This is a genomic window from Mesorhizobium sp. BR-1-1-10 (assembly GCF_020165595.1).
GTDB lineage: Bacteria > Pseudomonadota > Alphaproteobacteria > Rhizobiales > Rhizobiaceae > Mesorhizobium > Mesorhizobium australicum.
In genome coordinates, this window is the sequence record NZ_JAIUIL010000006.1 from 1 (window position 1) to 56525 (window position 56525).

The 56525-nt window shown below is 63.8% G+C and carries 54 protein-coding genes (1 of these 54 running past the window's edge); 25 read left to right on the forward strand and 29 right to left on the reverse strand.

Annotated elements, in window-relative coordinates; translation table 11 throughout:
• Positions 1-47: 47 nt before the first annotated feature.
• Positions 48-2258 (reverse strand): catalase/peroxidase HPI, encoded by a 2211-nt coding sequence (katG, locus tag LB555_RS14105; RefSeq protein ID WP_015316521.1) that lies wholly within the window; start codon positions 2256-2258, stop codon positions 48-50.
• A 177-nt stretch (positions 2259-2435) separates the two neighbouring features.
• Here katG and LB555_RS14110 point away from each other — a divergent pair, with 177 nt between their 5' ends.
• Positions 2436-3344 carry a hydrogen peroxide-inducible genes activator gene (locus tag LB555_RS14110; RefSeq protein ID WP_015316520.1) on the forward strand — a complete coding sequence of 303 codons (909 nt, stop codon included), beginning with the start codon at positions 2436-2438 and terminating at the stop codon, positions 3342-3344.
• Between the two features lie 19 nt (positions 3345-3363).
• Here the strand turns inward: LB555_RS14110 and LB555_RS14115 are convergent, their stop codons facing one another.
• From LB555_RS14115 to LB555_RS14130, 4 genes are all read right to left on the reverse strand, one after another.
• Positions 3364-4116: an amino acid ABC transporter ATP-binding protein gene (locus tag LB555_RS14115; RefSeq protein ID WP_167331151.1), complete on the reverse strand. Its 753-nt coding sequence runs from the start codon at positions 4114-4116 to the stop codon at positions 3364-3366.
• Between the two features lie 50 nt (positions 4117-4166).
• Positions 4167-5108: an amino acid ABC transporter permease gene (locus tag LB555_RS14120; RefSeq protein WP_015316518.1), complete on the reverse strand. Its 942-nt coding sequence runs from the start codon at positions 5106-5108 to the stop codon at positions 4167-4169.
• Positions 5109-5164: 56 nt separating this feature from the next.
• Positions 5165-6022: an ABC transporter substrate-binding protein gene (locus LB555_RS14125; protein WP_015316517.1), complete on the reverse strand. Its 858-nt coding sequence runs from the start codon at positions 6020-6022 to the stop codon at positions 5165-5167.
• A gap of 80 nt (positions 6023-6102) precedes the next feature.
• On the reverse strand, positions 6103-7116 hold the full coding sequence (locus LB555_RS14130; RefSeq protein ID WP_015316516.1) for an isopenicillin N synthase family dioxygenase: 1014 nt from the start codon (positions 7114-7116) through the stop codon (positions 6103-6105).
• Positions 7117-7218: 102 nt separating this feature from the next.
• On the opposite strand from LB555_RS14130, the gene LB555_RS14135 reads away from it, so the two are divergent.
• Both LB555_RS14135 and LB555_RS14140 read left to right on the forward strand, forming a co-directional pair.
• Positions 7219-8163, forward strand: coding sequence for a nucleoside hydrolase (locus LB555_RS14135; protein WP_015316515.1), 945 nt, complete (start codon positions 7219-7221; stop codon positions 8161-8163).
• Between the two features lie 103 nt (positions 8164-8266).
• On the forward strand, positions 8267-8941 hold the full coding sequence (locus tag LB555_RS14140; RefSeq protein ID WP_224683106.1) for a TetR/AcrR family transcriptional regulator: 675 nt from the start codon (positions 8267-8269) through the stop codon (positions 8939-8941).
• Between the two features lie 16 nt (positions 8942-8957).
• Here the strand turns inward: LB555_RS14140 and LB555_RS14145 are convergent, their stop codons facing one another.
• Positions 8958-9599, reverse strand: a complete 642-nt coding sequence (locus LB555_RS14145) for a class I SAM-dependent methyltransferase (RefSeq protein WP_224683107.1) — start codon at positions 9597-9599, stop codon at positions 8958-8960.
• A 174-nt stretch (positions 9600-9773) separates the two neighbouring features.
• Between LB555_RS14145 and LB555_RS14150 the strand changes: the two genes are divergently transcribed.
• The gene (locus tag LB555_RS14150) at positions 9774-11318 is read left to right on the forward strand and encodes an alpha/beta hydrolase (protein ID WP_224683108.1); all 1545 of its coding nucleotides are present in this window, start codon (positions 9774-9776) and stop codon (positions 11316-11318) included.
• A gap of 7 nt (positions 11319-11325) precedes the next feature.
• Here the strand turns inward: LB555_RS14150 and LB555_RS14155 are convergent, their stop codons facing one another.
• From LB555_RS14155 to hisS, 4 genes are all read right to left on the reverse strand, one after another.
• Complete coding sequence (locus LB555_RS14155) at positions 11326-13098, reverse strand: AMP-binding protein (protein WP_224683109.1); 1773 nt, start codon at positions 13096-13098, stop codon at positions 11326-11328.
• Between the two features lie 94 nt (positions 13099-13192).
• Positions 13193-13891: an ATP phosphoribosyltransferase gene (hisG, locus tag LB555_RS14160; protein ID WP_224683110.1), complete on the reverse strand. Its 699-nt coding sequence runs from the start codon at positions 13889-13891 to the stop codon at positions 13193-13195.
• A complete protein-coding gene (locus LB555_RS14165; protein ID WP_140660875.1) occupies positions 13888-15006 on the reverse strand; it encodes an ATP phosphoribosyltransferase regulatory subunit in 1119 nt (372 codons plus the stop codon). Before LB555_RS14165 ends, hisG begins: the two co-directional genes overlap by 4 nt.
• A 178-nt stretch (positions 15007-15184) precedes the next feature.
• Complete coding sequence (gene hisS / locus LB555_RS14170; protein WP_140660873.1) at positions 15185-16690, reverse strand: histidine--tRNA ligase; 1506 nt, start codon at positions 16688-16690, stop codon at positions 15185-15187.
• 249 nt (positions 16691-16939) lie between these two features.
• Here hisS and LB555_RS14175 point away from each other — a divergent pair, with 249 nt between their 5' ends.
• Entirely contained in the window at positions 16940-17191 is a 252-nt protein-coding gene (locus tag LB555_RS14175) for a hypothetical protein (RefSeq protein WP_140660872.1), read from the forward strand.
• 11 nt (positions 17192-17202) lie between these two features.
• Here the strand turns inward: LB555_RS14175 and LB555_RS14180 are convergent, their stop codons facing one another.
• Positions 17203-17841, reverse strand: a complete 639-nt coding sequence (locus LB555_RS14180) for a DNA-3-methyladenine glycosylase I (protein ID WP_224683111.1) — start codon at positions 17839-17841, stop codon at positions 17203-17205.
• A 212-nt stretch (positions 17842-18053) separates the two neighbouring features.
• Between LB555_RS14180 and LB555_RS14185 the strand changes: the two genes are divergently transcribed.
• Positions 18054-18800 carry a L,D-transpeptidase gene (locus tag LB555_RS14185; RefSeq protein WP_140876667.1) on the forward strand — a complete coding sequence of 249 codons (747 nt, stop codon included), beginning with the start codon at positions 18054-18056 and terminating at the stop codon, positions 18798-18800.
• A gap of 289 nt (positions 18801-19089) precedes the next feature.
• Positions 19090-20010 carry a bifunctional 5,10-methylenetetrahydrofolate dehydrogenase/5,10-methenyltetrahydrofolate cyclohydrolase gene (locus LB555_RS14190; RefSeq protein WP_140715542.1) on the forward strand — a complete coding sequence of 307 codons (921 nt, stop codon included), beginning with the start codon at positions 19090-19092 and terminating at the stop codon, positions 20008-20010.
• Positions 20011-20018: 8 nt separating this feature from the next.
• Here LB555_RS14190 and glcF read toward each other — a convergent pair whose 3' ends face one another.
• From glcF to LB555_RS14210, 4 genes are all read right to left on the reverse strand, one after another.
• A complete protein-coding gene (gene glcF, locus LB555_RS14195; protein ID WP_224683112.1) occupies positions 20019-21344 on the reverse strand; it encodes a glycolate oxidase subunit GlcF in 1326 nt (441 codons plus the stop codon).
• 10 nt (positions 21345-21354) lie between these two features.
• Positions 21355-22560: an FAD-binding protein gene (locus tag LB555_RS14200; protein ID WP_224683113.1), complete on the reverse strand. Its 1206-nt coding sequence runs from the start codon at positions 22558-22560 to the stop codon at positions 21355-21357.
• A 238-nt stretch (positions 22561-22798) separates the two neighbouring features.
• Entirely contained in the window at positions 22799-24295 is a 1497-nt protein-coding gene (locus tag LB555_RS14205) for an FAD-linked oxidase C-terminal domain-containing protein (protein ID WP_224683114.1), read from the reverse strand.
• A gap of 155 nt (positions 24296-24450) precedes the next feature.
• The gene (locus tag LB555_RS14210; RefSeq protein ID WP_140821116.1) at positions 24451-25773 is read right to left on the reverse strand and encodes a DUF3422 family protein; all 1323 of its coding nucleotides are present in this window, start codon (positions 25771-25773) and stop codon (positions 24451-24453) included.
• Positions 25774-25980: 207 nt separating this feature from the next.
• Here LB555_RS14210 and LB555_RS14215 point away from each other — a divergent pair, with 207 nt between their 5' ends.
• From LB555_RS14215 to LB555_RS14225, 3 genes are read left to right on the forward strand one after another with little or no spacing between them, the layout of a single operon-like run.
• On the forward strand, positions 25981-26784 hold the full coding sequence (locus tag LB555_RS14215) for an FCD domain-containing protein (protein WP_224683115.1): 804 nt from the start codon (positions 25981-25983) through the stop codon (positions 26782-26784).
• A 25-nt stretch (positions 26785-26809) separates the two neighbouring features.
• A complete protein-coding gene (locus tag LB555_RS14220) occupies positions 26810-27946 on the forward strand; it encodes an alpha-hydroxy acid oxidase (RefSeq protein WP_015316498.1) in 1137 nt (378 codons plus the stop codon).
• A 34-nt stretch (positions 27947-27980) separates the two neighbouring features.
• Positions 27981-28754: a metallophosphoesterase gene (locus LB555_RS14225; protein ID WP_224683116.1), complete on the forward strand. Its 774-nt coding sequence runs from the start codon at positions 27981-27983 to the stop codon at positions 28752-28754.
• Positions 28755-28819: 65 nt separating this feature from the next.
• Here the strand turns inward: LB555_RS14225 and LB555_RS29300 are convergent, their stop codons facing one another.
• The gene (locus LB555_RS29300) at positions 28820-28951 is read right to left on the reverse strand and encodes a hypothetical protein (RefSeq protein WP_013893872.1); all 132 of its coding nucleotides are present in this window, start codon (positions 28949-28951) and stop codon (positions 28820-28822) included.
• A 289-nt stretch (positions 28952-29240) separates the two neighbouring features.
• A complete protein-coding gene (locus tag LB555_RS14230; RefSeq protein ID WP_140792941.1) occupies positions 29241-29939 on the reverse strand; it encodes a type 1 glutamine amidotransferase in 699 nt (232 codons plus the stop codon).
• Between the two features lie 87 nt (positions 29940-30026).
• Between LB555_RS14230 and LB555_RS14235 the strand changes: the two genes are divergently transcribed.
• The 4 genes from LB555_RS14235 (at position 30027) to LB555_RS14250 (ending at position 34080) form a co-directional block, all read left to right on the forward strand.
• Positions 30027-30674, forward strand: coding sequence for a hypothetical protein (locus LB555_RS14235; RefSeq protein WP_015316495.1), 648 nt, complete (start codon positions 30027-30029; stop codon positions 30672-30674).
• Positions 30675-30705: 31 nt separating this feature from the next.
• On the forward strand, positions 30706-31440 hold the full coding sequence (locus LB555_RS14240; protein WP_140715890.1) for a 16S rRNA (uracil(1498)-N(3))-methyltransferase: 735 nt from the start codon (positions 30706-30708) through the stop codon (positions 31438-31440).
• A 144-nt stretch (positions 31441-31584) separates the two neighbouring features.
• Positions 31585-32958 (forward strand): glutamate--cysteine ligase, encoded by a 1374-nt coding sequence (locus LB555_RS14245; RefSeq protein WP_140660864.1) that lies wholly within the window; start codon positions 31585-31587, stop codon positions 32956-32958.
• Between the two features lie 90 nt (positions 32959-33048).
• Positions 33049-34080, forward strand: coding sequence for a DUF937 domain-containing protein (locus tag LB555_RS14250; RefSeq protein WP_140715552.1), 1032 nt, complete (start codon positions 33049-33051; stop codon positions 34078-34080).
• Between the two features lie 160 nt (positions 34081-34240).
• Here the strand turns inward: LB555_RS14250 and LB555_RS14255 are convergent, their stop codons facing one another.
• Positions 34241-34531 carry a DUF1127 domain-containing protein gene (locus LB555_RS14255; RefSeq protein WP_140725632.1) on the reverse strand — a complete coding sequence of 97 codons (291 nt, stop codon included), beginning with the start codon at positions 34529-34531 and terminating at the stop codon, positions 34241-34243.
• A 234-nt stretch (positions 34532-34765) separates the two neighbouring features.
• Here LB555_RS14255 and LB555_RS14260 point away from each other — a divergent pair, with 234 nt between their 5' ends.
• The 3 genes from LB555_RS14260 (at position 34766) to LB555_RS14270 (ending at position 38549) form a co-directional block, all read left to right on the forward strand.
• Positions 34766-35722 carry a LysR substrate-binding domain-containing protein gene (locus tag LB555_RS14260; RefSeq protein WP_224683117.1) on the forward strand — a complete coding sequence of 319 codons (957 nt, stop codon included), beginning with the start codon at positions 34766-34768 and terminating at the stop codon, positions 35720-35722.
• 72 nt (positions 35723-35794) lie between these two features.
• Positions 35795-37426, forward strand: a complete 1632-nt coding sequence (gene xseA, locus LB555_RS14265) for an exodeoxyribonuclease VII large subunit (RefSeq protein ID WP_140715558.1) — start codon at positions 35795-35797, stop codon at positions 37424-37426.
• 4 nt (positions 37427-37430) lie between these two features.
• Positions 37431-38549, forward strand: a complete 1119-nt coding sequence (locus LB555_RS14270) for a P1 family peptidase (RefSeq protein WP_224683118.1) — start codon at positions 37431-37433, stop codon at positions 38547-38549.
• Between the two features lie 64 nt (positions 38550-38613).
• On the opposite strand, the gene LB555_RS14275 is transcribed toward LB555_RS14270, so the two are convergent.
• The 4 genes from LB555_RS14275 to LB555_RS14290 form a co-directional block, all read right to left on the reverse strand.
• On the reverse strand, positions 38614-38865 hold the full coding sequence (locus LB555_RS14275) for a DUF768 domain-containing protein (RefSeq protein ID WP_015316487.1): 252 nt from the start codon (positions 38863-38865) through the stop codon (positions 38614-38616).
• A 400-nt stretch (positions 38866-39265) separates the two neighbouring features.
• Positions 39266-39955 (reverse strand): SDR family NAD(P)-dependent oxidoreductase, encoded by a 690-nt coding sequence (locus LB555_RS14280; RefSeq protein ID WP_140660860.1) that lies wholly within the window; start codon positions 39953-39955, stop codon positions 39266-39268.
• A 284-nt stretch (positions 39956-40239) separates the two neighbouring features.
• Entirely contained in the window at positions 40240-41259 is a 1020-nt protein-coding gene (locus LB555_RS14285) for an isopenicillin N synthase family dioxygenase (RefSeq protein WP_224683119.1), read from the reverse strand.
• Between the two features lie 253 nt (positions 41260-41512).
• Positions 41513-42553 carry an ornithine cyclodeaminase gene (locus LB555_RS14290; RefSeq protein ID WP_224683120.1) on the reverse strand — a complete coding sequence of 347 codons (1041 nt, stop codon included), beginning with the start codon at positions 42551-42553 and terminating at the stop codon, positions 41513-41515.
• Positions 42554-42711: 158 nt separating this feature from the next.
• Here LB555_RS14290 and LB555_RS14295 point away from each other — a divergent pair, with 158 nt between their 5' ends.
• From LB555_RS14295 to LB555_RS14310, 4 genes are read left to right on the forward strand one after another with little or no spacing between them, the layout of a single operon-like run.
• Entirely contained in the window at positions 42712-43650 is a 939-nt protein-coding gene (locus LB555_RS14295) for a MurR/RpiR family transcriptional regulator (protein ID WP_140715566.1), read from the forward strand.
• A complete protein-coding gene (locus LB555_RS14300; protein WP_015316481.1) occupies positions 43647-44294 on the forward strand; it encodes a cysteine hydrolase family protein in 648 nt (215 codons plus the stop codon). The genes LB555_RS14295 and LB555_RS14300 overlap by 4 nt, the downstream gene beginning before the upstream one ends.
• Entirely contained in the window at positions 44291-45613 is a 1323-nt protein-coding gene (locus LB555_RS14305) for a glutamine synthetase family protein (protein WP_224683121.1), read from the forward strand. Before LB555_RS14300 ends, LB555_RS14305 begins: the two co-directional genes overlap by 4 nt.
• Complete coding sequence (locus tag LB555_RS14310; protein ID WP_015316479.1) at positions 45613-46410, forward strand: N-formylglutamate amidohydrolase; 798 nt, start codon at positions 45613-45615, stop codon at positions 46408-46410. The genes LB555_RS14305 and LB555_RS14310 overlap by 1 nt, the downstream gene beginning before the upstream one ends.
• Before the next feature lie 162 nt (positions 46411-46572).
• Here the strand turns inward: LB555_RS14310 and LB555_RS14315 are convergent, their stop codons facing one another.
• Positions 46573-47919 carry an NAD(P)/FAD-dependent oxidoreductase gene (locus LB555_RS14315; protein ID WP_140792937.1) on the reverse strand — a complete coding sequence of 449 codons (1347 nt, stop codon included), beginning with the start codon at positions 47917-47919 and terminating at the stop codon, positions 46573-46575.
• A 319-nt stretch (positions 47920-48238) separates the two neighbouring features.
• Complete coding sequence (gene uxuA, locus LB555_RS14320) at positions 48239-49423, reverse strand: mannonate dehydratase (protein WP_015316477.1); 1185 nt, start codon at positions 49421-49423, stop codon at positions 48239-48241.
• Positions 49424-49521: 98 nt separating this feature from the next.
• Between uxuA and LB555_RS14325 the strand changes: the two genes are divergently transcribed.
• Both LB555_RS14325 and LB555_RS14330 read left to right on the forward strand, forming a co-directional pair.
• Positions 49522-50307: an SDR family NAD(P)-dependent oxidoreductase gene (locus LB555_RS14325; protein ID WP_224683122.1), complete on the forward strand. Its 786-nt coding sequence runs from the start codon at positions 49522-49524 to the stop codon at positions 50305-50307.
• Between the two features lie 123 nt (positions 50308-50430).
• Complete coding sequence (locus LB555_RS14330; protein WP_015316475.1) at positions 50431-51324, forward strand: DUF1236 domain-containing protein; 894 nt, start codon at positions 50431-50433, stop codon at positions 51322-51324.
• A gap of 160 nt (positions 51325-51484) precedes the next feature.
• Here LB555_RS14330 and LB555_RS14335 read toward each other — a convergent pair whose 3' ends face one another.
• Positions 51485-52096: an alpha-ketoglutarate-dependent dioxygenase AlkB gene (locus LB555_RS14335; protein WP_015316474.1), complete on the reverse strand. Its 612-nt coding sequence runs from the start codon at positions 52094-52096 to the stop codon at positions 51485-51487.
• 167 nt (positions 52097-52263) lie between these two features.
• Here LB555_RS14335 and LB555_RS14340 point away from each other — a divergent pair, with 167 nt between their 5' ends.
• Both LB555_RS14340 and LB555_RS14345 read left to right on the forward strand, forming a co-directional pair.
• On the forward strand, positions 52264-52701 hold the full coding sequence (locus tag LB555_RS14340; protein WP_015316473.1) for a GFA family protein: 438 nt from the start codon (positions 52264-52266) through the stop codon (positions 52699-52701).
• A 70-nt stretch (positions 52702-52771) separates the two neighbouring features.
• Positions 52772-52972 (forward strand): KTSC domain-containing protein, encoded by a 201-nt coding sequence (locus LB555_RS14345; RefSeq protein WP_015316472.1) that lies wholly within the window; start codon positions 52772-52774, stop codon positions 52970-52972.
• Positions 52973-52979: 7 nt separating this feature from the next.
• On the opposite strand, the gene LB555_RS14350 is transcribed toward LB555_RS14345, so the two are convergent.
• The 4 genes from LB555_RS14350 to LB555_RS14365 form a co-directional block, all read right to left on the reverse strand.
• On the reverse strand, positions 52980-54242 hold the full coding sequence (locus LB555_RS14350; RefSeq protein ID WP_015316471.1) for a DUF763 domain-containing protein: 1263 nt from the start codon (positions 54240-54242) through the stop codon (positions 52980-52982).
• A gap of 78 nt (positions 54243-54320) precedes the next feature.
• Complete coding sequence (locus LB555_RS14355) at positions 54321-54929, reverse strand: cysteine hydrolase family protein (RefSeq protein WP_015316470.1); 609 nt, start codon at positions 54927-54929, stop codon at positions 54321-54323.
• Between the two features lie 229 nt (positions 54930-55158).
• A complete protein-coding gene (locus tag LB555_RS14360; RefSeq protein WP_015316469.1) occupies positions 55159-55695 on the reverse strand; it encodes a response regulator transcription factor in 537 nt (178 codons plus the stop codon).
• Positions 55685-56525: the 3' portion of an ATP-binding protein gene (locus tag LB555_RS14365; RefSeq protein WP_015316468.1), read on the reverse strand. It continues 512 nt past the right edge of the window; only the last 841 of its 1353 coding nucleotides appear in the window; its start codon lies off the right edge, out of view; the stop codon is at positions 55685-55687. The genes LB555_RS14360 and LB555_RS14365 overlap by 11 nt, the downstream gene beginning before the upstream one ends.

Genomic DNA, 56525 nt, shown 5'->3' on the forward strand with positions numbered 1-56525 from the left:
GGGGGGGGCGGGGCCCCCCCCCTCTTTCGTAGGTCCTCAAGCTCGGGTCAGGCCGCGATGTCAAAGCGGTCAGCGTTCATCACCTTGGTCCATGCCGCAACGAAATCTCGGGCGAATTTCTGCCCGGCGTCCGCCGATCCGTAGACCTCGGCCAATGCCCGCAGCTGCGCATGCGAACCGAAGATCAGGTCGGCACGGGTGCCGGTCCACCTGACTGCCTTGGTTTTGCGGTCGCGCGCTTCGTACACTTCTTCCGAACCCGGAACAGAACCGGCAGCCGGATCCCAGACCGTGCTCATGCTGAGCAGGTTGACGAAAAAGTCGTTGGTCAGCCTACCCGGCCTGTCGGTGAACACGCCGTGCTTTGAGTGCCCGGTGTTGGCGCCGAGCACCCGCAAGCCCCCAACAAGCACCGTCAGTTCCGGCGCCGTCAGGCCCAGCAACTGCGCGCGGTCGACCAGCATGGCTTCAACCGACATGGGCTGCTTGCCCCTGACATAGTTGCGGAAGCCGTCGACTTTCGGCTCGAGCGCGGCAAAGGAGTGGACGTCCGTCTGCTCCTGCGATGCATCCATGCGGCCGGGCGTGAACGGCACCTTCACGTCGTTGCCGCCATCCTTGGCGGCCTTCTCGACCGCGGCGACACCGCCGAGCACGATCAGGTCGGCCAGCGAGACCTTCTTGTCGCCGGTCTGCGCGGTGTTGAACTCCGTCTGGATGCCTTCGAGCCTGGCAAGCACCTTCGACAGTTCGGCCGGCTGATTGACTTCCCAGTCCTTCTGCGGCGCCAGCCGGATGCGTGCGCCATTGGCGCCGCCGCGCTTGTCGGAGTTGCGGAAGGTCGAAGCCGAGGCCCAGGCCGTCGAGACCAGTTCGGAAACAGACAGGCCCGAGGCCACGATCTTGGCCTTCAGCGATGCGATGTCCTGCTCGCTGACCAGTTCATGGTCGAGCGCCGGGATCGGGTCCTGCCAGATCAGCTCTTCCTTGGGCACCAACGGGCCGAGATAGCGCACCGCCGGACCCATGTCGCGGTGGGTCAGCTTGAACCAGGCGCGGGCGAAGGCATCGGCGAACTGATCCGGATGTTCATGGAAACGCCGCGAGACCTTCTCATAGGCCGGGTCGGCCCGCAGCGCGAGGTCGGTGGTCAGCATGGCCGGCGCGTGATGCTTCGAGGGGTTGTGCGCATCCGGCACCGTGCCGGCACCGGCGCCACCCTTCGGCGTCCACTGATGGGCGCCCGCCGGGCTCTTCGTCAGCTCCCATTCGAAATTGAACAGATTGTCGAAGAAGTTGTTGCTCCACTTGGTCGGCGTCGTGGTCCAGGTGACTTCGAGACCCGAGGTGATGGCGTCGCCGGCAATGCCTGACGCATGTTTGCTCGACCAGCCGAGGCCCTGCGCCTCGATGCCGGCACCTTCCGGCTCCGCGCCCACCAGCGAGGCATCGCCGGCGCCGTGGGTCTTGCCGAAAGTGTGGCCGCCGGCAATCAGCGCCACGGTTTCTTCGTCGTTCATCGCCATGCGCGCGAAGGTTTCCCGGATATCACGGGCCGAGGCCAGCGGATCGGGCTTGCCGTTCGGCCCTTCCGGATTGACGTAGATCAGGCCCATCTGCACGGCGCCGAGATGGCCGCGAAGCTCACGATCGCCCGAGTAGCGCTCGTCGCCCAGCCACTTGGTTTCCGAACCCCAGTCCACGTCCTGCTCGGGCTCCCAGACGTCGGCGCGGCCGCCGGCGAAGCCGAAGGTCTTGAAGCCCATCGATTCCAGCGCGACGTTGCCGGTGAGGATCAACAGGTCGGCCCAGGAAATCTTGCGGCCATATTTCTGCTTGACCGGCCAGAGCAGGCGGCGCGCCTTGTCGAGATTGGCGTTGTCAGGCCAGCTGTTGAGCGGCGCGAAACGCTGCTGGCCGGCTCCGGCACCGCCGCGGCCATCACCGATGCGGTACGTGCCGGCGCTGTGCCAGGCCATGCGGATGAACAGCGGCCCGTAATGGCCGAAGTCGGCGGGCCACCAATCCTGCGAATCCGTCATCACTTGGTGCAGGTCCTTGATGACCGCATCGAGATCGAGGCTGGCGAATTCCTTGGCATAGTCGAAGTCCTCGCCCATCGGGTCCGACAGGTTCGACTGCTGATGGAGAACGCCAAGGTCAAGCTGGTTCGGCCACCAGTCACGGTTGGTCCGGCCGGCGGATCCATGCGCGACAGGGCATTTGCCCGCGCTGCTGTCGTCGGTTTTCGCGTCCATCTCTCACTCCAATTTGCCGAGGTTTGATTTGCCGAGGTTGATTTTTGCCGAGATTTTGGGGGCGGCCAGCGGCCCGCGCCAATCTGGAACCATTCCAGCCTAGGCCAGACCGTCGATAAAAACAAATTGTCTTTCCTGTTTATTTCGATAGGATTTTCTTATGATGGCCTTGACCGCATGATCGGACTGACAGTTCGCCAGATGCATTATTTCGACGCGCTGGCGCAGACGCTGCATTTCGGGCGTGCGGCGAAACTTGCCGGTGTCAGCCAGCCGGCGCTGTCCTCGCAGATCGCCGAAATGGAGCAACGGCTGAACTGCCGGCTGTTCGAACGCGGCGGCAAGTCGGTGCGCATGACGGACGAGGCGATCGCCCTGTTGCCGCGTATCGAGCGCATCCTGGCTGACATACGTGACGTGGAAACGACGGCCCGGCGCGGCCGCACGGCCATGGAGGGACGCTTCCGGCTGGGCATCATCCCGACTGTCGCGCCCTATCTTCTGCCACGCGCCTTGCCCGAACTGAAGAAGCATTTCCCGGCCTTGCTGCTCGAATTGCGCGAGGCGGTCACCACCTCCCTGGTCGAAGACACCGCATCGCGAAAACTCGACGCCTTCATCGCGGCACTTCCGCTCGACCATCCAGGACTGATCACCGAGGCGCTCTTTCCCGACCGGTTCTTCCTGGCCGTGCCGTCGGACGATCCGGCCTTTGCCTCGCCGCCGGTTCCACCCGAGAGCCCGGCGCTGGAAAGACTGATGCTGCTGGAAGAAGGCCATTGCCTGCGCGAACAGGCGCTGGCCGTCTGCGGCAATGTGCGGCCGGTGGCGATGGCAAGCTATGGCGCGACCAGCCTGACCACGCTCCTGCAGATGGTGGCGCACGGGCTCGGCGTCACGCTCATCCCCGAAATGGCGACCGGCCCCGCCGGCACCATCCCCGACCTCAAGATCGTGCCGTTCCAGGAACCGATGCCGCAGCGCATGATCTGCCTGGCCTGGCGACGCAACAATGCGCGGCACGGGGAATGCGTCGAGCTAGCCAAGATTATACGGGGGCTAGGCCCGGCGCTGTTGGCGGCCTGAGAGGTGGCCCTAACGCTCGTTACAGCACCCGCGACAGGAACTCGCGGGTGCGCGGCGACACCGGGTTGGCGATCATCTCGCGCGGCGCGCCGCGTTCGACGATCACGCCGCCGTCCATGAACACGAGCTGGTCGCCGATCTCGCGGGCAAAGCCGACCTCGTGGGTGACGACGACCATCGTCATGCCGCTCTCGGCAAGGTCGCGCATGACCTGCAGGACTTCGCCGACCAGTTCCGGATCCAGCGCCGAGGTCGGCTCGTCGAAGAGCAGCACCTTGGGCTTCATCGCCAGGGCGCGCGCGATCGCGACACGCTGCTGCTGGCCCCCGGACAGTTCGCGGGGATAGCGGTCTACCTTATCGGCCAGGCCGACACGCCGCAGCAGCACCTCCGCCTCGGTCTTTGCCTGGTCGACTGGAATGCGCCGCACCTGCGTCGGCGCCTCGATCAGGTTCTCCATCACCGTCATGTGCGAGAACAGGTTGAACGACTGGAACAGCATGCCGATCTCGGCGCGGCGCCGGCACAGAAGATCGTCCTTCACCTCATAGAGCTTGTCGCCCTGGAGGTCGTAGCCGACGAACTGGCTGTCGACGAGCAGGATGCCGCCGCTGAGTTTTTCCAAATGGTTGATGCAGCGCAGGAACGTGCTCTTGCCCGATCCCGACGGGCCGATGATGCAGGCGACCGATCCCTCCGGTACATCGAGGTCGACACCTTTGAGAACTTCAAGCTGGCCATAGGTTTTGCGCACGCCGCGCGCGAACACCATGGAGTTGGCGGGCACCCCGAAGCGGGCACGATTTTCGGACTTCACATCACTCATCGAGCAACGCCGCGCAGGCTGATCAAGTTGCGCAAGGTGCGCATCGTCAGGGGGTCGCGTCTGACATCGCTGCGGCCGAAATGGCGCTCCAGGAAATGCTGCCCCACCGACATGATGCTGACCACCGCGAGATACCAGAAGGCGACCACGATCAGCAGCGGAATGGTCTCGAAGGTGCGCGCATAGATGCTCTGCGCGGTATAGAACAGGTCGTCGACGGCGATGAACGTCACCAGCGACGTCATCTTCAGGAGGTTGATCGCCTCATTGCCGGTCGGCGGCAGCACGAAGCGCATGGCCTGCGGCAAGGTGATGCGCTTCAGGATCATGCGGTAGGGCATGCCGAGCGCGCTCGCCGCCTCCGACTGGCCAGACGGCACCGACTTGATGCCCGCCCGGATGATCTCGGCCATGTAGCCGGCCTCGCACAGCGAAAGCGCCACCACGGCGGAGAAGAACGGCGTCATGAAATCATTGGTGCGCACGGAAAACAGCGTGCCTATGAACGGCAAAGTCAGCGAGATTTCGCGCACCAGCAGCGACAGGTTGAACCAGAAGATCAGCTGGATCAGGGCTGGGACACCCCGGAAGAACCAGACATAGACGCCGGAAAAGGCGCGCAGCACCGGGCTCGGCGACACCCGCATGATGGCGATGACGGTGCCGACGACGATCGCCAGCACCATGATGATGACGGTGAGCATCAGCGTGTTGCCGAGGCCTCGCATGATCGAGGGATGGAACAGGTATCCGGCTGCCGTGCCCCAGGCAAACGCCGGGTTGCTGGCGAAAGCACGAATGATGAGGAAGGCCAGCAGCAGGGCGAACGCCGTACCGACCCAAATGCCATAGCGGCGCTGCGGCACGACGGTCAGTCGTGACACGGCGGCGGAAACGCTTGGCTCGACGCCGATGTCGGTCGGGAGGGCAACGCCCATCGGATGTCTCCAGCTTGCGGGCCGGCGCCTGACGTTCATCAGACGCCGGATGGTCTCTATTCGGCGCGAAGCGCGTCCATGGTGCCGACGAAGTAGGGTTCCTTGATCGCATAGGCGCCCATGCCGTATTTCTCCAGGATAGCTTTGTACGTGCCGTTCTTGAACAGTTCGGCAAGTGCCGCCACCATCATGTCGGCGGTCTGCTTGTCGTCCTTGGCGATCGCCATGCCGAGCGGCGCGACCTCGTAAAGCGTCGGCAGGACCACCAACTGGCCCTTGCTCGTCACCTCGAAATAGCTCGATGCGGTGGCATCGTCCATACGCGCGTCGACGCGGTCCGAAAGCACGGCCTGGACGATATCGGTGGAGGAGTTGAACACCGATTTCTCGATAGCCTTTTGGCCCTTGTCGGTGCATTCCTTACCGAGCTTGTCGACCAGGAAATCCGAGGCGCTGCCGGCCGAGACGCCGATGCGCTTGCCACAGAGCGGCATGTCGCCGCTGAAGCTCGCCTTCTTGTCGGGCGATGTCGAGACGGCGAGCCCTGCCTTCAGGAACATGATGAAATCGACCTGCTTCAGGCGCTCCGGCGTGGCCGAGAAGGTCTCCCAGGCGATCTTGAAGCGGCCCGCCGCAAGACCCGGGATCATCGACGGGAACGGCGTGCGCTGGATATCGAGCTTGGCGTCGACGAGCTTGGCCACCTCGCCGGCGAGTTCGACGATGATGCCGGTCTGCTTGCCGTCGGCGTCGAGATATTCGAACGGCGCGAAGTCCAGAGTGTTGGCGACGGCGAGCGTTCCGCTCTCTTTCACCTCAGCCGATTTCGGCACGTCGGCGGCTTTGGAAACCCCGCCCCCGACGGTGGTGGAGAGCGCCAGTGCAAGGCTGGTCGTTCGCAGATATCTGTTCATTGCTGTTCCCCTTTTCTTGTCCTTGTTTGCAGTCTTTCCGGCAGAGCCCGGGCCAGTGGCCGGCACGGGCTCGGTGTCCCTTAGGAAGCGGCTGCTTCGGCCGCCTTCTTCTTTCGATAATGATAATTCTTGTCGATGCGCTCCATCAGGTAATCGCCATAGAGCACTGGCTCGTATTTCGGCTGTGTGCCGGCCGGCACACAGACCGAAAGTGCGGCGATCGTCTCGTCCATTGAGGGATCGAAGAAGAAGGGCTGCGAATAGCGCTCGCGTCCGGAGCGGTTGATGACGCGGTGCGGCGTCGAGACGAACTGGTCATTCGACCAACGCGCCAGGATGTCGCCGACATTCATGACGAAGGAATCCGGAACCGGCGGCGCGGGAACCCAGTCGCCCGCCTTGTTCTTAACCTCGAGGCCGCCGACATTGTCCTGGGCGAGCAGCGTGATGAAGCCGTAGTCGGTGTGCGGCGCCGAACCGAAAAGCCCCTCTTCCTGGGGCTGCGTCGGATAGTGCAGCAGCCGCAGGAAAGTCGTCGGCTGCTCGAAATAGCGGTCGAGACTGTCGGAGGGCAGCCCGAGCGAAAGCGCGATGGCGCGCACCATCTTGCGGGCGAGCGTGCCCATCTCCTGGACATAGCGCTCGATGGTCTCCCTGAAGCCGGCAAGGGCGGCCTCGTCAGGCCACTGGTTGGGGCCTTGCAGCGGCTTGCCGGCCAAGGCCCGGGGGTCGTCGGCGCCGACCTCGTGCATGAAGAAGATCGATTCGCTCTGGTTCGGCTTGCTGACGGCCGCCACGGACGAGGTCACGATGGTCGAGCCGGCAAAGGGCAAGTAGCCGCGGAAATTCTTGTCGATCTTCAGCTTCGCCTTCTCCTCCTCGGGCAAGGCGAAGAAACGCTTGGAGGCCTCGCGGACCGCTTCGACATCGGTGCGCGGAATGGGGTGGCCGGTGACATAGAGGAAGCCGATCGTCTCGAGATAGCGGCGCAGTGTCGCTGCCGTTTCCCTGATCGCGCCTTCGTCGTCGCCATAGAGCGGCGAAACGTCGAGGATCGGAATTTCGGAAAAATCGCCGCGCTCTTGTGCATCCATTTCGAACACCCTGTCTTGAACATAAGATACAGTACTGTATTTCTACACATCCGAACGGCCTCATCAATAGGCTTTCGATCGCAAAAGGAAGGACGCGGCATCATGGCACCACGCAAGATCATCATCGATACCGATCCGGGCCAGGACGACGCCTTCGCCATCCTCTTCGCACTGGGGTCGCCTGATGAACTCGACGTGGTCGGCATCACCACGGTCGGCGGCAACGTGCCGCTTGCCCTGACCTCGAAGAATGCGCTGAAAGTCGTCGAACTCGCCGGGCGGCCCGATGTGCCCGTTTATGCCGGCTGCCCGGCGCCGATGGTGCGCAAGCTGATCACCGCCGAATATGTCCATGGGGAAACCGGCCTCGACGGCGCCGACCTTGCCGAACCGGTGACGCCGCTGCGGGGCGAACACGCGGTGAACTACATGGTGCGCACCATCATGGACGCGCCGGAAGGCGAATTGACCGTTTGCACGCTCGGGCCAATGACGAATCTGGCCATGGCCATGACCATGGAGCCGAGGATCGTGCCCCGTCTGCGCGAAGTGGTGCTGATGGGCGGCGGCTTCTTCCAGGGTGGCAACGCGACGCCGGCGGCTGAGTTCAACATCTTCGTCGACCCGCATGCCGCGCACAAGGTGTTCGACAGCGGCGCGCCGGTGACCATGGCGGGCATCGATTGCACCTACACGGCGCTGATGACGCCTGAGTGGCTCGACCGCCTGCGCGCAAGCGGCAGCCGCGCGGCGATCGAGGCCGCGAACCTGGCCGACTTCTACCGCCAGTATGGCACCCACAAATTCGAGACGCCGGCACGCCCCATCCACGACGCCTGCGTCACCGGTTATCTCCTGGCACCGCAAATCTATGAACAGCGCCAGTGCGCGGTGACGGTCGACATTGTCTCGCCTGAGACAATCGGCATGACCGTCGTCGACTGGTGGCACGTCACCGGCCGGCGCAAGAACTGCAACGTCCTGCGGCGCATCGATCCCGCGCCGTTCTTCGAACTCATGCTGGAGCGGATCAGCGCATTGCCCTGAGTTGCGCCTTCCGCGATAGATGGACACTTGATGAGTCGCGAAGCGCATCGGAGCCGGCGAACGGTTTTGTGGGCGTTGCGTGTGCGATGAAGGTCTTGATCGGATGAAATCGGACAGCGCCCCGGCCAAAGGCAGGAGACCAGCCAAAGCCGCGGCACCCGGGAAGGCGGCGCGGCAGACGCTGAGTCGCGAGGCCTGGATCGCAGCGGCGCGCAAGGTGCTGGAGAAGCACGGCATTGGCGAGGTCAAGATCGACCGCCTCGCCAAGCAATTCAAGGTGACGCGCGGCAGCTTCTATTTCCATTTCACCAGCCTGGCCGATCTTCGCGACGGCCTGCTGCAGGAATGGCGAGATATCAATTGCGAGCCCTTCTGGGCTATGCGCGAGATGCTGAATATAGACGGCCTGCAGTTCTTCACCGACATCGTGCATGTTTGGGTCGACGAGGCGCCGTTTAGTCCCCTGCTCGACCTCGCCGTGCGCGACTGGTCACGAACGTCGAAAAAGCTGGCGCAGGAGGTCAAGGATATCGATGACCTGCGCATCGAACTCCTGACCCGCTCCTTCCGCGCCATGGGCTATCCCGAGGACGAAAGCCTGGTCAGGGCCCGCATCACCTATTTCCACCAGATCGGGCAATATGCGCTGTCCTTCAAGGAGGACCCGGCGGTGCGCCGCAGCTACCAGCCACTGTTCGGCGAGGTGCTGCTGGGGCCTCTGGTGCAGGAGCCGGGTTCGGCGCCACGGCCGGCGGAAATACGGCGCGGGCGGCGTTAGCGGACGACAAACCCCGTCAACCCGTTAGGGGTATCGCGATGCCGGCATGGTGACTTCCCAACTGCCAGAAGGGTAGCTGGAACCGCTCGCGCTGCGCTTCGACGATATGAAAGCCCGCCGTCCGGATCAGGTGCAATGGATCGCGATTGAGGTGGCAGCCGCCGACGAGCCGGCCCCATATCAGGTTCAGACGCTCCTGCCACCGGCGGCAACGCGGACTTTCGGCCAGGCCGTGCTCGATGAAGATCAGCCGGCCGGTAGGCTTCAGGATGCGCCGGATCTCGGTCAGCGCCGCCTCGGGGTCCGGAATGGTGCAGAAGGCATAGGTGACGACCACCGTATCGGCGAAGCTGTCGGCCAAGGGCAGCCTTTCACCGCTGGCCCTGATGCAGTCGACATCGAATGGCACGGAACGGCTCTTCGGTTCGGCCAGGCCCAGCATCGTGCCGTCGGGATCGACGCCGACCAGCCGCTTCACCCTGGCGGCGTCGTAATGGGGAAGGTTCAGACCGGAGCCGAAGCCGACTTCAACGACGACGCCCCCTGCCCGAGGGATCAGGCGCCTTCGCATGTCCGTGAAAGCGTTGGCCGAACAGCCGGCGTGGACGAGGTAGGGAGCAATGCAGCGCGCGTACCAGGAGAGACAGGATTGGCACATGTCTCAGCCTCCTTGCCGTGTGTTGGCGGCACCGACAGGGCGGGTGAGAGTATTGACCAGTGACATTTCTCGCTCCAAGGGAGTCCCGTGATCGGGCCCGATCGGCCCGATGTCGTGGGAATGGATAGAAGGCCGGCGTCCCCTCAACGTCCCTGCATGGCCGTGGTCGGATCGATGGAGCGATTGGAATTCCGATTTCTGGGTTTTCCGGAGTTCCGGTTGAACGGCCGGCGGGTGGAACTCGCCCTGCGCAAGGCGGCAGCCCTCCTCATCTATCTCGCCGAGGCCAGCGGGCCGGTGGCGCGCGAGGTCGCCGCCACGCTATTGTGGCCAGAAGCCGACGAGCAGGCCGCACGCGCCCGCCTTCGACGTACGCTGTACAAAATCCGCATCGCGTTCGGCAACGAGATCATCGCCGCTACAGGCGTCTCGCTAAGCCTGCACCCGGCGTTGTCCGCCGAGATCGACACCAGGATTTTCGAGCAGGCCTGCAACTCCGGCGCTCTCGACAAGGCAGCCGAGATCTACAAAGACGATTATCTCGCCGGCTTCTCGCTGCCGGACTGTCCGCAATTCGAGGAATGGGTCTTCTTTCGGCGAGAGACGTTGCGTGGCCGGCTGATGCAGGCGCTGGAGCGGCTCGTCGACGCCAAGATCGCCGACAGCCAGCCTCGTGGCGCGGTCGTTCACGCGACACGGCTGGCGGCACTCGACCCGTTGAGCGAAAGCGCGCACCGACATCTGATCCGTGCCCATCTGGCGGCCGGGGACAGGGCGGCGGCCGAGCGGCAGATCGACACGTGCATCCGGCTCTTGCGGGACGAACTCGGCGTAGCGCCGGACCCCGCCACGCTCGCCATGCTGAGCCAGCCAACTCAGGACGCCGCCCTGGATGTGCCCAGGACGCGCTACGTCGCGGTGGACGGCATCCACATCGCGTACCAGATCGTCGGCAGCGGCCCGACGGACATCGTGCTTGTTCCCGGCTTCATTTCGCATGTCGAGCGTATCTGGGAAGACCCGGGTTGCCGCGCCTGGCTGACCGCGGTTTCGCGCCTGGGTCGCCTGATCCTCTTCGACCGGCGTGGCATGGGGCTTTCCGACCGCGTCGGTGCCCGCCCCACGGTCGAGGCGACGGCGCAGGATATTCTGGCGGTCATGAACGCGGCCGGCAGCAGCCGGGCCTTGCTGGTCGGCGCATCGGAGGGTGGGCCGGGCTGTATCCGTTTTGCGGTCCAGAATCCCGATCGGCTGACGGGCCTTGTCTTGTGGGGCTCGCTCGCCAAAGGCAGCCGTGCACCTGACTATCCCCACGCCTTGACCATCGCGCAGTATGATCTGTGGAAGCAACGGCTGCTGGCGGGCTGGGGTGGCCCGGCGGAAATCGACACCTTCGCACCGAGCCTCGCTGGCGACCGCCAGGCGAGGACCTGGTGGGCCGGATTGCTCAGGGCAGCCTCCAGCCCGGGTGCGGTCGCCGGGCTGCTCGACGCGTTGCGGGACACCGATGTCCGTCACCTCCTGGCAAACGTCTCCGCCCCGACGATGATCCTCCACCGTTCCGGCGACCGCGCCGTGCGCATCGAGGCGGGGCGGTTCCTAGCGGCCAAGATTCCAGGCGCGCGGTTCATCGAGGTCGATGGCGACGATCACTGGTTCTGGGTCGGCGACCAGCAGGCGCTGCTCGACGGTATCGGCGCGCTTGTGCGACACGGCTGATCCGGCCTCACGCCGTCTTCTGCGCCACCAGCCCGAGTTCCTCGGCCATCGCCTGACGCATCAGGAATTTCTGCGGTTTGCCGGTCACCGTCATCGGCAATTCCGTGCGGAAGCGAATGTGGCGCGGCACCTTGTAGTGGGCGATCTGGCCGGCGCAGAACGCCTTGATCTCCTGCTCGGTGGCGACCTGGCCGGGTTTGAGCACGATCCAGGCACACAACTCCTCGCCATATTTGGCGTCCGGGATGCCGAAGACCTGCACTTCCCGCACCTTGGGATGGCGGTAGAGGAATTCCTCGACCTCTCTGGGATAGACGTTCTCACCGCCGCGAATGACCATGTCCTTGACGCGGCCGACAATGTTGCAATAGCCCTCGGCGTCGATGGTGGCGAGGTCGCCGGTGTGCATCCAGCCATCGCTATCGATCGCCTCGCGAGTCTTTTCGTCGTCGTCCCAATAGCCCTTCATCACCGAATAGCCGCGCGTACAAAGCTCGCCCGGCGCGCCGACCGCAACGGTGGCGCCGTCGACGGCGATCGCCTTGACCTCGACATGCGGGTGGATGCGCCCGACAGTCGAGACACGCTTTTCCAACGGATCGTCGGTGCTGCTCTGGAACGAGACCGGACTGGTCTCGGTCATGCCGTAGGCGATGGTCACTTCAGCCATGTGCATGAGCGAGACCACCTTCTTCATCACCTCGATCGGGCAGGGCGAACCGGCCATGATGCCGGTGCGCAGGCTGGAGAGATCGAAGGTCGGGAAATCCGGATGATCGAGCATGCCGACGAACATGGTCGGCACGCCGTAGAGGCCGGTGCAGCGCTCCCGCGCGATCGCCTTCAGCGTCAGGCCCGGATCGAACCCCTCGCAGGGGAAAACCATGGTCGCGCCCTTCGACACACAACCCATCGTGCCCATCGACATGCCGAAGCAGTGATAGAGCGGCACCGGGATGCAGAGCCGATCGTCGACGGTGAGCTTGATGGCCGAGGTGACGAAATTGCCGTTGTTGACGATGTTGAGATGGGTGAGCGTCGCGCCCTTGGGTGCGCCCGTCGTGCCTGAGGTGAACTGGATGTTGATCGCATCGCCAGGCTTCAGCCCTTCCGAGATGCGGTCGAGGCTATCATGCTCGTCGCGACCGGCCATGGCCAGCACGTCGCCGAAATTGAACATGCCTGGCGAGTTTTCCTCGCCCATACGGATGACGATCCTGAGCGCTGGCAATTTCACGGCCTTCAGCTTGCCGGGTGTCGCCGTCGCGATCTCCGGCGCCAGAGTCTCGATCATGCCGAGATAGTCCGATGTCTTGAAGCTCGCCGCCGTCACCAGTGCCTTGCAGCCAACCTTGTTCAGGGCATATTCCAGCTCGGTCAGCCGGTAGGCCGGATTGATGTTGACCAGGATCAGGCCGATGCGGGCGGTGGCGAATTGCGTCACCAGCCATTCCCAGCGGTTGGGCGACCAGATGCCGACCCGGTCGCCCTTCCGGAGGCCGAGCGCCAGGAAGCCGGCGGCCAACGCATCCACCGTGTCCGACAGTTCGCTCCACGTGAAGCGCTTGTCCTGGCCGACGAACACGGCGGCATCGAGCGTGCCGTATTTGCCGACGGTGTCGGAGAACAGCGCGGGAATGGTCTTGTCGAGCAGCGGCACTTTGCGGTCGCCCGAGACATGCGCCCTGCCATCGACCGGTGCAATAAAGACGCTGCCGGCGCGCGCGCCGCGTCCGCGCAGATTGGTGGCATTCTTCAGCTCGTCGAGATTGACCGGCATCGCTCTCTCCTCCCAAGACTGGCCGAACCTATCAGCCTGCCGGGATGCTGGAAATCCCGTCGATGGTACTGGAGCCCCCTTCCCTGGAGGATCGTTACGCGACCGCTGCCGCCATTTTCGCGACGATGTCGCGCAAAACGGCGTCATCGGCCGCTGCACGTGTCTTCCTCGACGCGACCAGACAGGCCTGCGACTTCAGCACGACTCCGTCGGCCAGCACCTTGAGATGGTTGGCGCGCAGCGTCGAGCCCGTGCTGGTGATGTCGACGATGACGTCGGCGAGGCCGGCCGCCGGCGCGCCCTCGGTGGCGCCGAGGCTCTCGACGATGCGATAGACCTGAATGCCGTGCTTTTGGGAGAAGAACTGCTGGGTCAGCCGCCAGTATTTGGTGGCAATCCGCAGCCTGCGGCCATGGCGCTGGCGGAAGTCGGCGGCGACATCGTCGAGATCGGCCATCGTGTCGACATCGAGCCAGATCTCGGGCACCGCGACCACCACATCGGCATGGCCGAAGCCGAGGCGGGCGACGATCTCGGCCCGCGCTTCCCAGTCAGCGAGATTTTCCCGCACCAGGTCCTCGCCGGTGATGCCGAGATCGACCGCGCCTTGGCCTATTTCGCCCGATATCTCGGGGGCCGACAGGAAGAGCACTTCGACATTGTCCAGACCCTCGACGCGGGCGTGATACTTACGCTCGTCGCCGGGCAGGCTGACGGCGAGGCCGGCCTTGGCCAACACCTCCAGCGCCTGCTCCTTGAGCCTACCCTTCGAGGGAACGGCGAGCGTGATCATGATGCCGCCCCCCGCAGCGCCTCGATGCGGTCGAGCCACACCGAAAAGCCGACGCCGGGGATCGCGGTCTTGGCACCGAGCAGCGTCAGCAACCGGTCGTAGCGCCCGCCACCGGCCAAGGCGCGCTCGCCGTTGGCGGCCGCGATTTCGAAGACGACACCGGTGTAGTAGTCGAGCGGACGGCCGAAAGCGGCGTCGTAGCGGATTTTTTCGGAGGGCAAGCCATGCGCCTCGATCGCCTTGGCGCGGGCCGAGAATTTTTCCAGCGCCGCACCCAGCGAAAGTCCGGCGCCGGCCGCGAAGGTTTCCAATGCCTGGGCCGCGCCATCGAGCGCCACGTCGATCGCCAGAAAATCTTTCAGCGCCGCGAAAGCCTCGTTCGACAGCCGCACGCTGCGCAACTCGGCTTTCTCGATCAGCCGCCGCGCAATATCCGACGGCGCGCGCCCGGCCGATGCCGACAAGCCGGCTTCCTCCATGCCGCCGGCAATATGCTGGGAAAGACGGTCCAGATCGCCATCGAGGACAAGCGCCGCGACCGGCCCGGAGAGCTGGCTGTTGCGCGGCGGGTTGGCGAGATCGGCGAGTGCTGTCTCCAGCATAGGCGCCGAGCCGAAGGCGCGGGCCAGCCGCATGCGCCAGCCGCGCGGCAAGCCGAGCGCCGCCAGCACCGCCTCGAAAATCGCCTGGTCGCCAAGCGTGACCGCCAGCGGCTGGCCGGGCAGCACCAGCGACAAGAGCGCATGCGCGTCGGCGACCGAACGGGCATCGGCTTCGGCCGTGTCGCCGTCGCCGAGATCCTCGATGCCGGCCTGGAAGAACTCATTGCCGCCCTCGCGGCGCTGGCGAAACACTTCGCCCAGATAGGAATAGCGGCGCGGCGTGCCGGCCTGGCTGGCTATGTGGTCGAGGCAGACGGGAATGGTGAATTCGGGCCGCAGGCAGAGCGTCTGCCCGGTTTCGCTTTCGGTCAGGAAAATGCGGCGGCGCAGATCCTCGCCGGCCATGTCGAGGAAGGGATCGGCCGGCTGCAGCACCGCGACTTCGACGGCATGAGTGTTGCGGTTGGCGAAGAGGGTGATGATGTCGGTGGCGATGGCGGGGCGGGAGGTCATAGACAGGTTGGGCGCGAGGCACCCCCCTCTGGCCTGCCGGCCATCTCCCCCGCAAGGGGGGAGATCGGCAGCTTCGGGCTCGGCACGTTTTTCCCAACATCGGAGATTGGCGAAAACCTACGCGACATCCCATCTCCCCCTTTTCGGGGGAGATGGCCGGCAGGCCAGAGGGGGGTGCTCAAGCGCCACCCTTGGCGCGATCAGCGGCCTGCGCCGCCAAAATCTTCTTCACTTCGGCGACCAGTTCGCTTTCCGCTACTGTCACCTGGGCCGGACGCGCGGCGCGCCATTCCGCATTGTCGGTGATCTCCGCCGACATGCGCGCGCCTTCGATCAGGTCCTTGATCTGCAATTCGCCCTTGGCCCGCTCGTCGCCGCCCTGGATGACGGCGATGGGACAACCGCGCCGGTCGGCATATTTGAGCTGCGCCTTCATGCCGGCGCCGCCGAGATACATTTCGGAGCGAATGCCGGCGGCGCGCAATTCCGAGACCATCTTCTGATAGCGGCCGAGGCTTTCAGTGTCCTTGTCCATGACCAGCACGACGACCGGCGCGATCACTTCCGATACGTCCAGCTTGCCGAGGTTCTTCAGCGCCGTCATCAGTCGCGAGACGCCGATGGAAAAGCCGGTCGCCGGCACCGGCTCGCCGCGAAAGCGCGAGACCAGACCGTCATAGCGGCCGCCGCCGCCGACCGAGCCGAAGCGCACGATCTGGCCGTCCTCGTTGGGGATTTCAGCCAGAAGCTCGGCCTCGAAGACCGGGCCGGTGTAATATTCGAGGCCGCGCACGACGGAACGATCCATGGCGATACGGTCCTCGGCATATCCGGCAGCCCGGACCAACGATTCGATGGTCGCAAGTTCGCCAACGCCCTCCTGGTAGACCGCGTTCCCGCTGACGCTGGCATCCAGACCCGCCTGCACATTTCGCGCTGTCGCCATAAGAACAGCCTCGGCTTGCGTTTCATTCAGCCCGGCGCCCTTGGCGAAGTCACCCTCGCCTTCCTTGCCGCCGTCCCAGCGCCCCGGGCCAAGCAGAAGCCGGACACCGTCCGGACCGAGCTTGTCGAGCTTGTCGATGGCGCGCAGCACCGTCAGCCGGCGGCCGGCATTTTCCTCGCCGCCAAGGCCGATCGCTTCCAGCACGCCGTCCAGCACCTTGCGGTTGTTGACGCGGATGACGTAGTCGCCGCGCTTGATGCCGAGCGCTTCCATGACGTCGGCCATCATCATCGCCATCTCGGCGTCGGCCGCGACGCCCGGCGTGCCGATCGTGTCGGCATCGAACTGCATGAACTGGCGGAAGCGCCCGGGCCCGGGCTTTTCGTTGCGGAACACCCAGCCGGAACGGTAGCTGCGGTAGGGTTTTGGCAGGCGTTCGAAATTCTCGGCAACGAAGCGCGCGGTCGGCGCGGTCAGGTCGTAGCGCAGCGACAGCCACTGGTCGTCGTCGTCCTGGAAAGAGAACACGCCTTCGTTCGGCCGGTCCTGGTCGGGCAGGAATTTGCCCAACGCATCGGTATATTCGATCAGCGGCTGGTCGGCCGGTTCGAAGCCATAGAGCTCATAAACCGAGCGGATCGTCGCCATCATCTTCTCGACGGCGCGGATATCCTCGGCGCCGCGGTCGGCAAACCCGCGCGGCAGCCGCGCTTTCGTCTTTTCCGATTTGTCGGCCATAATCTGGGCACCCGATGTTCATGACTTCGTGACGCGGCAAATCTAGCGCGTTCACAGCGCGCGTTTCCTAACCGATGAAGCCGGGAGCGGCAAGGGTTGGCGCCCCGGAGCGCACCCGACAAGATCAGGAAGAATCGAAACCCCCTGAAACAAAAACACACCAGAAATGAAACAATGCCGCCACGGGCGCGGCATCGTGCCGACACAATCGCGGCCGATATAGCGCACCGAAACGAAGGGGTTCGGGACATGACCAGCGCAACGGAATTTGAGGCCAACAGCGAGGCCGGCGAAGTGCCGACGCGCCTGCGCCCGGCGGGCACCCATGCACCGCAAATGGTTGGTCAGGCTGCCGGGCCGTTCAATGTGCCGGCAGGCACCAGCAAGGATCCTTCCCTGCGCGACGCGTTGGTGACCGGTCTGCTGGTGATCTATCCGACGGTCGCCACGGTGGCCGCAATCGTCGCCGGGCTGTTCCTGGCCAGCGCCAACGGCACCTGAGCTGCCCGCGGCTATTTCGGCCGCTGGAAAGCCTTCCGCTGCTTCTCGACCTCCGTACGGCACACGCAGCCTTCGAGATGGTCGTTGACCAGGCCCATGGCTTGCATGAAGGCGTACACGGTGGTCGGGCCGACGAAAGTCCAGCCGCGCTTTTTCAGGTCCTTCGAAATCCGAACGGAAACCGCGGTGGTCGGGTTGGCGCGCAGATGGGCGAGGTCGACGATCTCCGGCCGCTCCTCCTTGCCGGGTTCGAACTTCCAGAACCAGGCGGCCAGCGAGCCGAACTCATCCACCATCTCGCGGGCGCGTTTGGCGTTGTTGATGGTCGAGACGATCTTGCCGCGATGGCGGATGATGCCGGCGTTGCCGAGCAGGCGCTCGACATCCCGTTCGTCGAAGGCGGCGACCTTGTCGAAGTCGAAGCCAGCGAAGGCCTCGCGAAAATTATCCCGCTTGCGCAAAATGGTCAGCCAGGACAGGCCCGACTGAAACCCTTCCAAGCAGATCTTCTCGAACAGCCTGCGGTCGTCGGCCACCGGGCGGCCCCATTCATGGTCATGGTAATGTAGATAATCGGGCAGATTGCCGTGCCAGAAGCAGCGCACGACACCGTCAGGACCGGCAAGCAGGCCGGTGTTTTCATTGCTCATCCGAAGAAATCCATCCGTTAACGCGCTTGCGCGCTGTCTTTACCGTGGCTTTACCAGATTCCTGAACCGGGCGGTAACCACACCAAACGGTTTACTGACAGAACGGCATTTTACGCATTCCGATTCATGGTTCGGTTGCTGCTCGCCGCCAATGATCGCGCAAGCCGGGAGCGTTCTTGCCCGGCGTATTAGACGATCAAGGTGCGTTCCCGATGAAAAGAGTTCTGTTTCCCTTGCTCGGCGCCGTGGCTGTGTTTGCCGCCGGCGTCACACCCTCAATCGCCAACGACCGTTATGCCGACAGGCCGCCGGTGATGGTGAGCCCCGACCTTTCCGCGCCCTGGGTGCTGCAGCTCGGCCATGCGCCCGGAATCGTGCGGCAGAACCGACAGGCCGTGCAGCAGCAGCCGCGCCAGCGCACCGCGCAGCCGGCACAGCCCGACCGCGTGCAAACGGCCGCCGTGCAGGCGCCGGCCAAACGCATGGTCATGCGCCGGCAGATCAACCCCGTCTACCTGCCGCAGGAAGTTGCCTATGACGGCGGCCAGAAGCCGGGCACCATCGTCATCGATACCACGCAGAATTTCCTCTATCTGGTCGAGAAGAACGGCAAGGCGCGGCGCTACGGCGTCGGCACCGGCAAACCCGGCTTCGAATGGTCGGGCACCCACAAGATCACCAACAAGCGCGTCTGGCCGGACTGGCGTCCACCGGCCGAGATGATCAAGCGCGAAGCGGCCAAGGGCCGATACCTGCCGACCTATCTGGCCGGCGGCATGGAAAACCCGCTCGGCGCGCGCGCTCTCTATCTCGGCACGACCGAGTACCGCATCCATGGCACCAACCAGCCCTGGACGATCGGCGGCGCGGTATCATCGGGCTGCATCCGGATGCGCAACGAGGACGTGGTCGACCTTTATGAGCGGGTCAATGTCGGAACCACCGTCGAGGTGATATAGTGGCAGCGAATCAGCCGGTTAAGCAGTGCTGAGCAGGTTTTGGCGCGCTGTTGCCCTTAAGTCATAGCGTACTTTTGGAAGACGTGCTTAGACTGGCAACGAGTTAACGGGGGACGGGCCGTGTGGGGATACGGCCAGTCACGAGAGGGCAGCACGGGTAACCGGGCTGCCCTTTTCGTTTCACGGTGCGACAGGTCGCCCCGGAGGCACGGTGTTTCGTTTTCAGGGCTGATTTCCGGGCCGTGCTCTGCTATTGCAGTGCACAATTTCCCCACCAAAGGTTCGAACCATGTCCCTGTCCGACGACAGCCGCTATCTCAGGGGCGGCCCGGTTGCCCAGCGCATCATCGCCGCCGTGCGCGAGGACGCGACCATTGCCAAGGCCGAGGGCTTTCCGCCCAAGCTGATCTCGATCACCGTCGGCGATACCGACGCCGTCGACGTCTATGTGCGCAACCAGCGTGCCAAGGCTCAACTCGCCGGCATCGATTTCGAGGAACGGCGCTTTCCCGCGACGATCACCTCAGGTGAACTCGAAGCAGCCATCCATGGGCTGAATGCCGATCCGCGTGTCACCGGCATCATCATCCAGCGGCCGGTGCCGGCGCATATCCCGATCAAGATGCTGCAGGCGGCCGTGCATCCGCTGAAGGACGTCGAGGGCATGCATCCGGCCTCGATCGGCAACATCGTGTACAACCAGCTCGATCTCGCACCTTGCACGGCGGCCGCCTCGGTCGAACTGCTCAAGGAAACCGGCCTCGACCTCAAGGGGCTGGAAGTGGTCATCGTCGGCCATTCGGAAATCGTCGGCAAGCCGATCGCCTTCCTGCTGATGAGCGAAGGCGCGACGGTGACGGTCTGCCATCATATGACACGGTCGGTCGCTGCCCATGCGCGGCGCGCCGATGCGCTGTTCGTCGCTGTTGGCAAGCCGCGGCTGATCAAGGCCGACATGGTCAAGCCGGGTGCCGCCGTCATCGACATCGGCATCAATTCGGAGGTCGGACCGGACGGCACGAGCCGCATCGTCGGCGACGTCGACACCGACAGCGTCAAGGAAGTGGCCTCGTGGATCACGCCGGTGCCGGGAGGCGTCGGTCCGCTGACGGTGGCGATCCTGCTGCGCAATACCATGGTCGCGCTCAGCCGCCAGCGCGCGCTCTACGAGGCGACCTACGGCACGGCCGACAGGCTTGCGGCGGAATAGCGCCCGGCCTACTCCGCCGCGACGAGGCTCTCATCCAGGATGCCATCCGGCCTCGGCCCGCCATAGGCCCAGTCGAGCAGTTTGATCGTGTGCACCACCGGCATGCTGGCGGCGGATGCGATCTGCGTGATGCAACCGATATTGCCGGTGGCGACGATCGAGGCGCCCGTCGCCTCGATGTTTTTCACCTTACGATCGCGCAGCCTGGCCGAAATCTCGGGCTGCAGGATGTTGTAGGTGCCGGCCGAGCCGCAGCAGAGATGGCCCTCGCGCGGCTCGCGCACAATGAAACCGGCCTTGGCGAGCAGCTCCGTCGGCTGCCGGGTGAGCTTCTGGCCGTGCTGCATCGAGCAGGCCGAGTGATACGCAACGACCGTGCCCGGCTTGCGCACCGGTTCAGGGAGCTCGAGACTTGCCAGATATTCGGTGATGTCCTTGGCCAGCGCCGACACGCGCGCGGCCTTGTCGGCATAGGCCGGATCGAGCCGCAGCATGAAACCGTAATCCTTGATCGTCGTGCCGCAACCCGATGCGGTGATGACAATGGCGTCGAGCCCGCCCTGCTCGATGGAGCGTGTCCAGGCATCGACATTTTGCCTGGCCGAGGCAAGGGCGGCTTCTTCCCGCCCCATGTGATGAACCAGGGCGCCGCAGCAGCCCTCGCCCGGTGGCACCACGACCTCGACACCGAGCCGCGTCAGCAGCGAGATGGTGGTGTCGTTGATGGCGGGGTCAAGCACCGATTGCGCGCAGCCGGTCAGGATGGCGACGCGGCCCTTTTTCGCCCCCTGCCCGGCATGGACACCCGGCAAAGCCATCGGCGAGGCCGCCGGGATCGATTCAGGCGCGAGCTTGAGCATCGCGGCGAGCGGCTTCAGTGCAGGAATCTTCTCGAACGGGCTGATGAAAGGCTTGCCCAGCCTCGCAAGCTTGAGCGCGGCGCGGAAGCGCTGGGGATAAGGCAGCACGAAAGCCAGCATAGCGCGAGTCAGTCGGTCGAGCAGCGGCCGCTTGTAGGTTTCCTCGATATGGGCACGAGCATGGTCGACCAGATGCATGTAATTGACGCCCGACGGACAGGTGGTCATGCAGGCCAGGCAGGACAGGCAGCGGTCGATATGAGTGACGATTTCCTTATCGGCGGGACGGCCGTTTTCCAGCATGTCCTTGATCAGGTAGATGCGCCCGCGCGGCGAATCGAGCTCGTTGCCAAGCGTCACATAGGTCGGGCAGGTGGCGGTGCAGAAACCGCAATGCACGCATTTGCGCAGGATCTTTTCGGACTCGGCGACATCAGGGTCGGCAAGCTGGGCGGGCGAAAAATTGGTCTGCATCTCTGATGTCCTAGGCCATGCGGCCGGGATTGAGGATGTTCTTCGGGTCGAATTCCTGTTTCAGGCGCTGACTCAGCGCGGCAAGCGCCGGCGCCTGCGGCTCGAACACCGGTAGCGCGGCGCGATGGGCGGGGGCAGCGCGCACCAGCGTCGCGTGGCCGCCGCCATGTTTCCGCAACAGCCCACGAAGCAGGGTGGCTTCGGGATCGCCCTCCTCCATGCGCAGCCACACCAGCCCGCCCTGCCAGTCGTAGAAGGCACTGACGGCGGCCTGCATGCGTAGGGTCAGAACCATCTGGTGCCCCTGTGCGGGCGTCATCGAGACCCGCCAGACAGGCTTTTCGCTGCCGTCAACGAAGGGCCTGATATCGCGCACGTCGCGCCAGATTGCCTTGGAGGTCTCACCGGAAATCTCCTCCAGCGGCCCGGCCTTGCCGAGCAGGGTGTTCAGCGCGGTGATGCGATAGGCAACCGACGGGCCAAAGCCCTCGACGCGCAGCAGCGTGGCGGCTTCACTGCCGAGCGTCCCGCCGGCCACGCGGGCAGCGATGCGCTCCGGCAGATGGGCAGCGCTCGATACTTCCGCGCTGGAACCAAGGGCCAAGGCCATGGCGGCGCAGGCTGCATCATCGAGCAGGCCACGCACAGCGAGCGTGACTTCGGTCTCGGCCGCAGGCAGCACCTTGAAGGTGACGTCGGTAAAGACGGCCAGCGTGCCCCAGCTGTTGGCCATCAGCTTCGACATATCGTAGCCGGTGACGTTCTTGACCACGCGGCCGCCCGACTTGAAAGCTTCCCCCCGGCCGGAGACGACGTTGATGCCCAGGATATGATCGCGCGCGGCACCCGCCTTCAGCCGGCGCGGACCGGACAGGTTGGCGCCAAGCACGCCGCCGATGGTGCCTTTGCCCGGCTCGCCACCGAGCAGCGGGCCGTAGTCCATCGGCTCGAAGGCAAGCTGCTGGCCGTTTTCAGCCAGCAGCCTTTCGATCTCGGCCAGCGGCGTGCCTGACTTGGCCGACAGCACCAGTTCGGCGGGTTCATAGAGGGTCACGCCCGAGAGTTTCGACAGGTCGAGCGTATGCTCGGTCTGCAACGGACGGCCGATGCCGCGCTTGGAGCCATGGCCGAGAATTTCGAGCGATGCTTCTTCTGCCGTCGCCCAGGCAACCGTGGAGAGGACTTCGGCTGAAGTGGTGGGGGTGAAGATGGTCATGCACGCGTGCCCTTCCTCTGCCCCGCAAAGCGGGCGAGAAGTGATAGGTCGCGTTTCTTCACACCCCCCTCTGTCCTGCCGGACATCTCCCCGGCAAGGGGGGAGATCAGATGCCGCATCGGATTTCGCCAACATCCAATGTCTGTTGAACGGCGAGACGCCGGAACTGCTAATCTCCCCCCTTGCGGGGGAGATGTCCGGCAGGACAGAGGGGGGTGTTCAAGCGCCAACATGTCCATCAAAACCTCGGAATGTCGGGAAACGCCACCTGCCCGCGATGCACATGCATGCGCCCCAGTTCGGCGCAGCGGCGCAGTTGCGGGAACACCTTTCCGGGATTGAGCAGATGATTGGGATCGAAGGCGCACTTGACGCGCATTTGCTGGTCGAGGTCGACCTGGTTGAACATCTCCGGCATCAGGTCGCGCTTCTCGACCCCGACGCCATGTTCGCCGGTGAGCACGCCACCGACCTTGACGCAAAGCCTCAGAATGTCAGCGCCAAAGCTTTCGGCCTTGTCGAGTTCACCAGGCACGTTGGCGTCATAAAGGATCAGGGGATGCAGATTGCCGTCGCCGGCGTGAAAGACATTGGCGACTCCGAGGCCGTATTGTTCCGACAGCTCGCGCATGCCGGCCAGCACGCGCGGCAGCTCCTTGCGCGGGATCGTGCCGTCCATGCAGTAGTAATCGGGCGAGATGCGGCCAACGGCGGGGAAGGCCGCCTTGCGGCCGGCCCAAAAACTCAGCCGCTCCTGCTCGGACTGCGAGATGCGGCAGGTGGTCGAGCCGTTGCGAATGGCGATCGCCTCGACCGCGGTGATGAGATGATCGACCTCGACGCCCGGCCCGTCGAGTTCGACGATCAGCAGCGCCTCGACGTCGAGGGGATAACCGGCATGGACGAAATCTTCCGCCGCATGGATCGCCGGCCGGTCCATCATTTCCATGCCGCCCGGAATGATGCCGGCGCCGATGATGTCGGCCACGCATTGGCCGCCCTGCTCGCTGGTCGGAAAGCCGATCAGCAGCGCCCGCGCCGTCTCCGGTTTCTTCAGGATGCGCACGGTGACCTCGGTGACGACGCCGAGCAGACCTTCCGAACCGGTCATGACGCCGAGCAGGTCATAGGCTTCCGCATCGAGGTGGCCGCCGCCGAGCCGCACCACCTCGCCATTCATCAGGACCATCTCGATGCCAAGCACATTGTTGGCGGTGAGACCATATTTCAGGCAGTGCACGCCGCCGGAATTTTCGGCGACATTGCCGCCGATCGAGCAGGCGATCTGGGATGATGGGTCGGGGGCGTAGTAGAAACCCTCCTGCTCGACGGCGGACGTGATGCCGAGATTGGTGACGCCAGGCTGGGCGACGACGATGCGGTTGGGAAAATCGATCTCCAGGATGCGGTTGAACCGGCTCATGACCAGCAGCACCGCGTCTTCCAGCGGCAGCGCGCCGCCCGACAGCGAGGTGCCGGATCCGCGCGGCACGACGCGGATGTTGCGGTCGTTGCAGTATTTCAGCAGACGGGAAACCTGCGCCACCGTCTCCGGCAGGACCACGACCAGCGGCACTTGCCGGTAGGCGGTCAGGCCATCGCTCTCGAAGGCCCGCATTTCGTTGGCCGCGTCGACCACGCCCTCGCCCGGCACGATGATGCGCATGTCGGCGACGATTTCGCTGCGCCGGCGCAGCGTCTCGGCGTCTGGCTTGGGCATGGCAAGGCCGGACATCGGCGCTTCCTCCACTCAACTGGTAAAAATGATTTACCAGCTAGGGACATTTGTTGCAAACCTTGCTTTGATGGCATCCGGGGCGGATGCAGGCAAGGCTTCCGCAGCGGCAATCTGCCGCTGCACATCCATCGCGCTTCGAAGCTTGGCGCGGTCTATTCGGCCGGATGCTTCGCCGGCTCGGAATGCATCTGTCGCACCCTGCGCACGCCCCACCAGACCAGCAGGATGGCGACAGGCACCGATGCGGCGGTAACGACCTCCGGCGCGAAAGCGTGGCCAAAGACCGACGCGCCCTTGGCGACATAGCCTATGAGGCCCACCACATAGTAGGAGACGGCGGCGACCGAGAGCCCTTCGACGGTCTGCTGCAGGCGCAGTTGCAGCCGGGCGCGGTTGTTCATCGAGGCGAGCAGATCGCGGTTCTGCTTCTCGACCTCGACATCCACCCAGGTGCGCAACAGCGTGGTGGCACGGGTCAGCTTTCGCGACAGATTGGCCTGGCGCTCCTCGACCGAGCGGCAGGTGCGCATGGCTGGCGCCATGCGCCGCAGCAGAAAGCCCGCCCAGGTGTCGTAGCCCAGCACTGGCTCCTCATCCAGTGCCTCGAGCCTTTCAGTGACGATGCCGTCATAAGCGCGACTGGCGCCGAAGCGGTAAAGGCTGGAAGCGGCATCAGCCTCCAGTTCGGCGGCAAGCTCCGTCAGGTCGGCGAGCAGCGTCTGGCTGTCGCGGGTCTCGGCAACTTTCATTTCCAGGGTCGTCTGTGCCAAGCGATCCTCGATGCGGCGGGCGCGGCTGGACAAGGTGAGCGCCAGCGGCAAGCCGAGCATGGCAAGCGTGCGGTAGGTCTCGATGTCGATCAGCCGCTGCGACAGCGCGCCGGTGCTGGCCGGGGTCAGACCACGATCAAGCACCAGCATGCGGGTCATGCCATCGCCGTCCTGGCGGAAGTCGGTGACAATAGCCGCGCTGCCGCGCTCGACGAGCGAGTGACAGAGGCTGGTCGGGTCGAAGCCGGCGATCAGCCTCTCGTTCGCCTGCGTCCACTTGCGGATCTCGAGCCGGATGCCCGAGATGACGGTTCCCGGCGGCGAAAAGCCATTGCCGAACGGCGAATCCTCTTGCCCCCGGCCATTCTCGGCCAGCGGTCCTTCCCAGAGATAGGTCGAGAACTCCGTATGCCGCTCCCAGCGCAGCGTGCCCTTGCCCCATTTCATGGCGTGGTGGCGGGCATGACGCTCGGGGGCGGCGATGCCGAGGCGGCGCGACAGTTCCGAAAGCACGGCATGGTCGACCGCGGAGCCTCCTTCGGTCATGAAGGAGAGCTGGACGAGGACACGCGGCTTCTCGACGAGTGGATGCGGACGGGCATGAACCTCGCCGAGCGCGCCGGGCCGGCCTTCATGCGCCGGAAAGCCCATGACGCTGCCTTGGCTGCGCGACTGGAATTCAAGATTGGACGTCTCGTCCGACACGTCTGGTCCCCCTGGTTTCGACCCTTCGTGCAATGGTGCCGTCTTGCGGCAATCGACAAGGGACGTAAACAGCAAAGTTTAGCGCGAGGCGACGTGCCGGCGCGATGCGAAAATCGACCGAACCAGGCGAATTGGATAAATAATTTGACCAGTTGGCGACAGACGCTTTAATCTGCGCGACATTCATTCCGTCCCCAGGCGCTTCCTTTGAGCGATATTTTCTCCAGGATCGAGCATTCGCGCACCGCCGACGAAGTCGTGCAGCAGATCGAAAGCCTCATCCTCGAAGGCGTGCTGCGCACTGGCGACCGGCTGCCGGGCGAGCGCGAACTGGCGCGTCAGTTCGATGTGTCGCGGCCCATCCTGCGCGATGCGCTGAAGGCGCTCGAAGGACGTGGGTTGCTGACGACCAAGGCCGGCGGCGGCACGCATGTCGCCGACATTATCGGCCAGTTGTTTACCAAGCCGGTGGCGGACCTGATCTCGACGCATCGCAAGGCTGTGACGGACTATCTGGAGTATCGCCGCGAGGTCGAGGGCATAGCCGCCGAATACGCGGCACGGCGTGCCACACCCGAAGACCTCGCCCTGCTCGACCGCATCATGGCGCGCATGGATGAGGCGCATCGCACCGGCGACTTCGACGACGAGGCGGAAATCGACGTTGAATTCCACCACGCGATCTGCGAATGCGCGCACAACATCCTGCTCTTGCACACGCTGCGCTCCTGCTACCGCCTCTTATCGGAAGGCGTGTTCCAGAACCGGCTGCTGGTGTTCACCGTGCCGGGCGCGCGAGAGGCGCTGCTGGCGCAGCACCGGGCGATCCACACCGCGGTCAGGGCTGGCGATCCGGCCGCCGCCCGCCAGGCGGCGATGGACCACATGACCTATGTCGAGCGCTCGATGGTGGAAGCCGAGCGCAGCGGCGACTGGCAACGCGTGTCGCGGCTGAGGCTAAGGCAGCGCTCGGAAACCGGCGGCAGCGAACCAGCGCGCAGCCGCTCCTAGTCAATTCGATCAAGCGGGGACCATCATGAGCGACATTCTCACCATCGCAGACCTCAAGGATCTCGCGCGCCGGCGCGTGCCCAAGATGTTCTTCGACTATGCCGACTCCGGCGCCTGGACCGAGAGCACCTACCGGGCAAACGAGGAAGACTTCCAGAAGATCAAGTTCCGCCAGCGCGTGCTGGTCGACATGAGCAACCGCTCGCTGGAATCGACCATGATCGGCCAGAAAGTGTCGATGCCGGTGGCGCTTGCGCCGACAGGCCTGACCGGCATGCAGCACGCCGACGGCGAGATGCTGGCAGCGCAGGCGGCTGAGGAATTCGGCGTGCCGTTCACGCTTTCGACGATGAGCATCTGCTCGATCGAGGATGTCGCGTCGGTGACGAAGAAACCGTTCTGGTTCCAACTCTATGTGCTGCGCGACAAGGATTTCGTCCTCAATTTGATCGACCGGGCGAAGGCGGCGAAGTGCTCGGCGCTGGTGCTGACGCTCGACCTGCAGGTCCTCGGCCAGCGCCACAAGGACGTCCGCAATGGGCTTTCGGCGCCGCCCAAGATGACGCTCGCCAACATCGCCAACATCGCTGTGCGGCCTGGCTGGTGGATGGGCATGGCTGGCACGAAGCGCCGTACCTTCCGTAACATCGTCGGCCATGCCAAGGGCGTCGGCGATGTGGCTTCGTTGTCGTCATGGACGACCGAACAGTTCGATCCGCACCTGTCGTGGAAGGACGTCGCCTGGATCAAGGAGCGCTGGGGCGGCAAACTGATCCTCAAGGGCATCCTCGACAAGGAGGACGCGCTGATGGCGGCCAACACCGGCGCCGATGCCATCATCGTTTCCAATCATGGCGGCCGCCAACTCGACGGCGCATCGTCCTCCATCATGGCGCTGGAAGAGATCGCGGATGCGGTCGGCGACAGAATAGAAGTGCATATGGACGGCGGCATCCGCTCCGGCCAGGATGTGTTGAAAGCACTCTGCCTGGGCGCCAAGGGCACCTATATCGGCCGGCCGTTTCTTTACGGCTTGGGCGCGCTCGGCAAGGAAGGGGTTACCAAGGCGTTGGAAATCATCCGCAAGGAGATGGACATCACGCTGGCGCTGTGCGGAAAACGTCTGGTCACCGACATGGGCAAGGACCAACTCCGGCGCTAAGGCCGTGACATCTGACCACGGAGATACCAGAACCTTGGCGGAACCCGGCATCCATTTCCTCGACGCACGCGGGCCGGACGGCGTGCGTCTCTACGCGATCGGCGACGTGCATGGCCGGCTCGACCTGCTGGCCGCCATGCACGGACAGATCGAGGCCGAGATCGCCAGGGACCTGGTCGCGGACTGGCGCATCATCCATCTCGGCGACTATGTCGATCGAGGGCCCGACTCCAATGGCGTCGTCGACTTCCTGATCGAGGCGCGCGAACGCGATCAGCGAAACCTGATGCTGGCCGGCAATCACGACATCGGCTTTCTCGACTTTCTCGAGACACCCGACCCCGAAGGGCTCTTCATCCGTTTTGGCGGCATCCAGACCGCGCAATCCTATGGGGTGACGATCAACAACGGCAGCGGCATCTGGTTCGGCAAGGCCGAGTCAGCCATGCGCAAGGGCCACCAAGCCCTGCTTGCAGCCGTGCCGCAAAGCCATATCGACTTCCTGCGGTCGCTGCCGTTCTCGATGACGTCAGGCGACTTCTTCTTCTGCCATGCCGGCATAAGGCCAGGCATTGCGCTGGAGAAACAGAATATCCAGGACCTGATCTGGATCCGTGACGTCTTCCACGATCACACCGGTCTCTTCCAGAAGATCGTGGTGCATGGCCACACGCCGGTCCCCGAGGCGGAAGTGATGGCCAACCGCGTCAATGTCGACACGCTTGCCTGGCAGTCAGGCAAGCTTACCGCGCTCGTCGTGGACGGCGCGGACAAACGTATCCTGGAAATGTCGATAAAGGAACCTTGAGGCCCCGGCGCCAAGGGCGCGAGGATACTGGCGCGAGGGATACTCGCGCCAGCGATGCCTGGGCTTTAGCGCAGGGAGGCGGTGACGCCGTAGCCGTCGACCGCATTGTGGTTGTTGGCGGCATCGGCGGCATAGATGCCAAGGCCGCAAAGCACGATGGCGGACAGCATGGCAAAGGACAGAAGAGCTGCTTTCACGGAGGTCATCTCTTGTTGAGCTTTCTGCATCTGTGCACGAGGCGGTTACCAATGCGTTGAAACGGAAAAATCGCTTCAAAGTTTCGACGATTTCGCGCTTCTAGGCGTGTTCTGTATCGATGGTGTGTCGCACGGGTCACACAAAAGGTTCATCCCGGTTGCACAGCCGATATAGCGCGCGCCTTCTAGGATAGCGGGCGGACACAAGCCAAGGATGAAAGGGTTTTCCCCAGACGGATTCCGGCCCACGTGCCAATTATGTCACGCGGTAGGACGCGGAAGCGAATGCTCAGATCGTCGCCACCCAGGCGCGGGCGATGGCGAGGCCGGCAGCATCGGCATCAGGGCCGTTGCGGGCCATTTCGTCCTCGAGCTCGCCGGCCCAGTCGGGATGGCGCGCGGCAATGGTCGGCGCGAAGGAGGAACTCCAGTCCTTCACCAGCGGACGGTCGGCCTCGAAATGGAACTGGAAGCCGTAGACGGCACGGCCGACGCGAAACGCCTGGTTTTCGGCGACATCGTTGCCGGCGAGCCGCACGGCGTCGTCCGGCAGCTCGAATGTATCGTCGTGCCACTGGAAGATCGGGAATGTTTCCGGCAGTGCAGACAGCACCGGGTCGGCCTTGGCATCCGGGGTCAACGACACGCCGCGCCAGCCGAATTCATTGGCGCCGCCAATGCGGTTCTCGCCGCCAAAGGCGCGGGCGACGAGTTGACCCCCGAGACAGATGCCGAGCACTGCGCGGTCTTTGCCCGCAAAATCGCGGGTCAGTTCCAGCAGCGCCGGGAAATAGGGATAGTCTTCGTCGTCCAGTGCATTCTGGCCACCGCCGAGCACCACCATGGCATCATGGCCGGTTGCGTCCCGTGGCAGCGCATCACCCTTGTAGGGAAGGCGCACATCGAGATCGGCACCCGCTTCCGCGAGCGCCGCGCCAACCTGGCCAAGGCCGGTATTGTCGAAGTTCTGGACCACCAGCACCCGCATGGCAAACCCTGCTGACATGAAAACGAGGAAACCAGCGATATCATGCCGCCAGTATCGCAGCCAAGATGCGTGTCCCAGGAGAAAACCATGCCACTGCAGAACCGGGTCGATCCGTTCGGCGCCATTCATGCCGTGCCGGAGCGCGGCCTGTTCACCGGCAATCGCGGCATCATCCACGACCCCGCGACAAAGACGCTCCTGAAAAAGCGCTGGGCGCTTCAGGCCTGGATCATCTGCGTGTGCCAATTCCGCAATGTGCGGCGCGAGCCGATGGGCCGCAACCGGGCCGATGGCAAGGCCGGCTGGACCGAACTGTTCTTCCTCGACGAGGTGACGGCGCTCGCCGCCGGGCATCGTCCCTGCTTCTTTTGCCAGCGCGAACGAGCCAGGGATTTTGTCAGGCGCTTCGGCCAAGCCTTCGTCATTGCCGAGCCGCGCGCGCCGCAGGTGGACAAACGGCTGCACAAGGAGCGGTTGGCGTCGGGTGGCAAACGGCCTGCCGTCGCGATGGACGCGCTTGCCCGCCTGCCCGACGGCGCGATGATCGCAACCGGCGGCAGCACCTACGCCTTGTGCCACGGCAAGGCGTTGCCATGGTCTTTTGCCGGATACGGCCCGCCTACCAGCCTGGGTCGGTTCGAGGACGAGACGCTGGTGCTGCTGACCCCGGAAACGACGGTTGCCATCCTGCGTCACGGCTTTCAGCCTGTGTGGCATCCCTCCGCCAAGGCTTGACGCCGGCGGCCGCCTCGCCCATTCCTCGGCCATGCGCGCCAACTACAAGATGCAACGTCTGTTCGTGCCCGACGACCTCGGACCGGACATCGAGGTCGAACCCGGCCAGCAGCAGAGCCATTATCTCCTGCATGTGCTGCGGCTCGCCGAAGGCGCCGAGATCCTTGTCTTCAATGGCCGCGACGGCGAGTGGTCGGCCGCGATATCAGCGAAATCGAAGCGCTCGGTGCGGCTGAAAGTAATGGCGCTGCAAAGGCCGCAGCCGCCTTTGCCTGACCTGGTCTATTGCTTCGCACCGCTGAAGCAGGGCCGGCTGGATTATCTCGTGCAGAAGGCGGTCGAGATGGGCGCCGGCGTCCTGCAGCCGGTCATCACCCAGCACACGCAGGTGGCCAAGCCGTCGATCGATCGCCTGCGCGCCAATGTCGTCGAGGCCGCCGAACAATGCGGCATCCTGGCGGTGCCAGAAGTGCGCGAGGCGGAAAAATTCGAGCGCCTGCTGACCGGCTGGGACAAGGAACGCCGGTTGATCTTCTGCGACGAGGACGCCTCGACCAACAACCCACTGCCTGCGTTGCAGACGGTGAAGGAGAAGAAGCTCGCCCTGCTCGTCGGGCCCGAGGGGGGCTTTTCCGACGAGGAGCGCAAGATGCTGCGCGCGCTCCCCTTCGTGACCGCCATTCCGCTCGGACCGCGTATCCTGCGTGCCGACACGGCGGCCGTGGCAGCGCTTGCGGTGATGCAGGCAACGATCGGCGACTGGTAGTGCTCTGTCTCTTGCAAGAGGTGTTTGCTGGGCGTGGCCTTCAATTCCTCTTGACCTGTGGCTCAGGATTTTTCGCTTGATCGGCTACTGACATTTCGTCCATTTAGCGCCGGCGGTGGTCCAACCGCCTTTGAGGGCTTGAGAATGGCGCGCGACACAACCGATTTCCGGCCCATCGAAGGCATAGACGAGCTTGTCGAGCACCTGGCCGAAGGCAACAAGCCGCGCGAAAAATGGCGCATCGGCACCGAGCACGAGAAATTCCCGTTCTATGTCGATGGCAACGCACCGGTGCCCTATGGTGGTGAGCGCGGCATCCGCGCCATCCTTGAAGGCATGCAGAACAAGCTTGGCTGGGATCCGATCATGGATGACGGCCGCATCATCGGCTTGGTCGAACCGACGGGCCAGGGGGCAATTTCGCTCGAGCCCGGCGGCCAGTTCGAGCTTTCCGGCGCGCCGCTGGAGACGATCCACCAGACCTGCCGCGAGGGCAACGCCCATCTGGCGCAGGTGCGCGAGATCGCCGAGCCGATGGGCATCCGCTTCCTCGGCCTCGGCGGCAGCCCGAAATGGTCGTTGGCCGAGACACCGAAAATGCCGAAGTCGCGCTATGAGATCATGACGCGCTACATGCCCAAGGTCGGCACCAAGGGCCTCGACATGATGTACCGCACCTGCACGATCCAGGTGAACCTCGACTTCGAGAGCGAGGCCGACATGCGCCGCAAGATGCAGGTGTCGCTGAAGCTGCAGCCGCTGTCGACCGCACTGTTCGCCAACTCGCCCTTCACCGACAGCCGGCCGAACGGGCTGCAGAGCTGGCGCGGCGACATCTGGCGCGACACCGACAACCAGCGCTCGGGCCTGCTCGAATTCTGCTTCTCGCCCGATTTCGGTTTCGCCGACTATGTCGAATGGGCACTCGACGTGCCGATGTATTTCGTCATTCGCGATGGCCGTTATCACGACATGACGCATATCACCTTCCGCCAGTTCATGGCCGGGGCCGCGCGCAATGAAGTGCCGGACGGGCTGCCGACGATGGGCGACTGGGCGAACCATCTGTCGACGCTGTTCCCGGACGTGCGGCTCAAGCGTTTCCTTGAAATGCGCGGCGCCGATGGCGGTCCCTGGCGGCGCATCTGCGCGCTGCCGGCCTTCTGGGTCGGGCTGCTCTACGACGAGGTGGCACTCGACGCGGCCGAGGCGTTGACGTCGAGCTGGACCTACAAGGAAGTCCTGGCCATGCGCAACGCCGTGCCGGAGCTCGGCATTGCCGCGCCCTTCCGCAACACGACGTTGCGCGAGGTCGCCCGCGACGTCATGGCCATTTCGCGCACGGGGTTGAAGAACCGCGGCAAGAAGAACCGTGACGGCTACGACGAAACCTCGTTCCTCAACACGCTCGACGAGGTCGTGGCGCGCGGCACCACCAGTGCGGAGGAGATGCTGTCGGCCTACCACACGCGCTGGGGCGGCTCGATCGAGCCGGTGTTCATGGAGTATGCCTATTAACCGCGAGCCATGGCGGGTGGCAAAAGTAACTTCAATCGGGCGCTGAAACGAATTAGGCTCTCTTTCGAGGATTTCCCGGAGGAGAAGCCGATGCCTACCTTGTTCGACATGCTGGCGCAGGCCCAGAACGGCAACGGCATGCAGGCGCTTGCCCAGCAATACGGGCTTTCGCTGCAGCAGACGCAGGCGGCGGTCGCCGCACTGCTGCCAGCCTTTTCACAAGGGTTGCAACGCAACACCGCCGATCCCTATGGGCTCGGCGCCTTCATGACGGCGATGGCAAGCGGCCAGCACGCCAAATATTTCGAGGACGCCACGCGCGCCTTCTCGCCGCAAGGCGTCGACGAGGGCAACGGCATTCTGGGACATCTGTTCGGTTCGAAAGACCTGTCGCGCGCCGTGGCCAGCCAGGCCGCGCAGGCGAGCGGCGTCAGCCAGCAGATCTTGCAGCAGATGCTGCCTGCTATCGCCTCGATGGTAATGGGCGGACTGTTCAAGCAGACGACAAACCAGATGCAGGCAGCGGCTGGTCTTGGCGGCGGCGGCAACAATCCACTGGGCGAGATCATCGAGCAGATGATGCGGCAAGGCGGCATGCAGGCGCCAGCGCCGCAACAGCGCCAGGCGCCACCGCCTCAGAACCCCATGGACAACCCGCTCGGCAAGGTCTTGCAGGACATGTTCGGCGGCGGCTCACCGCAGCCGCAAAGCCAGCCGCAGCCGGCGCCCAATCCTTATGGCGACAATCCGCTCGGCAAGGTGCTGCAGGACATGTTCGGTGGCGGCGCGCCGCAGCAACCACAAAGCCGGCCCCAGCCCCAGCAGACACAGAGCCCCTACGGCGACAACCCGCTGGGGAAAATCTTCGAGGAGATGCTGCGGCAAGGTGGAGGCGGCGGCCTCGGGATGCCCGGCGGGCAGCCGGCGCCGCAACCTCAAGCGCCGCAACCGCAGCAGCGCCAAGCACCACAGCCCCAAGCCAATCCGAGCGGACGGCCACGGAACCCGTTCGACGACATTTTCGGCAAGATGTTCCAGACCGGAGCCCAGCAGCGCGACGAATACCAGAAGGGCGTGGAAACGATCTTCGACCAGTTCAAGCGGGACATGGACCGGCGGTAGTCGCCCGGCCTTCGGTAAACCTTAAAGGAAAAGCCCGGTCCTTGGGAGGACCGGGCAGCGTGCAGGCAGGCCGGCGGGGAACCGGCAGGGAGTGGGGAGCCTGCAGAACCTTGGTCGCGCTGAACCGTGAAAGGGTTCAACGCAACCGAAGCTGAACCAATCAGGCCACCTTGCGGGCGATTTCCTCGATCGTTTCCACGCGATCGCTGGCGATCTCACGCAGGATTGCCGTCGGGTCACGGCCAAACGACACGTCGATTGCAACATGCAGGTCGGCGCGCGTGAGGCCGATATCGGCGAGTTCTGCATCCGACATCTCGCCAAGGCGGTAGAAGGCGCGGCGGTTTTTCCAGGCGCGGTAGGTGTTGGAGACAATGTTGGCCACGCGCGTCGCAACAGCCGGACGCGAGGTGATGCGCGAGGTCTCGGTGGCGAAATCGATCGTGGTCATATCGGTCTCCTTCAGACTCGAACGGACGAAACCCGACGATCGGCGCTGGCGACAGCGGCCGTTCCGGTCTCAAATACAATTTTAGAAATGCATGTCGTCGTCTCAAAACCGGTGTCCACTTTTGGGCGACATGCATGGCTTTCACTTGGACAATGCCAATTTGCCATCGACCGATTGATTAATCCAACGAATGTTTCTAATCTTTAATATCAACAGTAGTGATGGATTGGACCGATGAAAGCGCCGCTCGATCTCGATCAATTGCAGACCTTCATCTCGATTGCCGATACCGGCAGCTTCACCCGCGCTGCGGAAGAAGTGCACCGCACCCAGTCGGCGGTGTCGATGCAGATACGCCGGCTGGAGGAGCGGATCGGCAAGCCGCTGTTCGAGAAGGAGGGGCGCTCGAACAGGCTGACGGAGGAAGGCGACAAACTGCTCTCCTACGCAAGGCGATTGCTCTATCTCAACCGCGAAACGCTCGCAGCCTTCGATGACCAGAGGCTCGAAGGCACGATCCGCATCGGCACGCCTGACGATTATGCGGACCGTTTCCTGCCCGAGATCATGGCACGGTTCACGCGCTCCAATCCGCGCGTCGAACTGACCGTCATCTGCGAACCGACGCCGGGGCTGGTCGAGCACATCAAGCGCGGCAATCTCGACCTAGCGCTGGTGACGCACAATGATGTGCGCGGCCAGTCGGAGGTGGTGCGGCGTGAACCGCTGCTCTGGGTCTCCTCGGCCAACCATGCGACACATGAACAGGAGACGCTGCCGATGGCCTTCGGCCGGCCGAACTGCATCTGGAGGCGCGCCGCGGTCGACGTGTTGGACCAGCAGAACCGCGACTACCGCATCCTGTTCACCAGTTTCTCAGCGACCGTGATCACCGCCGCCGTGCTGTCGGGGCTGGCGATCTCGGTGCTGCCGGAATGCGCGCTCAGGCCCGGCATGCGGGTGCTGGGCGAGGCCGACGGCTTCGGCGCCCTGCCCGACTGCCGCATCGGCATCATGCGCGGCCAGACCTCGCGGCCGGAGATCGTCGATGCGCTTGCCCGCCACATCTCGGAAAGCCTGGACAACATCTCCGTGCCGCTCGGCGAGGAGACGGGGACGTTCGATTTCGCGGCCCTCGCCTTTGCCAAGATGAAGCGAAGCAAGCCGAACCAGATCCTGCCGGGCTGGTAAAAAGCGGGTCATGACTATCGGGCCTGACACGGCCGCCTTGACGTCGGCGTCCAACCGGCCCCCAATCGACCGATGAGCGAAGCAGCATCCGAATCACGCACCAACGCCACCGAATACACGGTGAGCGAAATATCAGGCGCGCTGAAGCGCACGGTCGAGGACGTCTTCGGCAATGTGCGGGTGCGCGGCGAAATCTCAGGTTATCGTGGGCCGCATTCCTCCGGCCATGCTTATTTCGCGCTCAAGGACGACCGTGCGCGGCTCGACGCCGTGGTCTGGAAAGGCACGATGAGCCGGCTGAAATTTCGTCCCGAGGAAGGGATGGAGGTGATCGCCACCGGCAAGCTCACCACCTATCCCGGCAAGTCCAATTACCAGATCGTCATCGACAATCTCGAGCCGGCCGGCGCCGGGGCGCTGATGGCGCTGCTGGAGGAACGCAAACGCCGGCTGCAGGCGGAGGGCCTTTTCGATGCGGTGCGCAAACGCCGGCTGCCGTTCATGCCACGCGTCATCGGCGTGGTCACCTCGCCGACCGGCTCGGTCATCCGCGACATCATCCATCGCATCAAGGACCGCTTTCCACTGCATGTGCTGGTCTGGCCCGTGCGGGTTCAAGGCGACACGGCGAGTGCGGAAGTGACCAATGCCGTCACCGGTTTCAATGCGCTGGCATGGGACAGCCCCATTCAGCGCCCCGATCTGCTGATCGTGGCGCGCGGCGGCGGCAGCCTGGAAGATCTGTGGGGCTTCAACGACGAGGCACTCGCCCGCGCGGTCGCCGCCTCGGGCATTCCGGTGATTTCGGCTGTCGGCCACGAAACCGACTGGACGCTGATCGACCTTGTCGCGGATGTGCGGGCGCCGACACCGACGGGCGCGGCCGAAATCGCCGTGCCGGTGAAGGCTGACCTCGAAGCGACGCTGGCCAGCCTCGGCGCGCGGCTCAAGGCCGCCGTCTTGCGCAATTTCGAGCGCAAGCGGCAGGCAGCCCGTGCGGCGGCGCGTGCGATGCCCTCGCCCGATCAATTGCTGGCGCTGCCGCGCCGGCGCCTGGACGAGGCGACATCGAGGCTCGGTCGTGGCCTGATGGTTTCCACCGAGCGCAAGCGGGCGCGATTCTTCGCTGTAAAATTGACGCCGGCAATGCTGTCGCAGCGGATTGCCGAAGCGCGGCGCACCAACGACCGTAGCCTTTTGCGGGCGCAAGGGGCGCTGCGCACTCTGGCCAGAAGCCGGCGCGCGGAGCTCAATCGTGCCGCGGATCAGTTGCCAAAATGCGCCAAGGCATCGCTGCAGCGGCACAGACAGCAATTGGCTTTGCTGCAGGGCCGCATCACGATCGAGCCGACAGCCCGGCGCCAACGTGTGCAGAGGGATCTTCTGACGGCTTTGACGAGACGCGGCGGCCAGGCGATGCTGCTCAGGCTGGAGCGGTTGCGCGGCCGCATCGTCCAGGCCGACCGGCTGATGGCGACGCTTTCGCACAAGGCCGTCCTGGCGCGCGGCTTCGCGCTGGTGAAGGATGCCGACGGCGCGGTCATCAAGCAGGCCGCCGAGGTGGCGTCGGGGATGGCGCTGTCGCTGGAGTTCGCCGATGGCACGGCGGATGCGGTGGCAACCAGTGGCGCGGCGCGGCCAAAGCCCGTGGCCAGACCGGCGGCAAAGGCAAAGGAACCCGGCAATCAGGGATCCTTGTTCTAAGAGCATGATCGACAATCCGCACCATCTGGCAACGCCGTCCGGCAAGCCGCGCGCGCGAAGCTTCGCTATCGGCTTCGACGGAACGCCCGGGCCGTTCAACGCGATCACCGACGTGCCCGGCGTCGCTGTAGGCTATGCGACGCTGATATCGGGCGATGGTCCGCTTATCGTCGGCAAGGGGCCGGTGCGCACCGGCGTGACCGCAATCCTGCCGAGGCCGCGCGCCGAATTGGCCACCCCGGTCTTCGCCGGCATTTTCAGCCAGAACGGCAATGGCGAGATGACCGGCTCGCACATCATCGAGGAAACCGGCGCCTTCAACTTCCCGATCACCATCACCAACACGCATTCCTGCGGTGTTTCGCGTGACGGCACGCTGCGCTGGATGAACCGGGTGCTGCCGGCCGCGATCGACAGCGCCTGGGGGCTGCCGGTGGCGGCGGAGACTTATGACGGATTTCTCAACGACATCAACGGCCACCATCTAACGTCGGAGCACGTCGCCGAAGCCCTTGACGGCGCCGCCGGCGGACCGGTCGAGGAAGGCAGCGTCGGCGGCGGCACCGGCATGATCTCCTTCGGCTTCAAGGCAGGGTCCGGCACGGCCTCGCGCATCGTCGCATGGCAGGGGCGCACCTACACGGTCGGCGCCTTCGTGCAGTCGAATTTCGGCAAGCGGCATAATTTCACCATTCGCGGCCTGCGCGCCGGGCCCGAACTCACCGAACCGGCGATCCGCGAAGCCACGTCGCGCGCGGAAAAGGGCTCAATCATCGCCGTCATCGCGACCGACGCGCCTTTCCTGCCGCATCAGATGAAGCGATTGGCGCGCCGTGTGCCGCTCGGCGTCGCCTTGACGGGCGGCTTCGGCTATCACAGTTCGGGCGATATCTTCCTCGCCTTCTCGACGGCTAATCCCGCCGCGGCGCTGGGGTTGTCCGGCCGCATCGCCAGCGCCGATTTCATTCCCGATACAGACATCGACCCGTTCTTCGATGCGGTGATCCAGACGGTGGAGGAATCCATCCTCAACGCTCTTATCGCCAATGACGACATGACTGGGCGCGACGGCAATTTCGTGCCGGCGCTGCCAAAGGCGTGGCTGGAAGAAAAGTTTGGCTGAGAGGGATGGCTGAGACGAAAACGCGGGCCGAAGCCCGCGCGTTTCGAACAGGTTTGACCCGTAGTTATTCCGCGGCTTTGCTTGAGGCCTGCTGGTTTTCGTCGGCCTCGGCCGCTTCCTCGAGCCGGGAAGCGATCAATTCCTGGATGTCGCCGACTTCCTCCTGGATGTCCTCCAGCGGTATGCCGACCTCGGCCGCCTTGGCGGCGCATTCGCGGGCCAACGTCTCGGCCTGCTTCTCGATCCTGGCGTGGGACTGGCAATGGACCTTTTCGCCGATCCATCCCCGCAAGAACTCGATCGCGTGTTCACTCATACTGCTGTTCCCTGGCGGCAAAGCCGGTTGGTAATCATAAGCGTCGGCATCCCGCGAAGGATGCATGTTCCCATTCGAGCCGAGTCGCGGCCAGCCGGCAAGCCGAAGCCGTCCAGGGTCCACAGAGCCGAAGGAAATCGAGGGGTGAAGAACATTTTCTGATTCTGAAGGACTGTACCGTTGGCGGGGTCTTCCCGCTCCGAGCAATTGCTTCTACCTTTTACGGCTTCCAGTCCGTTTCTTAATCTCACTGGCTGTCGCTACAGCCGCCTATGACGTTGCGCTTCAAGGCGTGAGCCCGCGAAGCCGCCGCTATATAGTGACATCCACATCCGATGTCGACTCTCCTCAAGGCCCGTGCAGACGAGCCATGCAAAAGTCGCATGGATCGCTGATCCAGTCAGAAATTTTCGACCCACGGCCTGAGTTCCATTTCCCAGGTCCAGGCGCTGCGGTGCTGGCGGTGGATGGCGAGATAGGCCTCTGCGATCGCATCCGGAGACAGCCGGCGATCCTGCGGCCCAGGCTCCTGTCCGGAAGCGGCCGAAGCAATGGCGCCGTCGATGATGAAATGCGCAACGTGGATGTTTTTGGGCGCCAGTTCACGGGCCATGGATTGCGCCAGCCCGCGCAATCCGAATTTGGGCATCGCAAAGCCGGCGGAGCCGGCGAACCCCTTCACACTTGCTGTCGCTCCGGTGAAGAGGATCGACCCCGCCCCTTGAGCGATCAGCCGGCGGGCCGCTTGCTGAGCTACCAGGAACCCGCCATAGGCCCCGACCAGCAAAGCCTGTCGGACAGCCTCGGGATCGAGTTCGGCTATTGGACCGCGAGCGCGGCCACCGGCGTTGAAAATCACGAGGGAAAGCGGGCCAGCCTTGTCCGCGATATCGAACAGATGCTCGACCGATGCCGGATCCGAGACATCCGTCGCCACGGCTTGCGCGCCGGTTTGCGCTTGCAATGCATCGAGCTTCTCGATGTTTCGGGCGGCCAGGACGACATGGAACCCTTCCCTGGCGAGAAGACGCGCGAGCGAGGCGCTCAATCCGGAGCCCGCTCCGGCAATCACGGCGACGTCGGATGTCATGAGACCCTCTCCTCTTCCAGTGATCGCAATGGCCGGCGCGTGTTGAACTCTGCCGGATCGGCGCCGCACCGGCAACACGCAGGGCGAAAAGAAAAATGGCCGGGCGCCAAACGGCCCGGCCAAAAAAGAAGGTCATAACCTTCAGAGGGGAACACCGCTCGGTGAAATGGGAGGAAAACACCGAACGGTTTTTCCTTTTTGAGCCGATTCCCCGACGAATACGACGAATGATTTTCTAAGAATCGGTCGGGATGGCAAAAATCCCGTTCTTTCTCGTCCAAGACTCAGCCGGCCCGGCTTTCCGGCTCGAGCAGATCCACATAGTGGCGCCGAGCGACGTCGGGATGCGAGCGCAGCCGGCTTTTCAGCACATTGGTTCCGACATCGCGAAACAGCGGATTGTCCGGATCGCTGGCCGGCCCGCGCGCCTGCGCCGCCAGATCCTCGGAAAGGCTAAGCAGCGGTATCGTCGCATCGAGCCTGGCGCTGAAGAAGAACGGCACCGAAATGCGTTCAATGCCGGCCGCCGGCGTCACGACACGATGCACGGTCGCCCGCAAATAGCCGTTTGAGGCCAGTTCGAGCAATTCGCCGATGTTGACGACGAGCGTACCGGGAATGGGGTCCACATCCACCCAGCTTCCGTCATAGTCGACCTGCAGCCCCTTATTGTCATCCTGAAGCAACAGCGTCAGGAAACCGCCATCCTTGTGCGCGCCGACACCCTGGTCATCGCCGGTCGCCTCTCGGCCGGGATAGCGCACGATTTTCATGCGGTGGTTTGGCTGCTCGCGGTAGATCGGGTCGAAAGCGTCCTCGGCTTGATCGAGCGACAGCGCGAAGGCTTTCAACAGCCTGATGGCCACTGCTGTTGCCTTGGCCTGCCATGCCAGCAGGGCGGGTTTGAGTTCCGGCAACGCAGCGGGCCACTGGTTCGGCCCCTGCAGCCGCGTCCAGGCGGGAATTCCTGGCCCTTGCGCTATGGGCTGACGCTCGACGCCGATGTCGAGCTGTTCGCGCCAATCGGCCTTGCCCTTGGTCAGCTCGCCGCCGGCGCGGGTATAGCCACGGAACTGCGGGGATTTCACCATTTCGATCGCGAGCTTGTCGGCCTCGGCCAAGGCAAAGAAGCGGCGCGACGCGGTGAGCACTTCACTGATTTCCGCCCACGAAATGCCATGTCCGGCCAGGTAGAAAAAGCCGATGTCGCGCGACGCGGAACGCAGATCCGCCAGAAATGTCCGGCGTTCCGACGCGCCTTGTTCAAAGCGGCTCAAGTCGAGCACGGGTACTATTCTGGGCATATCAGGCTCCTTTCCCGGCTTTGTGCGGATGTTACCGTCCGCAAACCAGGACTGTTGGACAGGCGTGCACTTTTCGGCGGTCACACCCGCCGGCAATGCCTGCAAGTGTCATCGACTCCAGATTGCCAAGAAAGAAACGATCGGCCCTTCGAGACCGCCGCGATGAACAATTTTTGCGCGCGCGCCGGCAAGCTGACAATGACCGCGATCATTCGCGCAGATACGGACCGCCAGCAGGCGCGCGACCTCCACGCTATTGGGCTGCCCTGAGCAGCATGCCGAACAGGTCGCGTGGCTCGTCGGGGTCGGCGAGCATATCGAGCTCCTGGTACAGGCCGGTCGACCTCAGTTGATCCCTGACATAGCGCAACGCCGAAAAGTCCTCGATAGCGAAACCCACCGAATCGAACAGCGTGATCTGGCCGGCGTCGCGCCGGCCCTCAACGGCGCCGGTGACCACCTGCCACAGCTCAGTCACCCGATGATCCGGCGCGAGCTGCTGGATCTCGCCTTCGATGCGGGTCTGCGGCGGGTATTCGACGAAAATGTCGGAGCGCAGCAGGATGTCGCGGTGCAGTTCGGTCTTGCCGGGGCAGTCGCCGCCAACGGCGTTGATATGTACGCCCGAGCCGATCATGTTGTCGGTCAGGATGGTGGCGTACTGCTTGTCGGCGGTGACGGTGGTGATGATGTCCGCACCCTCAACCGCTTCCTGCGCGCTCGTGCAGGCCGTCATGTCGAAGCCGAGGCCGGCGAGATTGCGAATGCATTTCTGTGTTGCCGAACGGTCGATATCGTAAAGCCGCAGCCTGTCGACGCCGAGCAGTGCCTTGAAGGCCAGCGCCTGGAACTCAGCCTGGGCGCCGTTGCCTATCAGCGCCATGCAGCGGGACTCGGCCGGCGCCAAGTGCTTCGCGGAAAGGGCCGACATGGCCGCCGTGCGCAGTGCGGTCAGAATGGTCATCTCGGACAGCAACACGGGATAGCCGTTGTGGACGTCGGCCAGCATGCCGAAGGCAGTCACGGTCTGGCGGCCCTCGCGCATGTTCTTGGGATGACCATTGACATATTTGAAACCATAGACCTCGCCGTCGCTGGTCGGCATCAACTCGATAACGCCCTCGGCGCTGTGCGAAGCGACGCGCGGGGTCTTGTCGAACAGCTCCCAGCGGCGGAAGTCGTCCTCGATATAGCCGGCGAGCTCAACCAGGAACCGCTCGACGCCGATCCTGAGCACGAGCTTCATCATATTGTCGACGCTGACGAACGGCACGATGTTGAGATTGGGTATCATTTGTTCCTTGCCGGTACACCAGTCAGCCCTGGCGATGCGGGTTGTAAACCTTCATCATCGTCGGCAGTCTCGGAAAGTATGTCAATACCTCTTCATTATTGACCATAATTAAAATATCTGAAATAGACTCGACACAGCATATATTTCAGGGGAGGCCTATGGCGATACGCGATGTTCTGATGCGCGGGGATCTGGCGCTGACGCCGTCGGAAGAGAAGATCGTCAGGCTGCTGCTGACGGACTATCCGACCTCGGGCCTCGGTACCGCATCGTCGCTTGCGCGACGCGCCGGCGTCAGCGATCCCACCGTTGTCCGGCTGGTCGTCAAGCTCGGCTATGAAGGGTTCCCGGACTTTCAGGCAAAGCTGCTCGCCGAGGTCGAGGCCAGGCTGCATTCGCCGCTGTTGATGATGGAGACCAAGCGGCAAAGCGGTTCCAGCGACAGCGCGGTGCTTGCCTATCTCGATTCCGTTACCACGGCCCTGCAGAAAGCCACCGCGGCGACACCGGTCCAGACCTACGAGCGTGCCGCCCGCCTTTTGATGGAGGCCAAGGGCGAAATCTTGCTGGTCGGCGGCCGGTTCAGCCGCCACATCGCCGGGATGCTGGCTGGATATCTCGTGCAGTTCCGCACCGGGGTCCGCGATCTCGGCGTGCTCTCTCCGCAGTCGTTCGACACGCTGGCCGACCTCGGTCGTCGCGACGTGCTCGTCGTCTTCGACTATCGCCGCTACCAGTTCGACGTGATGGCCTATGCGCGCCAAGCCGCCGCGCTCGATGTACGCATTCTTCTGTTCACCGACCAATGGCTGTCGCCGATATCGGACCTTGCCGAAGTCACAATCGTCAGCCCGCTCGAAGTCGCCTCGCCCTATGACACGCTGGCGCCGGCGATCGCACAGATGGAGGCGCTGACGGCCCAGATCGTTTCGACGCTGGGCGACGACGCTCGGGCTCGCATCGAGAGGATCGAGAAAGTGCGGCACGCCAATGCGGTGACGCTCGACAGCGATGCGGAAGGGAGCGGCATGCGCAAGACATCAGGACCGCGCAAGATACCTGGACCCAAAGCAGCAAAGCAGGACGAGAAGGCATGACCCAAGCCCTACCCAAGCGAGACGAAGCTTTTCGTACCGGCGAGACAGCGCTGCTGCTGGTCGACATGCAACGCATCTGGTTGGAGCCGGGTGCCGATCCTTCGCATCCAGAACGCGGACCCGATCATTATTTCTACCGGCAGACATGCTCGCAGACGATCCCCAACCAGGAGCGCCTGCTGGCGGCGGCGAGGGCCAATGGCGTCGAAGTGCTGCACACCATCATCCAGAGCCTGACCGAAGACGGCCGCGACCGCTCGCTCGACCACAAGCTGACACCGATCCATGTTGCGCCCAGCCTCCCCGAAGGCCTGCCAGTGCCATCGCTGGGGCCGGTCGGCGACGAGATCATGCTGCCGAAAACCTCGTCGGGCATCTTCAACTCGACCAATGTCGACTACCTGCTGAAAAACCTTGGCATCCGCTATCTCGTCGTGGTCGGCGTGCTGACCGACCAGTGCGTCGACATGACAGTGCGCGACGGCGCCGACCGCGGCTATCTCGTCACCTGCGTATCGGATGCCTGCGCCACCATTACCCAGGAGCGCCACGACATCGCGCTGAAGGCCTTTGGCGGCTATTGCTGGGTCACGGACACCGACACCGTCGTCGACCGCTTCAACGCTCTGGGAAAAAAGGCATGACATCTGCCGTCGAGCCTCTCGTCGCCGTCGTCACCACGGATCTCTCCGCCATTACGCGGGGCCGCTTCGTGGTCGAAAGCAGATTGCAAAAGACCGCCGCGACAGGGATCGGCTGGCTGCAGGCCAATCTGTCAATGACGCCGTTCAATTCGATAGTCGATCCCAATCCCTGGGGTTCGTCCGGTGACCTTCGGCTGATCCCGGATCTCAAGGCGCGCTTCCGCACCGAGCGGACGGGATCGGCGACGCCCTTCGACATGGTGGCCGGCGACATCGTCGAGCTCGATGGCAGCCCGTGGCTTGGCTGCACGCGGACCATGCTCCGGGATACGCTGGCGGAATTGAAGGCGGCCACCGGCCTTTCCGTCATCGCCGCCTTCGAGCACGAATTCCACGTTGCCGGCGGCAGCTTCGCGCCGGCACATTCGATGTCCTTTGCCGCCCTGCGCCGCACCGACCCGTTCGCCCCCAATCTGATGGCGGCACTCGAAGAGGCAGGTGTCGGCCCCGAAGTGGTCATCGCCGAATTCGGCAGTGAGCAATTCGAAGTGACGCACGAGCCGGCCGATGCGCTCACGGCAGCAGATCGCGCCGTCGCCATCCGCGAAATCACGCGCGAAGTGGCACGCAATGCCGGCTGGCGCGCGAGCTTCGCGCCCAAGGTCGCCCCGGATGCCGTCGGCAACGGCGTGCACATCCATTTCAGCTTCGTCGACGAAGCCGGAAAGCCGGCAACTTACGATCCGGCGCGTCCCGGAGGCCTGTCCGCCAAGGCTGGCGCCTTCTGCGCCGGCGTGCTGCGCCATCTGCCTGCGATGACCGCCATGACGGCGTCGAGCGTGTCGTCCTTCTATCGCCTTAAGCCGCACAGCTGGAGTTCGTCCTACACCTGGCTCGCCGATCGCGACCGCGAGGCGTCGCTCCGCATCTGTCCGACGGTGACGATCGGCGGACGCGACCCGGCACGGCAGTATAATGTCGAGTACCGGGCGGCCGACGCCACCGGCAATCCCTATCTGTCGCTGGCGGCGATCATCCGCGCCGGGCTGGAGGGGCTGAAGGCGGACTTGCCATCACCGCCGCTGGTCACTGGCGACCCGACGCTGATGAGCGAGACGGAACGGGCGGAACTCGGTCTGGTGCGGCTTCCCGAGACCTTGCCGGCGGCACTGGATGCGCTCCTGGCCGACAAGACCGTTACGGGATGGTTCGCCCCGATCTTCATCGAGACCTTCGTCGGGTTGAAGCAGCATGAAGCCGAGCGCCTGGCAGGCCTTGATCCGGCTGCCATCTGCGATCTCTACCGGACGCTTTATTGATGACTGCGCAGGCCGAAAAAAGCTCGCGCCCCCAAGAAGATTGGCCCGAAGCCGTCGAGGTGCTCAACGAGCATGGCCGTTGCGAGATCGTGCTGCTGTGCGAGCATGCGTCCAACCATATGCCGGCGGAGTACCGCCGGCTCGGGCTCGATGCCAGTCATCTGCAGCGCCACATCGCATGGGACATCGGCGCCGCGGAGGTGACGCGCCTGTTATCGGCACGGCTTGATGCAGCGGCCTTTCTCAGCGGCTATTCCCGACTGCTGATCGATCTCAACCGGCCACTGGGCAGCCTGGGCAGCATTCCGGTGCTGTCGGAAGACACTGACATTCCCGGCAATGCCGGCGTCGACGGAGCGGAACGAGACCGGCGCGCGGAAATCATGTTTTCGCCGTTCCATGAGCGGGTGGCCGCGCACCTCGATCGCCGTGTGGCCGAGGGCCGGCCGACGCGGATCGTGACGATCCATTCCTTCACACCGGTGTTCCTGGGTGTCGCCAGGCCTTGGCATGCGGGTGTGCTGCATGGTCATGCAGCCGATCTCGCAGCGGCGATCCTTTCGGGCCTGCGCACCGACGCCGCACTCAACGTCGCGGCCAACGTACCCTATGTGATCAGCCGCGATGCCGACTACGCCGTACCCATCCATGGCGATGATCGCGGCATCCCCGCCGTCCTTGTCGAGATCAGGCAGGACTTGTTGTCGACACGGTCGGGCATCAAGGAATGGGCGGACCGGCTGGCGGCGGCGCTGCCGGCGCACGAGACGGAGGCATCTCAGCCGGTGCGGAGGTGACGCCGCGACCACGGCGCAGGTCGGCAAGCCGCGCTTCTCGCCATCAGCGCGGCGCTCGCGTGAGCGGGGAACGGTCCGGTCCAAATGGACAACCTCTCGAAAGCTTACAATCAGGTCGCCCGACCTGACCTGCCGCCCCAACCGGCGTCAGGGCAACTTCGCCTAAAGCGATGGTCCCATCCGGATAGGGCTGCCGTCGCTGAACCGGGATTGACGGAACCTGTGAAGGTTGTGCCCAGTCTCGTTGCCCTGGATCAAGTCGGACAGGACGCGGCCCATGCCAGGCCCTATGCCGAAGCCATGGCCGCTCATCCCAGTGGCGATGACGAGGCCATCGACCGTTGCGGCGCGATCGACCACAGGCACGACATCCGGCATCGCATCGATCATGCCGGCCCAGCTTGCCCTGAGCGGCACCGCCTCGAATTGCGGAAAAAGCGCCTTGAACCCATGATCGATGGCGCGAAGGGCCCTGGGTTCCGGGGCAGGATTGAGAACGCGCATGCGTTCGAACGGGCTTTCCTTGTCGGCATCCCATTTGCGCGGGGTGGACCAGCTGTCCGGATATGCACGCGGCGCCGCCGGCAGGTAGCGCGTGCCGAAAGGATTTGCCTTCAGGGCAGGCAGGTATTTCGGTGCGTGACGCAATGCATCCGGCCCGACATAGAGCAGGTGGCTGCCTCCCGCCGCGAGCGTGTACCCGCCGTCCTTTCTACGCCGGAAGGCGATGCGTTCGTCCGCGGCAGCGCCGGCATGGATTTCCGGCATAGGCGCGGTCGCAGCGACGGTCGTGCGGACACTGAGCTGCGGGATCGAGACGCCATGCGCGCGCAGGAACAGCGACGTCCAGGCACCGCTGGCGACAAGCACGTTCGAGGTGGCGATGCGGCCTCGCTCAGTCCAGACACCGCTGATACGCCCTGCGGAGATGTCGAGCATGCGTGCCGCACAGTTCTCGATGATTGTGACACCCTGGCGAGCGGCCAGGCGGGCAAGCGCCGGCACGGCGACCCAGGGCTCGGCACGCATGTCCGACGGCGTGGTCATGGCGCCCTTGAAGGGGCGTGACATGGCCGGGATCAGCTTGGCGGTCTCGCCCTGGTCGAGGAGGCGCGTGTCGACGCCATGGGCCTCGGCGATCTTCAGGAACTTGGCGAAACCGGCCATCTCCTTGTCGGTCCGCGCAAGATAGGTCACGCCCGTCTGCGTCAAGCCTATGTCCTCGCCGCACTCCTCGGCCAGTTGGCGCCAGAGACGCTGCGCTTCGATGACGATGGGCAATTCGTCCGCGTCGCGGCCCTGCTGGCGAATCCAGCCCCAATTGCGCGAGGACTGCTCCGCGGCGATGCGTCCCTTCTCCAGCAAGGTCACAGGTATGTTGCGACGGGCCAGGAACAAGGCCGCGGTCACGCCGATGATGCCACCGCCGACAATGACCACATCCGACGTCTTCGGCAGCGGCGCCTGGAACTGGATCGGACTGGCTTCGGTGAAAGGGAAGATCGTCAAAGGACTGTCCTTTTCTCATAAGCGTGCCCCGCGCCGATGGCTGGTCCCAGTGGCGCGAAAGTCGCCCGCTTTCGTCGGACACTGGCCAAGCGTGAAGTGCGCCGACGAGCACTACACGACCGGCCTCGAAAATTTGCGTGCCAGCTCGATGAAATTGTTGACCACCCGTCGAGGCCGCTTCTCGTCGTAGGGCAGCCCTGGCTTCATCGACAATCGGGTGGCTAGGGCACGCGAATGCTGGACGAAGCGAAGCGCTCGCTCAGACCTGTCGCGACATTCCGGCGAAAGATCGCAAACGATAGCTTGCCGCCCGATGGCTTCAGGCCAGCCCGAACCGCTCCACCGCACGCATGATGCCGCGCAGCTCCGCGAGGCCTTTCAGCCGGCCGATGAGCGAATAGCCGGGGTTGATCTTCTTCTTGCCGATGTCGTCGGCAAGCAGATGGCCATGATCGGGCCGCATCGGAATTTGCCAGTCGGCTCGGCCTTCTCCGCGACGGCGCTTCTCTTCCTGCATCAAAGCGAGGATGACATGCGCCATGTCCGTGCCGCCCTCGAGATGCTCGGCCTCGTAGAAGGAACCGTCCTCCTCGATGGTGATGTTGCGCAGATGGACGAAATGGATGCGGTCGGCGAATTCCTTGACCATGGCGACAATGTCGTTGTCGGCGCGCGTACCGTAGGAGCCGGTGCAGAACGTCAAACCATTGGCCGGGCTGTCGACCGTCTCGAGGATGAAACGCGCATCCTCGGCCGTCGAAACGACGCGCGGCAGGCCATAAAGCGAGAAGGGCGGATCGTCCGGGTGGATGCACATACGCACACCCGCTTCTTCGGCCGCCGGGATGATCTCGCGCAGGAACCAGGCAAGATTGTCGCGCAGTTCCTTAGGCCCAATCGCGTCGTATTCCGCCAGCGCCTCGCGGAAACTGTCCCTGTTATAGCTACGCTCCGTAGCCGGCAGGCCGGCGATCAGATTGCGCTCGATCTGGCCGATCTGCTCCGGTGTCAGCGCCTTCAGGCGCTCCTCGGCCTGGGCAATACGTGACGGCGTATAGCTTGCCGCGCCGTTCTTGCGCTGCAAGACAAAGAGATCATAGGCAGCGAAGTCGATGGCGTCGAAGCGCAAGGCATAACCGGTCGTCGGCAGCCGGTAGGCCAGGTCGGTGCGAGTCCAGTCGACCACAGGCATGAAATTATAGCAGATCGTCTGGATTCCGGCCTTCGCGAGCGCGCGGATGCTGTCGCGATAATAGCCGGCATAGCGCTCGCGCTCCGGCGCGCCGATCTTGAAGGAATTGTGAACCGGAATGCTCTCGACGACCGACCAGGTCAACCCAGCCGCCTCGATGATGCGCTTGCGTTCGAGCACATCGGCCTCAGGCCAGGCCCTGCCATCATAGATATGGTGAAGCGCTGAAACCACGCCGGTGGCGCCAGCCTGTTTGACATGTTCAAGCGTCACCGGATCATCGGGACCGTACCAACGCCAACACTGTTCCATTGCCACTTCCTTTCTGCGAGAGACCGGCAACCTATTGTTTGACCACGATGAGTGTCAAACTAAGAGCCGGTTTCGATAGCAATGAAGGAGCTTCCGCAATGAAGGATTTTGACGGCAAGGTGGCATTGGTGACAGGAACGACCGGTATCGGCCTGGCAGCCGCCAAACGCCTGGCGGCTGGGGGCGCCGCGATCGTCGCCTGCGGGATCGACAGCGCGGCCAACGCCGCCATGCAGGAAAGCCTCGCCAAGTCCGGAGCCGATGCGCTGGTGCAAACGGTTGACGTCTCCGTTTCCGAGCAGGTTCACGACGCGGTCGTGGCCGGCGTGGCGAAATTCGGCGGCATAGACGTCATCGTCAATTCGGCGGCGGTGCATCCCTACGGAAGGGCGACGACAACCGACTGGGAAACGTGGAACCGGGCTATGACGGTCAATGTCGGCTCGATCTATCTGACCGCCCATTTCGGCATCCCGGAAATGATCAAGCGTGGCGGCGGCGCCATCGTCAACGTCGCTTCGGTGCAGGGCTTCGCCTGTCAGCAGAACGTTGCCGCCTATGCCACGACCAAGGGCGCCATTCATACGCTGACGCGTTCGCTGGCACTCGACTATGCCGCGTCCGGCATAAGGGTCAATTCGGTCAGCCCGGGCTCGATCCGCACACCGATCCTTGAAAAGGCCGCGCGTGGCGACGGCGGCAGCGATGCCGACGTGGAAGAGGCCTACAGGCGCTTCGGCGCGGCCCATCCGCTCGGCCGCATCGGGGAACCGGAGGAAGTGGCGGAACTCATCGCTTTCCTGTGCTCGTCGAAGGCCGGCTTCTGCACAGGCGCCGACTACAAGATAGATGGCGGCCTCACCGCCGGCATCGGCGTGAAGTAAGACCGTGAAGATCGATCTCGAGACCCAATCGGGAGTGGTGCATTAACGCAGCCAGTTCGGAACAATCTTTTTTGGCCGAAGTTTTACCCCTTGAAGGGACGAACTCTCCGAAGGAGATTTCCTATGAAACATGTTCTCATTACCAGCATGCTGGCGATCGGGCTAGGCTGCGGGACGGCGATGGCTCAGACGCAGCAGCCCGCCGATAGCCAATCAGGAGCGGACACAAATTGCGCTTCCGGCACGACCAACTGCCAGAAGGGCTCGAAGATGAAGGAGCAGGCACAGGGCACCAAGTCCCAGACTGATCAGCAGGTTCAGGACAAGACCAAGGCCAAGACAGAGGAGCAGGCCCAGGGCAAGGCCGGCACCACCACGGACCAGCAGGCCCAGGGCAAGACGAAGATCCAGACGGACCAGCAGGCGCAGGGCAAGGCTGGCACCAAGACCGACCAGCAGGCCCAGGACAAAACCAAGGTCCAGACCGACCAGCAGGCACAGGGTAAGTCTGGCACCAAGACCGACCAGCAGGCCCAGGACAAAACCAAGGTCCAGACCGACCAGCAGGCACAGGGTAAGGCCGGCACCACAACGGATCAGCAGGCTCAGGACAAGACAAAGGTCCAGACCGATCAGCAGGCACAGGGCAAGGCCGGCACCACCACCGATCAGCAGGCTCAGGACAAGACAAAGGTCCAGACCGATCAGCAGGCCCAAGGCAAGGCCTCCACGCAGGACAAGACCTCGACCGCTTCCATCAACAATGTGACGGTTGAACAGAAGACCCAGATCACTCATGTGATCAGGGAAACCAAGGTCGAGCCGGTCACGAACGTCGACTTCGACGTCTCCGTCGGCATCGAAGTTCCGCGGCACAAGGTCAGGCTGCATCGCTTGCCGGCTCGCATCGTGAAGATCGTTCCGGCCTACGAGGCGTACGAGTATTTCGTTCTCGCCGACGGCCGGATCGTGATCGTCGATCCGGATACATACAAAATCGTGCTGGTGCTGACCTAGGGCAATTCCAGGGAAAAGTGCGTAGCGGTTTTCCGTTCGGAATTGCGTAAAAACAAAGAGTTAGAGCACAGGATCGTTCAACCCGCCCCGCTGCACGCGGGTCGGGTTGAGCACTATGGCGAGATGATGCGGAACTTCCCGTGCAAACCTCTGCGCATGCTCAGGGATTGCGAGGCCGCAATGTCCTCAAGGTAATCGAGTAGCGGTGCTCGGCAAGCGGCGGGATGCTGTGCTCCCATTGCGACCGCGACGGCCCCGTCATGAGATAGGCCGATCTCGGCTCGACAGTGATGGTCCGACGCTCCCATTTAGACCCATTCTTGCGCCGAAGGCGAAAATCGCAGGGCGCCAGCAGCGAAACGCCCGCGACATCCTCGAAATGCGGCTTGTCGCGGTGCCAGCCGATACCGGCGCCGGGCCGGTACTCGTTGATCAAGACCTGCGCGAAGGTTTCGGCCGGCCGGCGCGCAAAAGCCGCGACCTTTTCGCGCAAGGGCAGCAGAAAATCAGGTATCGGCGGTGCCTCGACCACCTCGCGCCGGTCATAATCGTAGCGAAGGCCAAAACCGACGACACGCCGGTTTGCCAGATGGCCATGGAAGTCGAAGGCCTTGAAGGGCAGTGCCTCTAGATGATGGACGAGTTCGATTTCGTCCTGTGGCGTGATCAGTCCGGTCTGGTAGGCGAAACCCTCCGGCAGATCATCCTGAGCGGCACCGAAGAGATCGTGCTGGGCCACACGGCCGGCTGTTTTCGGTTTGAGCGGCGACATTTTGCCTAGATGGTGAAGGCCGGACCACAAGGCAATATGGGAACCGCGCTTGCCCGCCCTGGATACGTCCCAAAACCGGCGCAACGGAACCGCGGGAGGAGCGTGAAAGTTTAGCAACGGCGGTTCCGTCGGGGGCCGCCGGGCACGTTCTAGCCTTGGAGTGCCGGATGCCGCGCGTTGAAACCGGGGCCTGCTTTTGCGGGGCGATCGCCGCCACCATGGACGGTGAGCCTTTCTGGATATGCTACGATCACGATGACGATTGCCGACGGGCCATCGGCAGTCCACTCACCGTCTGGGTCGGGTATCGGCCGAGCCAATTCAATCTTTTGAGGGGGGCGCCAAAGGCCTTTTCCAAGACGCCGGGTGTTATCCGCACTTTCTGTCCCGACTGCGGGAGTTCGATAGGCTATAGCGACGAAGGGCTGCCGGACGAGCTTTATCTGACGATCGGATTCTTCGACAAACCCGAAGGGCTGCGGCCACAGGCCCATGCCTATTGGGACCTCAGGCTGCCTTGGGTCGACTTTGCCGACAAGCTGCCGCGCATCGATCGATATTCGAGGAAACGCGATGCGAAGTTCGGCAACCCAAGCGACAGGTAGCAATGTCGGATGGCGGCACGGAACCGCACCACGCCTGGCGGGTTATTTGGCTGAGCCGTCAGGTGCCAGCATGCCATCGACCGTCATTCGAAACACGCAATACGATCCCGCGACCAGGATCCTCTCGGTCTGGTTCGTGCCGCACGGCAACCGCTATGACTATGAGGACGTCGCCCCGGCTACCTATGCGGCGTTCATGCGCGCTCCTTCGAAAGGCCGCTTCTTCAATAAATTCATCAAGGACCACCACAGGTACCGTCGCGTGGCGTGATGCCCCGTCACGCCTTCCTGTTCTCGTCGGCGCTCAACTCATCCGGCGCCGGTTCCCAACCAAAGACACTGCGGCCGCCAAGCAGATGCGACTGGTCGAATTCGCCGGCGACAATTTCCTTGAGGCTGGGACCCGTGACGTATCGCTCGACCTGCCGCGACTGATGGTCGAGCCGCCTCAGGGCGCCGATTTCCTCTTCGCGACCGAGCCTGGCCTTTTGCACGGCGGACTTCAGCACGCCGATCGTCTCGTCATAGACCTTGAGCGGTACAGGGAACGGATGCCTGTCCTTGCCGCCATGCGCCAGCGAAAAACGACCCGGGTCCGAAAATCGGCAAGGCGCGCCATGCACCACTTCGGCAACGAGAGCGAGTGCCCTCACCGTGCGGGCGCCTACGCCCGGAACCAGGAGAAGCTCGGCAAAATCGGCTGGACCTCGCTCCGCGGCGGCGGCCATGTTGCCATGAAGGCGATGCATCACGACGTCGCTTTCGCGAACGTCGTGATGAGCCGGCATGATCAGATGCGGCAGCAGGGGCTGCACCGGAGCCGGTGCCGTACCGGGCTCCAGCGCGGCGAACTCCCGAAGGATGCGGTCCGGCCCAAGATCCTGGAGGAGATCAAGCTGTCCCTGGCGCGAGGCTTCGGCGCGTCGGTCGGTCAGGTTGACGATCTCGCCCTGGTTGGCGCCTTCGATGGCGGCATGCGGCTGGTCGACAAAACTCTTCAAACCTTCGGACAGCCAATGATAGCGGCGCGCCACCTTGCTGTCACCGTTCATGCCTTGCTGCACCACCACCCAGTCGCCGTCGTCGGTGACGATGAAGCCATGCAGATAGAGATCGAACCCGTCCTGAACGGCGGCGCTGTCCACCTTGGCGACAAGCCGGCTTGCGGTTGCAAGGCGGGCTCCGTCGAAGCCGATGCGCTCGCCAATGGCGGCAAGCTCGTGGGGGGTTTTGCGCGAATGCGCTCCACGGCCGCCGCAGACGTGGATACCGAGTTCGCCCGACAGCGGCGTGAGGCCGCGTTTCAAGGCGCCGACGACGCTGGTGGTGATGCCGGACGAATGCCAATCCATGCCCATGACCGCGCCGAAGGACTGGAACCAGAACGGATGCGCCAGACGCCGCAGCAATTCGTTGCGGCCATAGTGATGGATGATCGCCTCGCACATGACGGCACCGAGACGCGTCATGCGGTCGCCCAGCCATTTCGGCACGCGTCCACCGTGAAGGGGAAGATCAGCACTGCCCGATCGTTGCGCCACGTTTGCCTGCTCCAATGTCCGCGATTGGGACAGATAAGCACTACAGACCCCGCAGGGAAGGCTGACGCTACACTGGCGTCAAGTCCAGTTCGAGAGAACCGTTTCCATCTCGACTGTCTCGACCTGCTGCGCGAAGCGCTGGTGATAGACGGTAAGCAGCGCGTCATGCGTTGCGTCGGAAGAGCTGCACAATGCGTCGGTGACGAGCACCACGCGATAGCCGAAATCGATGGCGCCGAGCACGGTGGCTAGGACGCACACATCGGTTTCGCCTCCCGTGACGACCAGCGTGTCGATCTCGCGTTCCATCAGAAAGGCCCTGAGGCGCCCTTCGAACCAGGGGGAATAGATGTGCTTGTCGATGACTGCCGCCGGCGGACAGTAAGCGGCGAGCGCCGGCAACAATTCGATCATCTCCGGCCCGATATTGTCGATCGCCATGGAGGCCCAGCGCTCATAATAGCGTTTCCATGTACCAGCGCCTTGCCCCGGCCTTTGCGCAGGCAGGAAGCGCGTGAAGACCGTCTGTTCCGCACGCCTTTCGACCAGCCTCTCAATTTGAGGCAGGACACGGGTTATCCAAGGCGTCGCCCAAGGCGACGGTTCGGCAAATAGCTTCTGCATATCCACACAGACATGCATGCACCGGTCGCCCAATGGGCCATAAGCCAAGCCTGGCATCGACATCAACGCATCTCCGACCGGCGGTGCGTTCTCATGACTTCCGGCACTGCCATCCGGATACGCAACGCCGCATGCGGGAACTCGTTCCTGAGCCGCCGGCAGGAACCGACGCGGGTGGCCAGCGTCTCCGCCGCGGTGAACGGAGGCGCTTGCATAAAACTGTCGGAGCTATGGGGCGGTCCTTTTCCAAGGCTGTGCCGAGAGCGGCACCGCGGCTCACCGGACCTTCCCGCTATCTCACCACACGCTTCTCGAGCTTGCGGGCCAGGGTGCGCCGATGCAGGCCAAGCCGGCGCGCCGTTTCGGAGATGTTGAAGCCGGTTTCGACCAGCGTTTCGTGGATGCGCTCCCACTCCAGGTTCTTGATCGAGGTGGGCCGGCTGGAAAGCGGTACGGAAATGTCGCCCTCGGCACGGCCGAAGGCGGCTTCGATATCATCGGTGTTGGCGGGTTTGGCCAAGTAGTGGCTGGCGCCGAGCTTGATCGCCTCGACCGCCGTGGCGATGCTGGCAAACCCTGTCAGCACGACGATCCTGATCGACGCATCGCGGGCGCTGAGCAGCTTGACGCACTCCAGCCCGGAACCGCCGGCCCCAAGCTTGAGATCGACGACGGCATAAGCCGGAACGGATTTTTCGAGGGCGTCGAGCAAGGCTTCCCTGTCGTGGCAGACCATGACGTCGTAGTCGCGCTTTTCGAAGGAGCGCTTCAGCGTCTTGGCGAAGGTCGTGTCGTCCTCGACGATAAAGAGGGATCTATCAGGCCTCATGATCATCTCCGTCGGTCAACGCCGCGAGCGGCAGCGAAAGCGTAACACAGGCGCCCTGCTCCATGTTGCGCGCGGAAAAATCGCCTCCCAGTTTCCGGACCACATTCATGACAAGGAAAAGACCAAGACCGCCCCCTGGCCGTCCCTTGCTCGACATATAGGGCTGGCCAAGCGCTGCCAGAATAGTCTCGTCGAAACCCGGCCCACGATCGCTTACGGCAATCACCAGTTTGTCGTCCTGCCGCTCGGCGGTGACGCCGACCCAAGCCTGCGACGCTTCCTGGGCGTTGTCGAACACGTTGAAGATGACCTGCTTCAACGCCGTGTCGGACACGATCTGCTCGTCCGGGTCGAAGTTGTTCGTGTATTCCAGCTTGAATGGCTGGCGACTGATGCGCCATTCCTCGACCAGATCGTCGAGGAAACCGCGAATGGTGGTGCGTATCGTTCCCTCGCCCCTGGCCTGGCCGGAAGACATCAGAATGCCGGACACGATGCGCTTGCAGCGCTCGATCTGCGCCCGCATTTCGGCCATGTCGGCCGCCAGTTCGCGGTTGCGTGCAAGGGTGCGCATCTGGCGCCAGTCGGACAGGATGACGGATATCGTGGCAAGCGGCGTACCCAGTTCGTGCGCGGCGCCGGAAGCCAGCAGGCCCATGCGCACGATGTGGTCCTCCTCGGCCGAGCGCTGGCGCAGGTCGGCGAGATAGGCATCACGTTCGCGCAGGTTGCGGTCGATGCGCGTCATGAAGATCACGATCAGGCCGGCGGCCAGCACGAAGCAGATGAACATGCCCCTGATATGCAGGGACAGGAGATCGCTGCCGCCA

Coding starts and splice junctions, on each gene's coding strand:
- katG (WP_015316521.1), bottom strand. CDS start 2,258: ATGGACGCGAAAACCGACGACAGCAGCGCGGGCAAATGCCCTGTCGCG.
- LB555_RS14110 (WP_015316520.1), top strand. CDS start 2,436: ATGATCGGACTGACAGTTCGCCAGATGCATTATTTCGACGCGCTGGCG.
- LB555_RS14115 (WP_167331151.1), bottom strand. CDS start 4,116: ATGGTGTTCGCGCGCGGCGTGCGCAAAACCTATGGCCAGCTTGAAGTT.
- LB555_RS14120 (WP_015316518.1), bottom strand. CDS start 5,108: ATGGGCGTTGCCCTCCCGACCGACATCGGCGTCGAGCCAAGCGTTTCC.
- LB555_RS14125 (WP_015316517.1), bottom strand. CDS start 6,022: ATGAACAGATATCTGCGAACGACCAGCCTTGCACTGGCGCTCTCCACC.
- LB555_RS14130 (WP_015316516.1), bottom strand. CDS start 7,116: ATGGATGCACAAGAGCGCGGCGATTTTTCCGAAATTCCGATCCTCGAC.
- LB555_RS14135 (WP_015316515.1), top strand. CDS start 7,219: ATGGCACCACGCAAGATCATCATCGATACCGATCCGGGCCAGGACGAC.
- LB555_RS14140 (WP_224683106.1), top strand. CDS start 8,267: ATGAAATCGGACAGCGCCCCGGCCAAAGGCAGGAGACCAGCCAAAGCC.
- LB555_RS14145 (WP_224683107.1), bottom strand. CDS start 9,599: ATGTGCCAATCCTGTCTCTCCTGGTACGCGCGCTGCATTGCTCCCTAC.
- LB555_RS14150 (WP_224683108.1), top strand. CDS start 9,774: ATGGAGCGATTGGAATTCCGATTTCTGGGTTTTCCGGAGTTCCGGTTG.
- LB555_RS14155 (WP_224683109.1), bottom strand. CDS start 13,098: ATGCCGGTCAATCTCGACGAGCTGAAGAATGCCACCAATCTGCGCGGA.
- hisG (WP_224683110.1), bottom strand. CDS start 13,891: ATGATCACGCTCGCCGTTCCCTCGAAGGGTAGGCTCAAGGAGCAGGCG.
- LB555_RS14165 (WP_140660875.1), bottom strand. CDS start 15,006: ATGACCTCCCGCCCCGCCATCGCCACCGACATCATCACCCTCTTCGCC.
- hisS (WP_140660873.1), bottom strand. CDS start 16,690: ATGGCCGACAAATCGGAAAAGACGAAAGCGCGGCTGCCGCGCGGGTTT.
- LB555_RS14175 (WP_140660872.1), top strand. CDS start 16,940: ATGACCAGCGCAACGGAATTTGAGGCCAACAGCGAGGCCGGCGAAGTG.
- LB555_RS14180 (WP_224683111.1), bottom strand. CDS start 17,841: ATGAGCAATGAAAACACCGGCCTGCTTGCCGGTCCTGACGGTGTCGTG.
- LB555_RS14185 (WP_140876667.1), top strand. CDS start 18,054: ATGAAAAGAGTTCTGTTTCCCTTGCTCGGCGCCGTGGCTGTGTTTGCC.
- LB555_RS14190 (WP_140715542.1), top strand. CDS start 19,090: ATGTCCCTGTCCGACGACAGCCGCTATCTCAGGGGCGGCCCGGTTGCC.
- glcF (WP_224683112.1), bottom strand. CDS start 21,344: ATGCAGACCAATTTTTCGCCCGCCCAGCTTGCCGACCCTGATGTCGCC.
- LB555_RS14200 (WP_224683113.1), bottom strand. CDS start 22,560: ATGACCATCTTCACCCCCACCACTTCAGCCGAAGTCCTCTCCACGGTT.
- LB555_RS14205 (WP_224683114.1), bottom strand. CDS start 24,295: ATGTCCGGCCTTGCCATGCCCAAGCCAGACGCCGAGACGCTGCGCCGG.
- LB555_RS14220 (WP_015316498.1), top strand. CDS start 26,810: ATGAGCGACATTCTCACCATCGCAGACCTCAAGGATCTCGCGCGCCGG.
- LB555_RS14230 (WP_140792941.1), bottom strand. CDS start 29,939: ATGCGGGTGCTGGTGGTCCAGAACTTCGACAATACCGGCCTTGGCCAG.
- LB555_RS14235 (WP_015316495.1), top strand. CDS start 30,027: ATGCCACTGCAGAACCGGGTCGATCCGTTCGGCGCCATTCATGCCGTG.
- LB555_RS14240 (WP_140715890.1), top strand. CDS start 30,706: ATGCGCGCCAACTACAAGATGCAACGTCTGTTCGTGCCCGACGACCTC.
- LB555_RS14245 (WP_140660864.1), top strand. CDS start 31,585: ATGGCGCGCGACACAACCGATTTCCGGCCCATCGAAGGCATAGACGAG.
- LB555_RS14250 (WP_140715552.1), top strand. CDS start 33,049: ATGCCTACCTTGTTCGACATGCTGGCGCAGGCCCAGAACGGCAACGGC.
- LB555_RS14255 (WP_140725632.1), bottom strand. CDS start 34,531: ATGACCACGATCGATTTCGCCACCGAGACCTCGCGCATCACCTCGCGT.
- LB555_RS14260 (WP_224683117.1), top strand. CDS start 34,766: ATGAAAGCGCCGCTCGATCTCGATCAATTGCAGACCTTCATCTCGATT.
- xseA (WP_140715558.1), top strand. CDS start 35,795: ATGAGCGAAGCAGCATCCGAATCACGCACCAACGCCACCGAATACACG.
- LB555_RS14270 (WP_224683118.1), top strand. CDS start 37,431: ATGATCGACAATCCGCACCATCTGGCAACGCCGTCCGGCAAGCCGCGC.
- LB555_RS14275 (WP_015316487.1), bottom strand. CDS start 38,865: ATGAGTGAACACGCGATCGAGTTCTTGCGGGGATGGATCGGCGAAAAG.
- LB555_RS14280 (WP_140660860.1), bottom strand. CDS start 39,955: ATGACATCCGACGTCGCCGTGATTGCCGGAGCGGGCTCCGGATTGAGC.
- LB555_RS14285 (WP_224683119.1), bottom strand. CDS start 41,259: ATGCCCAGAATAGTACCCGTGCTCGACTTGAGCCGCTTTGAACAAGGC.
- LB555_RS14290 (WP_224683120.1), bottom strand. CDS start 42,553: ATGATACCCAATCTCAACATCGTGCCGTTCGTCAGCGTCGACAATATG.
- LB555_RS14295 (WP_140715566.1), top strand. CDS start 42,712: ATGGCGATACGCGATGTTCTGATGCGCGGGGATCTGGCGCTGACGCCG.
- LB555_RS14300 (WP_015316481.1), top strand. CDS start 43,647: ATGACCCAAGCCCTACCCAAGCGAGACGAAGCTTTTCGTACCGGCGAG.
- LB555_RS14305 (WP_224683121.1), top strand. CDS start 44,291: ATGACATCTGCCGTCGAGCCTCTCGTCGCCGTCGTCACCACGGATCTC.
- LB555_RS14310 (WP_015316479.1), top strand. CDS start 45,613: ATGACTGCGCAGGCCGAAAAAAGCTCGCGCCCCCAAGAAGATTGGCCC.
- uxuA (WP_015316477.1), bottom strand. CDS start 49,423: ATGGAACAGTGTTGGCGTTGGTACGGTCCCGATGATCCGGTGACGCTT.
- LB555_RS14325 (WP_224683122.1), top strand. CDS start 49,522: ATGAAGGATTTTGACGGCAAGGTGGCATTGGTGACAGGAACGACCGGT.
- LB555_RS14330 (WP_015316475.1), top strand. CDS start 50,431: ATGAAACATGTTCTCATTACCAGCATGCTGGCGATCGGGCTAGGCTGC.
- LB555_RS14335 (WP_015316474.1), bottom strand. CDS start 52,096: ATGTCGCCGCTCAAACCGAAAACAGCCGGCCGTGTGGCCCAGCACGAT.
- LB555_RS14340 (WP_015316473.1), top strand. CDS start 52,264: ATGCCGCGCGTTGAAACCGGGGCCTGCTTTTGCGGGGCGATCGCCGCC.
- LB555_RS14345 (WP_015316472.1), top strand. CDS start 52,772: ATGCCATCGACCGTCATTCGAAACACGCAATACGATCCCGCGACCAGG.
- LB555_RS14355 (WP_015316470.1), bottom strand. CDS start 54,929: ATGTCGATGCCAGGCTTGGCTTATGGCCCATTGGGCGACCGGTGCATG.
- LB555_RS14360 (WP_015316469.1), bottom strand. CDS start 55,695: ATGAGGCCTGATAGATCCCTCTTTATCGTCGAGGACGACACGACCTTC.